This is a genomic window from Pseudomonas sp. BF-R-30, from assembly GCF_019956175.1.
Classification (GTDB): Bacteria; Pseudomonadota; Gammaproteobacteria; order Pseudomonadales; family Pseudomonadaceae; genus Aquipseudomonas; species Aquipseudomonas jessenii.
In genome coordinates, this window is record NZ_JAHBDE010000005.1 from 57249 (window position 1) to 112197 (window position 54949).

Consider the following 54949-nt stretch of genomic DNA (forward strand, 5'->3'; position numbering starts at 1 on the left):
TCCTGAATCTTCCGGTAAAACCACGCTGACCTTGTCCGTGATCGCCCAGGCTCAAAAAGCCGGCGCGACCTGCGCATTCGTCGACGCCGAACACGCCCTCGACCCTGAGTACGCCGGCAAGCTGGGCGTCAACGTCGACGACCTGCTGGTTTCCCAGCCGGATACCGGCGAGCAGGCCCTGGAAATCACCGACATGCTGGTGCGTTCCAACGCGGTTGACGTGATCATCGTCGACTCCGTGGCCGCCCTGGTGCCAAAGGCTGAAATCGAAGGCGAAATGGGTGACATGCACGTGGGCCTGCAAGCCCGTCTGATGTCCCAGGCACTGCGTAAAATCACCGGTAACATCAAGAACGCCAACTGCCTGGTGATCTTCATCAACCAGATCCGTATGAAAATCGGCGTGATGTTCGGTAGCCCGGAAACCACCACCGGTGGTAACGCACTGAAGTTCTACGCATCGGTTCGTCTGGACATCCGTCGTACGGGTGCGGTGAAAGAAGGTGATGAGGTCGTCGGTAGCGAAACCCGCGTCAAGGTTGTGAAGAACAAGGTGGCTTCGCCGTTCCGTCAGGCCGAGTTCCAGATTCTTTACGGCAAGGGCATCTACCTCAACGGTGAGATGATCGACCTGGGTGTTCTGCACGGTTTCGTCGAGAAATCCGGCGCCTGGTATGCCTATGAAGGCACCAAGATCGGTCAAGGCAAGGCCAACTCGGCCAAGTTCCTGGCAGACAATCCGGAAGTCGCGGCAAAGCTGGAGAAGCAACTGCGTGACAAGCTGCTGTCGCCTGCATCGGTTGCGGACGCCAAAGCTTCTGCGGTCAAAGAGACCGAAGACGACCTGGCTGACGCTGATATCTGATCGAAGCGATGACCGCCGTACTCGATACACTCGTCGCGGTGCGGCGAACCGCAATGGACCTGCTCGCACGACGCGAGCACGGTCGTGTCGAGCTGACGCGTAAACTGCGTCAGCGCGGCGCCCTCCCTGAAATGATCGAAACAGCACTCGACCGGTTGACGGAAGAGGGGTTGTTGTCCGAAACCCGTTACCTGGAAAGTTTCGTTTCCTACCGCGCCCGCTCCGGTTATGGCCCTTTACGCATTCGTGAAGAGTTGGGCCAGCGTGGCCTGCAGCGCACCGATATTGAACTCGCCCTGCGTGAGAGCGGTATCGATTGGCAGGAGCAATTGATCGATACCTGGCGACGCAAGTTCTCCGGGCAATTGCCGGCAGACGCCCGGGAGCGAGCCAAACAAGGCAGGTTCCTGGCGTATCGGGGATACTCCATGGAAATGATCAACCGCCTGTTCAGCGGTCGAGGGATGGACGATTGAACTGAAACGGCCCGCTATTTAGATAGCGGGCCGTTTTTTTATGCCTCACGAAACCTTTGACGGCTCCCGCGTGCGTTGTTGTACCTGGGGTTTTGATTGTGCCCAGTTTTCCGGCAGGTTGATGTAGTCCACAAGCTCGCGCAGGCGACCATGATTGCGGGCATTGAAGTTGAAGACCAGCCGCGCCAGATGGCTGAATTCGGCTTCGTTGTGTTCTTCACCGCTGTAAGCGTGCTGATGGAAATGATCGCTCAGGCACAGGTCGGCGAATGCCTCCTGCATGTGTTCGAGTGCGTGGTCGCTGAGTGTGTGATTCATGCGAATCAGGAACTGATGCTTGAGCCAGCGACTGGAGTGGAAGTTGCTGTAGAACTGGTTGATGTGCTCTACCGCTTCTTCGACGTTGTAGACCAGTTTCATCAGCTTCATGTCAGTGGGCAGGATGTAGTGGTTTTCCTCCAGTTGCTGGTGAATGAAGTCCAGTGCGCCTTGCCAGAATTTGCCGTCCGGCGTGTCGAGCAGCACCACTGGTACCAATGGGCTTTTGCCGGTCTGGATCAGTGTCAGTACTTCCAGCGCTTCATCCAGGGTACCGAAGCCACCCGGGCACAGCACGAGGGCATCGGCTTCCTTGACGAAGAACAGCTTGCGGGTGAAGAAGAAGTGGAAGGGCAGCAGGCTGGTCGTGCCGTCGACAGTGGGGTTGGCATGCTGTTCGAAGGGCAGGGTAATGTTGAACCCCAGGCTGTTTGCCAGTCCGGCACCCTCATGGGCGGCGGCCATGATGCCGCCACCGGCGCCAGTGATGACCATCATGTCCGAGCGCGCCAGCGCGGCACCGAGTTCCCGGGCCATGCTGTAGAGCGGGTGTTCCATGGGGGTACGGGCCGAGCCGAATACAGTGACCTTGCGTCGCCCCTTGAATTGTTCGAGCACACGGAAAGCCTGCTCCAGTTCGCGCAGGGCTTGCAGGGTGATTTTGGCATTCCAGCGGTTGTGGTCTTCCTGGGCCATGCGCAGCACGGTCAGGATCATGTCGCGGTAGATCGGGATGTTCGGGCTGTTGGGTGAAATCAGCTTGAGTTGTTCTTCGACCTTGCTGATAAGGTCGTGGCCGCTTTCTTCAAAATGACGGCTCAGGAGATCGTTCGGTTGGTAAGGCATTCAACTTCTCCTTCTGCACAGAACCCTCGGCCCGACAATGTACGTCGGTGCCACGACACTTCATGTGTCGCTGTCTGCCCAGGCCCATGCCTGGGCGACCTACTTGACCCGAAAGGCATCGGATCATCCAAACAGGTTCTGTTTTCCCTTGGATGAAAGAAACGTTCGCATAACACGACAAGCGACGGCCAGCCCCTTTCCAGGCCTGAAAAAGTGAAAGTGGATACCCTGAAATCTAGACCTTCACAGTGATTTACGCTGCCTTGATCATTGCGCCTCAAAGTCTTTCCTGGCAACCGCTTATTGACGATTTGCAAGGTGCTTTCACCGCTCGTCTGAACGCACGTCGCGTGTGCTGCACTCTGATTTACTAAGTTACAGGTGCGACACGACAACTTTGCGTCAACGGCAAGGCGCGCAATACAAGCGGTTCAAGGATTTTTTTGCTCAAACATGAGTGAAGTGCAAGGAGGCGGGAAACCATGGCCAGAGTCGTTCTGGAGATCGATACGCAACTGTATCGATTGCTGAAGTCATCGGCCGAGACCCATCATTTGAGTCTCGAAGAGGAGTGCTGCCGACGTTTGCGCGGTGGCGAGCGTCGTTCGCATTACTTGCAGGCGCTGCTGGCGGAACTGCGCGCCGAAGATGAACAGCGGCGCGCCAACTCCAGGTGATTACTTTTTCTTCTTGGCAGGTTGCAGGCAGTCCGATTCCTGGAAGCTTGCGGAACCGACCGGGCGGTTGGTCTTCACCTCAGTGAAGTCGTAACGCATGATCGCGCCCTTGGCCATCAGCTTGCGAAACCCTTCGTTTCGGCAGACTGAGGCCCCCAACTGGAAGTAAACCGCTTTTGGATCTGCGCGCATCTTGTCGGCGTGGCTGCTCTGCACGCTCAGATGGTTGATCAGCTGTTTGCCGTCAACGGTGTAGCCTTGATCGAGAATGTCTTCGTTGATCGCTCGAGGAGTGCCGACGCTGCTTTGGGTGGCGACGTTTTGCAGCATTTTGTTCAGTTCCGTGTCTTTCAAGGACGCAGCCTGGGCGTTGAAGGACGACGCCAGCAAAATGGCCGCGGTAGGAACGATAAGGCGCAGCATGAAACTCTCCTGGTTCAGTGATGCGGGGTTTGACCCGTCACGTGACTGTGCGTTCAGTGGCGGCGAATTATAGGGGAGGCTAGCTGGACGGTACAGGCTTGCGCCGGGCGGTCTGGTAAACTGCTGGCACTTTTTACCCTGTCGAGTGTTTTTCGTGTCGATTTCCCTTCTCTGTGGGCGTTGCCCGCGATGAGTCATACCCCCGCGCGCTTTGCCTTGAATGCCGTGGCCCGCTTGCGCGATCAGCGCGAAGAGGAGGGCATCAAGCCGATTCAGGCCCGCGGCTGGCGTGCGCCGCGCTGCCGTGACTGCCGGGTGATCGAGAGTCACTGTCTGTGTGCATGGCGTCCGCAGGTCGCTACCCGTTCCGGCGTGTGCCTGATCATGACCAACAAGGAGGTGTTCAAACCGAGCAACACCGGTTGGCTGATTGCCGACGTGGTGCCTGACAACCATGCATTCATCTGGTCCCGTACCGAGGTTGATCCGAAGTTGCTGGCGCTGTTGTCCGACCCGCAATGGCAGCCTTACCTGGTGTTTCCGGGTGAGTACGTCGAACCTGAGCGCGTGACAAACACCGTGGACGTCGATGGCACGAAGCGCCCGCTTTTCATTCTGTTGGATGCGACCTGGACTGAAGCGCGAAAGATCTTTCGCAAGAGCCCCTATTTCGACCGACTGCCGATCCTCAGTCTGTTGCCAGAGAAACTCTCCCGCTACCGGTTGCGCCGCTCGACCCGCAGCGAGCATCTGTGCACGGCGGAAGTGGCGGCGCTATGCCTCGACCTTGCAGGTGATGTCGCGGCGGCATCGGCGCTGGATGCCTACTTCGATGTGTTCAGCCAGCATTACCTCGATGCCAAACATCAGTTGGACATGAACGTTTCGACCCCTGCGCACGCCGAATTGATGCCCTATGTTCAGGTGGCTGCCCCATTGATGGACTGATTGTCGCGCATACTGCAATAAAGTGTACCGGCCATGCTGCTTGACCACCCCGGTTTCGCTGGGCATGCTTGGCGCCGATTAGGGTGCGGCCGGAGTTTTCGGCGCCGTTTTTTGCGCTGAGCGTGCCTTGTCAGTGCAGCTGCGTGGCTGTGCCTTGAGGTGCTTTGGCGTGGTCCGAATGCATCGGGCGTCCCATGAAAAACAGGATCATTTGAAAAATGGCCACATACGAAATCCTGATTGCCGATGACCACCCACTTTTTCGTAGTGCCTTGCATCAAGCGCTGACCCTGGGCCTTGGCCCGGATGTCCGTCTGGTGGAAGTGGCGAGCATCGCCGAACTGGAAGCCCGCCTGACGGAAAAGTCCGACTGGGATCTGGTGCTGCTGGACCTGAACATGCCGGGGGCCTACGGTTTTTCCGGGCTGGTCCTGCTGCGGGGGCAGTACCCGCAGATTCCGGTGGTCATGGTCTCGGCCCAGGAAGAGGCGACCATCATGGTCAAGTCTCGTGAATTCGGCGCCAGTGGCTTCATTCCCAAATCCAGCGACTTGAGTGTGATCCAGAAAGCCGTGCGGGCGGTCCTCGATGGCGACGTGTACTGGCCGCCACAGGCGTTCGAAGCGGTCAGCGTCTCGGATGAAGCCAAGGCGGCCAGCGAAGGGCTTGCCAGCCTCACCCCGCAACAATTCCGGGTGCTGACCATGGTCTGCGAAGGCTTGCTGAACAAGCAGATCGCCTACGAGCTGAGTGTTTCCGAGGCGACTATCAAGGCGCACGTGACCGCGATTTTCCGTAAACTGAATGTGCGGACCCGGACCCAGGCCGCGCTGCTCTTGCAACAACTTGAGTCAATTTCCAGCCATTAAAGGCTGGCAAATTCACGCTTTTTTGACTTTGGTTGAACTAGCTTTCCCACTTCTTTTTTGCCAGTTGCCCACTCTATGTCACCTTTCAAAGGCCAGACCGGCCTGAAACGTATTCTCAATGCTTCCGGTTATTCGCTGGACGGCCTGCGCGCAGCCTTCACCGGTGAAGCCGCCTTTCGGCAATTGGTATTGCTCAACGTCATCCTGATTCCTTTGTCGTTCTTCCTGAATGTCAGCCGGGTCGAACAGGCGTTGTTGATCGCGGTATGCCTGTTGGCGTTGATCGTCGAGTTGCTCAACTCGGCCGTGGAAGCGGCCATCGACCGCATTTCCCTTGAGCGGCACCCGCTGTCCAAGAATGCCAAGGACATGGGCAGTGCAGCCCAGGCCGTGGCATTGAGCATGATTGCCCTGGTGTGGGCGGTGATTCTGCTCTAGGCGATCGTCGGCAGCACGATCTCGTCGCTGCGCTGAACCCCGGCGGTGAAGGCGCGGCACAGATCGAGAAACTCGCGCATCGCCGAGGTCTGATATTTCTGTTTATGCCAGATGAAATAAAACTGTCGCGCCAGATCCAGATCCGGCGTCTCGACAGGCACCAGGCTGCCGCGGCGAAATGCGTCGCGCAAAGCCAGCCTGGAAATGCAGCCAATCCCCAAACCAGACTCCACCGCGCGTTTGATCGCTTCGGTGTGTTCAAGCTCGAGCCGGATGTTTAACGAAGTGCGGTGATGGCGCATGGCTTGATCGAAGGTCAACCGCGTACCCGAGCCCTGTTCGCGCAGGATCCAGGCTTCGTGGCTCAACTCCTCCATGGTGGCCGTGCCACGCTTGGCCAACGGATGCTGAGGGGCGCAAAACACCACCAGTTCGTCCTCGACCCAGCTTTGTACTTCGATGTCCGGATGACTGCAGTCGCCTTCGATCAGACCCAGATCAATTTCATAGTGGGCCACTTGCTGCACGATATTGGCAGTGTTCTGCACATGCAGCTTCACCTGGCTTTCCGGGTGGCGCTGCATGAAGCTGCCGATCAACAATGTGGCCAGGTAATTGCCGATGGTCAGGGTCGCACCCACGGCCAGCGAGCCGAAACCGGATTTGCCATTGAGCAGGTCCTCGATTTCCTTGGCCTGGTCCAGCAGCGCCACCGCTTGTGGCAACAGTTGTTTACCAAGGGCGTTCAGGCTCAACCGTTTGCCGGCACGGTCGAACAACTGGCAGCTGCACTGGCGCTCCAGTTCGGTGATCGAGGTGCTCGCCGCCGATTGCGAGAGGTTGAGCAGACCCGCGGCACGGGACACACTTTCCTGCTGGGCGACGGCGACGAATACTTGAAGTTGACGGAGAGTAAATCGCATATCGATATAACCGATAACCCTTATCTTAATAATCCATTTAACAGATATTGTCTCTGCCTTTAGAATGCGATGCAATTGCGCAGAGCCGGCTTTTTTGCAGAGCAGGCGCCGAACACGCGCAGACCAATCTCCAGGAGTCCCACGTACATGAGCAACATGAACCACGAGCGTGTCCTCAGTGTTCACCACTGGAACGACACTCTGTTCAGCTTCAAGTGCACCCGTGATCCGGGCCTGCGCTTCGAGAACGGTCAGTTCGTGATGATCGGCCTGCAACAGCCCAACGGCCGCCCGCTTATGCGCGCTTACTCGATTGCCAGCCCGAACTGGGAAGAGCATCTCGAGTTCTTCAGCATCAAAGTGCCTGATGGTCCGCTGACTTCGCAGTTGCAGCATCTGAAGGAAGGCGACGAGATCATCATCAGCAAGAAGCCTACCGGCACGCTGGTACTGGATGACCTCAAGCCTGGCAAACATTTGTACCTGCTCAGCACCGGCACCGGTCTGGCGCCGTTCATGAGCGTCATCCAGGACCCGGAAACCTACGAGCGTTTCGAAAAAGTGATCCTGTGCCACGGCGTTCGTTACGTCAACGAAGTCGCTTACCGCGAGTTCATCACCGAGCACCTGCCGCAGAACGAGTTCTTCGGTGACGCGCTGCGTGACAAGTTGATCTACTACCCGACCGTGACCCGTGAGCCGTTCGAGAACGAAGGTCGCCTGACCGACCTGATGCGCAGCGGCAAGCTGTTCAGCGACATCGGTCTGCCACCGATCAACCCGCAGGACGACCGTGCCATGTTGTGCGGCAGCCCGAGCATGCTCGACGAGACCAGTGAAGTGCTGAACAGCTTCGGCCTGAAGGTTTCGCCGCGGATGCGTGAGCCGGGTGATTACCTGATCGAGCGAGCGTTCGTCGAGAAGTGACCGCAGGTCACCTGTAGGAGCGAGCTGGCTCGCGATGGTCGTTAACGATAACGCGGGAAGCTTGATATCCCGCGGCGTCCTCAGGTTTTTCGCGAGCATGCTCGCTCCTACAGAAGATTTGCAGCACATCTAAAAAGCCCGCATGACCTGAGAAGGTCATGCGGGCTTTTTCGTTTCCGGAGTTCAGACCCGCGCGGGAATGACTTCCAGGACGCGGATCAGCTCCGGTGTCGGGTAATGCCAACGCACATCCAGATCCCAGAACTGCGCGCCGTATTCCCGCTCGGGTGCAGGTATTTGATAGGCCGGGCGTGGATCCTGCGCCAGGCATTGCTCGATCAACTCAACCAAAGGCTCCTCAAGGCGCTGAGCGTGCTCGTGAGCCTGTTGCAGCGCTGCGTCAGTCCACTGCACGGGAATCAATAGCGGCGCAGCGCTGGCGATGCTGTTGGTGGCTGTATCGATGATGTCGGCGTAAGGCACGTAGGGTTTTATGTCGAGAATCGGCGTGCCGTCCAGCAAGTCAATACCGGATATCCACAGGCGATTGGCTTCGATCTTGTCCAGCTTGACCACGGATTGACCGATGCCATTGGGGCGGTGGGTGGCGCGGGTGGCGAACACGCCCATGGACTTATTGCCGCCGAGGCGCGGTGGGCGGACCTTCAAGCGAGGTTTTTCTTCCAGGGCCTGGTGGAACAGGAACAGAAGCCACACGTGGCTGACCTGCTCCAGGCCTTGAACCGCGTCCCCTTGATCGAACGGAGCCACCAGTTCCAGCACGCCACGAGCAGCCGGGGCCAGTTGCGGCTGGCGCGGAATGGCGAATTTTTCCTTGAAGCAGGAGCGCACGAAGCCGATGGGGGAAACGCTGTAGGTCATGGTTTGAGGTCGAGACGGGGGAAGAGGCGGGCATGATAACCCGATCGACCTGTGTTCAGTGGTGGCAGTGCCGGCCCTTTCGCGAGCAAGCCCGCTCCCACATTTGAACGGGTTGAAACACAAATATGTGAACAACTCAGGACCAAGGTGGGAGCGGGCTTGCTCGCGAAGGCCGCACCGCCGAGCTACAGGCTGAACCCGCCATCCAAAGGAATAATGTTTCCGGTCATATAGGCTCCGGCAGTACTTGCCAGACTGATCGCCAGCGCCGCCATCTCTTCCTCGCGGCCCCAACGCTTCATCGGGATCAACGCCGTATCCTGCGCCAGCGCCTGGTCATCATTGCCGATGTGCTGGGTCATCTTGCTCGGAAACCGCCCCGGGGCGATCACGTTGACGTTGATGTGCTGGCTCACCAGTTCGCGCGCCAGAATCCTCGACAGTTGGTGCAACGCAGCCTTGCTCGGCCCGTAGGCATACGCCTGCTCGCCGAAGGAGGAAATCCCTGCCACCGATCCTATGTTGATGATCCTCGCCGGATTCGCTTCGGAACCGGCCTTGCGCAGCAGGGGCAGGAACTGCTGGATGCAGTTGAACACCGACGTCACGTTGAGCTGCATGACTTTTTCCCAGCCCTTGATCGGGTAGCTCTCCAACGGTGCGCCCCAGGTGGTGCCGGCATTGTTCACCAGGATGTCCAGATGAGTGATCTGCTCGCCCAGGCGCGTGGCCAGTTGCAGGACGCCCTCTTCGGTGGCGAGGTTCGCCGCGATGGCGCGGCAGCGGCCAAGTGCACCGAGTTCGTCAGCGGTTTGCTGGCAGGCTTCGACGTCGCGGGCGCAGACGTATACGGTGGCGCCCGCCTCGACGTAGGCCTTGGCGATCATCTTGCCGATACCACGGGTGCCGCCGGTCACCAGGGCGGTGCGGCCTTGCAGGGAAAAGTAGGGATGCATGGCGAATCCTGAGAACTGAGGTCTTTACACCCTAGTCGTCAGCCGCCAGAAGCGGAGCCACTATTTTTGCGCGGAATGAGGGGCCATTCGGCCTTGTAGGAGCGAGCTTGCTCGCGATGGTCGATAACGATAACGCGTGCTTGCTGGATAATCGCAGCGTTTTCGAATCCATCGTCGGAACGCCGCCCGGAGCAAGCTCGCTCCTACACAGGAAACGGTTTACTGCGGACGCACTCGCAGGGTCAGGCCCTTGAGGAAATTGCGCAGCAGCTGGTCGCCGCATGGGCGATAGTTGGTGTGACCGAACTTGCGGAACAGTGCGCTCAGCTCAGGCTTGGACACCGGGAACTCGGCAGCCTTGAGGATCGCGTGCATGTCGTCTTCTTTGAGCTCGAACGCCACCCGCAGCTTTTTCAGGATGATGTTATTGGTTACCGGTACTTCGATCGGCTGCGGGGGGCGGCTTTCGTCCTTGCCGCGCTTGAAGATCACCAGGCCGTCGAGGAAGTGCGCCATGACTTCGTCCGGGCAGCGTACGAAACCTTCCTCGTCTTCCTCTTTCTTGTCGAGGTAGGTCAACAGGTCCGGCAGGGTCACGTCCAGGCCGCCGAGCTTGATGATCTCGATGACTTTCTTGTCGCTGATGTCGAGCATGTAGCGCACGCTGCGCAGTACGTCGTTATGAATCATGTGTGCAGTCCTGATATTCAGCTGTGGGCGTCGCGGCCAGGCGCGGCGCCGAAATGGATGGCGGCGAGAAAAGCCTTAGAACTTCTCTTTGCCGGACAGATAGCGCCATTGCCCCACCGGCACTTTGCCGATGGACACGCCACCGATGCGAATACGGCGGATACCGACGACCTTGAGGCCGACCGCCTGGCAGAGCAGGGCGATGATGCCCGGCTGCGGGTTCTTCATGGCAAAGCGCAGACGGTTCTCGTTCTGCCAGCTGGCCTTGACCGCCGGCAACTCCTTGCCCTTGTAGGTCAGGCCGTGGTTCAGGCGGTTCAGGCCGTGGGCCACCATCTCGCCTTCAACCTCGACCACATACTCTTGCTCGATCTTGCTGGAGTCGGCGGTGAGTTTGCGCAGGATTTTCCAGTCCTGGGTGAACACCAGCAGCCCGCTGGCGTTGGCCTGCAGGTCGGTGCTGGCGGTCAGGCGCAGGAAGTGTCCGCGCAACGGGCGCTTGCCGTAGCGGTGCTCTTCGCTCAGGGTCTCGGCGCCGAGGGTGGCCATGGCAGTGTCTGCGTCCATGCCTGCGGGCACATTGAGCAGCAGGGTCACCGGTTCCGGTGCGGTGGCCTTGGCTTCTGGATCAAGCTCGACTTTCTGGGTGTCGACCTTGAATTGCGGCTCGTCGATGACCACACCGTCGACGGTGACCCAGCCGCCCTCGATGAACAGCTCAGCCTCCCGACGGGAACAGCCGACGAGTTCGATGAGGCGTTTGGAGAGACGAATCGGGTCAGTCATGTCAGGGCCGTAACAAAAAGGGGGTGGGCATTGTACCTGCCTGGCGCCGGTTAATCCCGGTTCCATTTACGCAGTGAGGCTTTTTGTGGGAGCGGGCTTGCTCGCGAAAGGGCCATCAGCCTCAACATGTATGTTGGCTGACACACCGCCTTCGCGAGCAAGCCCGCTCCCACATTTGATCTGTGTCGTGTCATCCATGCCGTGATTTTTGCTGGTCCTGACGCAAACGCATGTGCAACAACGGATACGGCTGCCCCATGCCATCGACCTCCGAGCGACCGATGACCTCGAAGCCTTGCTTGAAGTAAAAGCCGAGGGCTTGCGGGTTCTGTTCGTTGACGTCCAGTTCGTCGGCGTTCAGGTGTTCCAGGGCATAGTGCAACAATTTCTTGCCCAGGCCCTGGCCGCGATGGTCGGGGTCGATGAAGAGCATTTCGATCTTGCCGGCCGCGACGCCGGCGAACCCGGTGATGCGCTGGTTCGAATCCTTGGTGCAGATCAGCATCACCGCATCGAGGTAGCGGGTCAGCACCAGGTTCTTCAGCAGTTCGATGTAGCTGTCTGGCAGAAAGTCGTGGGTGGCGCGTACCGAGGCCTCCCAGACCCGGGTCAATTCTTCGTAGTCGCCGAGTTTCGGCGTGTGGATGACCGAATGCTGACGCATGCCCGTCTGCCTCTTATGCAGTGGTTGATAGGAATCCTTCCATGTGCAAACGATAGCCGTAAAAAAGCCCCGCATCTCGTCAAGAGAGCGGGGCTTTGCGCATTTTTTGCGTTTAGATCTGTTCAGCCCACAGATCGTATTCGTCGGCGTCGGTCACTTTGCACCAGACCTTGTCGCCCGGCTTGAGGTTGCTGCCGTTGTCGATGAAAACGTTGCCGTCGATTTCCGGGGCATCGAAGAAGCAGCGGCCGACCGCGCCTTGCTCGTCGACTTCATCGACCAGCACTTCGATCTCACGGCCGATGCGCATTTGCAGGCGCGCCGAGCTGATGGCCTGCTGGTGCGCCATGAAGCGCTCCCAGCGGTCCTGCTTGATGTCGTCCGGGACGACTTCCAGGTCCAGGTCATTGGCCGGTGCGCCTTCAACCGGCGAGTACTGGAAGCAGCCGACGCGGTCGAGCTGGGCTTCGGTCAGCCAGTTCAGCAGGTACTGGAAGTCTTCTTCGGTCTCGCCCGGGAAGCCGACGATGAAGGTCGAACGGATGATCAGGTCCGGGCAGATTTCGCGCCAGTTCTTGATCCGCGCCAGGGTCTTGTCTTCGAAGGCCGGGCGTTTCATCGACTTGAGCACTTTCGGGCTGGCGTGCTGGAACGGGATGTCCAGGTACGGCAGGATCTTGCCGGCGGCCATCAGCGGGATCAGCTCGTCAACGTGCGGGTACGGGTAAACGTAGTGCAGGCGAACCCAGACGCCGAGGGTGCTCAGGGCTTCGCAGAGTTCGGTCATGCGGGTTTTCACCGGCGCGCCGTTCCAGAAACCGGTGCGGTATTTCACGTCGACGCCGTAGGCGCTGGTGTCCTGGGAGATTACCAACAGCTCTTTGACGCCGGACTTGACCAGACGCTGGGCCTCGTCGAGCACATCACCCACCGGGCGGCTGACCAGTTTGCCGCGCATCGACGGGATGATGCAGAAGCTGCAGCTGTGGTTGCAGCCTTCGGAAATCTTCAGGTAGGCGTAGTGGCGCGGGGTCAGCTTGATGCCTTGTGGCGGCACCAGGTCGATCAGCGGGTTGTGGTCCTGGCGCGGCGGCACGACTTCGTGCACGGCATTGACCACTTGCTCGTACTGCTGCGGGCCGGTCACCGCCAGCACGCTCGGGTGTACGTTGCGAATGTTGCCTTCTTCGACGCCCATGCAGCCGGTCACGATGACCTTGCCGTTTTCCTTGATGGCTTCGCCAATCACTTCCAGGGACTCGGCCTTGGCCGAATCGATGAAGCCGCAAGTGTTGACTACCACGACATCGGCGTCCTGGTAGGTGGACACCACGTCATAGCCTTCCATGCGCAGCTGGGTAAGGATGCGCTCGGAGTCGACCAGTGCTTTGGGGCAACCCAGGGATACGAAGCCAACCTTTGGGTTGGCCGGCGCAGGAGTGGTGGACATGTCTAACCTCGGTATTTTGTGACGCCGCTTGCCGGGCAGGCAAAACCGACGGACGGGCGCTTGAACTGCGCCTCTGATCAAAAAGTGCGCAATTCTAGCGATGAGTCGTTCACTTGACCAGCTTTATGCGGGGAAATACGACGAGTGCTGCGCTATGCTTCGCGCCGTTAGGCTTTACAGATTTTTTACTGTCAACAAAACGTCTGTAACGTGAAGTAAAACAGCGCATGCTGCACGACAAAGCATAGTGCTTCTTTCAAAGAAGCCCGGGTCTGAGAAGTAGGAGTGGTGGATGGGTCAGGCAAGTAGTCAGGCTACCGATGCCGAGCATTCGGCGGTGAAGCCGATCGGCATGCTGGTCGCGGCAGTCGGGGTGGTTTATGGCGATATCGGCACCAGTCCGTTGTACACCCTCAAAGAAGTGTTTTCCGGAGGCTATGGCGTGCCGGTCAACCATGACGGGGTGCTGGGGATTCTTGCGCTCATTTTCTGGTCGCTGATCTGGGTCGTCTCGATCAAGTACATGATGTTCGTGCTGCGCGCCGACAACCAGGGCGAAGGCGGGATCATGGCCTTGACCGCACTGGCCCGGCGGGCGGCGGCGGGGCATGCCAAATTGCGCATGTTGCTGGTGGTCTGCGGACTGATCGGCGCGGCATTGTTCTATGGCGACAGCATGATCACCCCGGCGATCTCCGTACTGTCGGCGATTGAAGGCCTGGGGCTGGCGTTCGAAGGTATCGACCATTGGGTCGTGCCGCTGTCGCTGGTGGTGCTGGTCGCGCTGTTTCTGATCCAGCGTCACGGCACGGCGCGCATCGGCATTCTGTTCGGGCCGATCATGGTCACATGGTTCCTCGTGCTGGGTGCATTGGGCGTCTATGGCATCAGCCAGCATCCGGAAGTCCTGGAAGCGATGAACCCGATGTGGGGCGTACGTTTCTTCATGGTCCATCCGGGCATGGGCGTGACGATTCTCGGCGCCGTGGTGCTGGCATTGACCGGTGCCGAAGCGCTGTACGCGGACATGGGCCACTTCGGCCGCAAGCCTATTGCACGTGCGTGGTTCATCCTAGTACTGCCGGCGCTGGTGCTGAACTACTTCGGCCAGGGCGCGCTGCTGCTAGGTGATCCGGAGGCGGCCCGTAACCCCTTCTACCTGCTGGCGCCGAGCTGGGCGTTGATCCCGCTGGTCGGCCTGTCGACCCTGGCCACGGTGATTGCCTCGCAAGCGGTGATTTCCGGTGCGTTCTCCCTGACCCGCCAGGCGATCCAGCTCGGTTACATTCCGCGCATGCACATCCGACACACTTCCAGTGCCGAACAGGGCCAGATCTACATCGGTGCGGTGAACTGGGCGTTGATGGTCGGCGTGATCCTGCTGGTGATCGGTTTCGAGTCCTCCGGCGCCTTGGCTTCGGCCTATGGCGTGGCAGTAACGGGCACCATGCTGATGACCACCATCCTGGTGTCGGCGGTGATGCTGCTGCTGTGGAAGTGGCCACCAATCTTCGCGGTTCCGATATTGTTCGGCTTCATGTTGGTCGATGGTCTGTACTTCGCCGCCAACGTGCCGAAAATCGTTCAGGGCGGTGCATTCCCGGTGATCGCGGGTTTCGCGCTGTTTGTGCTGATGACCACCTGGAAGCGCGGCAAGCAGTTGCTGGTCGAGCGTATCGATGAGGGTGGATTGCCGCTGCCGATCTTCATCAGCAGCATTGCCGTACAACCACCCCATCGTGTTCAGGGCACCGCCGTGTTCCTGACGGCACGGCCGGATGCCGTACCCCACGCGCTGTTGCACAACCTGCTGCATAACCAGGTACTGCACGAGCAAGTGGTGCTGCTGACGGTAGTGTACGAAGACATCCCGCGGGTGCCGCCGAATCGGCGCTTCGAGGTCGACTCCTATGGCGAAGGGTTCTTCCGGGTCATCCTGCATTTCGGCTTCACCGATGAGCCGGACGTACCGCAGGCGCTGAAGCTGTGTCATCTCGATGAGCTGGATTTCAGCCCCATGCGCACCACGTACTTCCTCAGCCGCGAAACGGTCATCGCCTCCAAGCTCGAAGGCATGTCGCGCTGGCGTGAAGCGCTGTTCGCGTTCATGTTGCAGAACGCCAACGGCAATTTGCGTTTCTTCAATCTGCCGCTGAACCGGGTGATTGAGTTGGGGACGCAGGTCGAAATGTAAACCTGATCCTGTAGGAGCGAGCCTGCTCGCGAAAAACCTGAGTTCACCGCGGGCATTCAGGTAGCCAGCGTTATCGTTGACGTCCATCGCGAGCAGGCTCGCTCCTACAGGGATTTGTGGTGTTGAATGAAAAAGCCCCCGCTATCGTGAGATGGCGGGGGCTTTTCTTCAGCGAGGCTCAGATCACTCTTGAGCTTCTGCTTCTTTGGCTTGACGCTTCTCGATCACATCCACCAAACGCTTGGCCAGCGCTGGGTAGTTCTCGTCGAAGTGGTGGCCGCCAGGCAGCTTGATGGCTTCGCCTACTGCCGTCTTGTCGGTGCAGCCACTCTCGTCGGTTTCTTCTTCGCCGTAGATGCACACCACTTTGGCGGCTGGCAGCCGGGCCATTTCCGGGCCGGTGGCGGCTTCTTTGCCGGCATTGCCGAGCCAGCCTTCGACTTCGATCTCGAAGCTGCCGGTACGGGCGAAGGCCAGCAGGATGATCGCGTCGACGCGTTGCTGTTCCGATTCGGCCAGGCGGTTGTAGATCGCCGGCAGTACGTCGGCGCCGAACGAATAGCCGGTCAGGATGAAGCGCTTGGTGCCCCATTTCTGCCGGTAGTGTTGCATCAGTTCAGCCAGGTCCAGCGCGCTTTGCTCCGGGCTCTTGTGCTGCCAGTAGTAGCGCAGGGTATCGATGCCGACCACCGGGTAGCCGATCTTGGCCATCTCGCCCGCCACGTCGCGGTCGAGGTCGCGCCAGCCGCCGTCGCCGGACAGGAACAGGGTCACGGTGTCACTGGCCTGGCCCGCTGGCACTTCGACCACCGGGATCTGCAGGCCGCCAGCGGCTTTATCGCCACCGACGAGGATCTTGCGCAGTTCGTTGTTCAGCACTTGTGGCAGGTTGATGTCGTAGTCGCTGATGCTGGTTTCGGCGTTCGGTTGATCACGCACGAAACCGGCACTGGTGTCGTCCGGGTTGTCGTTCCACGCGACCAGCCAGTGACCGTGGGCCGCGCTTTTGGGCAGCAGGTGAGTGCAGCCGCCCTTTTCCAGGGCCAGGTCGACCGAGACGGCCTGGGCCTTGTCGTCCTTTTGCTCGGACAACCAGCGCCAGGCCAGCACGGCGCCAGGGCCGATGCCGCTGACCAGGGTCGCCGGGCCTTTGAGTTCGCGCAGGCCCGATTGCAGGGCGCGGCTTTGCAGCAGGCAATCCTTGGGCAGGATCACCTGGACAATTTGCGCCGAACCACTGCGGCTCAGGGTCATCAATTGCTTGTCGCTGAGTTTCTGGTCTTCGTTGACCGCCACCAGCACCTGGGCGCGTGGCGTTGTGCCGGGGATGACACGGGTCATCGCCGCACCATCGGCCGGGGTCAGCAATTCGAGGGTCGGCTCCGGTGCCGGGCGTTTCAGGTACCAGAAACCGCCACCGAGAATCAGGGCCACTATCACCAGCGTGCCCAATACATACCGCAAGGAGCGTTGAATCATCAGCGTTTCACCAATCCGGTCAAGCCACCCGCGATCAGGGCAGCAGTGTCGGCCAGCGCAACCAGCGGATCGAGTCCGGCGGGCACGGCCATATAACGGGGTTCCCAATCAGGCTGGAACTTGTCTTTGAAACGGCGCAAGCCTTGGAAGTTGTACAGCTGCTCACCACGGCGGAATACCATCGAGCCAAGGCGCTGGGTCAAGGGTGCGCCTCGACGGGGTTGCAACCCCGACAACGGCACCATGCCCAGGCTGAAACGCGCGTATCCATGATTTTTATAATGTTGAATCAGGCCGACCATCATGAACTCCATGGTCAGCTTCGGAGCATCCGGGTGCGCGCGCATCAGGTCGAGGCTGGCTAGGTCATGGCCGTAGGTCTCGAGCAGGTTGGCGAACGCCACCGGGCGCCCTTCGAAACGAATCACCGCGATGCGGAAATGCTTGAGGTAGTCATCGCTGAAGCGACCCAGTGAAAAACCTTTCTCCCGGACATTCTTGCCGGTCAGCCAGGCATCGGAAATTACCTTGAGCTCATCCATCGGCGCCTGGCCGGGTTCATGGATTTCCAGGGAAAGGCCGTCGCGGGTGCCACGGTTCCAGGTGTAGCGCAGGTCCTTCATCTCTTTGCCCTTGGCTTCGAGATCAAAACGCTTGAGGTCGACCCGGGCTTCTTCGCCGAGCTTGATCGCGGTCAGGCCGATGTCCATGTAGTACGGCAGGTTCTCTGCACGCACTTGATAGAACACGGGGCGGGCGTGGTGGATGTCGCAAAGGTCGCGGAACTGCCAGATCATTTCCGCCCGTTGCTGGCCCGGGCCGATCGGGTCATACAACGCCACCAGGCTGCGACCACGGCGGGCGTACATCAGGAACGCCTCGTCGTTGGGGTGGAACAGCAGCGCCTTGTCGCCGGTCAGGGCCAGGCCGCCATCCGGTTGGGCCGATGCCATGAGGATCTTGCTGGCGCGCTCCAGTTCGTCGGGTGTGGGCAGGTGAATGACCGGGCGCGCGGTGCGCAGCAGCCAGGTCAGGGACACCACCACCAGCAGCACGGCAGCCCCGAGCAGCGAGCGCAGGCCGCGAGGGGCATCGGCGTCCAGAGTGAACTGCCACCAGAGCTGGTGGCTGTACGGAACGTCCTGATAGGCGAACAGCAGCAACCAGATCGACGCACCGAGCACGCACAGGCTGGCCACCAGGTACAGCGGCGAGAACGGTACTTCGGTCAGGCGGCTGGGGCGATAGAACGAGCGGCGGAATACCCCGAGCAGGCTCGCCGTCAGCACCATCAGGCTGGCTTCTTCCCAGTCGAAGCCTTTGAGCAGTGAGAGCAGGGCGCCGACCAGTAACAGAATGGTGGTCAGCATCCACGCGGCCGACAGCCGGCGACGCAGCCCCTGGGCCAGCAACAGGCAAAGTACGCCGACCAGGCTGGCGCCAAAGTGCGAAGCATCGACCAGTCGATGGGGGATCAGAAAACCGATGTGTTCCAGGCGCGTATCGATTTCCGGAGTGACGCCGGAGAACAGCAGGACAACACCGGACAGGAACACCAGCACCGCCAGTATCGGAGCCGCCAGACCCGAGGCAGCGCGCAACGTCTGGCGTGTCTGGAACAGGCGCTGGCCTTCGTTGATCAGCAGCAACAGGCAGGCCACCAGCAAGGGCAGGACCACGTAGATCAAGCGATAGAGCAGCAGGGCGGCCGCCAGTGGCGCAGCACCCAGGGTGTCGGAAAACGCCGCCAGCAAAATGGCCTCGAACACCCCGACACCGCCCGGCACATGGCTGAGCACGCCGGCAGCCAGCGCCAGCAGGTAAACCAGAAGGAACGCACCGAAGGGCGGTGTTTCCGGCAGCAGCAGATAGAGCACGGTCGCGGCAGCGGCTACGTCCAGGGCGGTGATGACCAATTGCAGGAAGGTCAGGCGACGCCCGGGCAGGCGCAAGGTGCGGCGCCCGATCCTGACCAGCAGGCTGTCCGGGTAAGGCTGTTCCGGCAGCCGACGACGGTAGATACCGATGGCCAGCACCGAAAACAGCACGAGCACGGCAGTCGCCACCACGCCGAGCAACGTCTCGGAGAGTCCCAGGGCGGAGGACGCCGCTGGCAGGTCGCTGAGCGTCGCCAGGGCCGCCAGTGGTGGCAGGGCGCAACCCAGCGAGAGGCTGGCGAACAAAGTCATGCGGGCGACTTCTGCCGCTCCCAGGCCATGACGGGCATAGAGGCGATAGCGAACCGAGCCTCCCGACAACATTGAAAGACCGATGGCGTTGCCGATGGCAAAGGCCGTGAAACCGCCCAGAGCCAGCGTGCGCGGTGCCAGGCTCGCCCCGGCATAGCGGCTGGCTGACCATTCGTAGCCGAGCAGAATGATGAAGCCCACTACAGTTGCAGCCAGTGCGCCCATCAAGGCAGGTTTCGGAACGTCGAGGATCGAGTCGTGCAGGGCGTTAAGGTCGAGTTCGCTCAACAGGTGGCGACAGGCAATCAGCGCGATCGCGAACAGCAGCAGGGTGACCGCCAGGCCAATGGGTTGACGGTATTTGCTCAATCGATCAAGCAGGCGCAGGCGCTCGGCATTGATCGGTTGTGTCGCTGTGACAGTGTCTTGTGAATCAGACGAGTTGGCGCGCATCAATCACCTCTTGGATCGTGCGCGACAGGATGGAGGTATCCAGCCAAGTTACCAATCCCTGTAGAAAAAAATAATCACAAATATTAACGCCTATCACCCGGCAACAGGGATGGCGCGGTATCAGTCGCGGAGGCTTCAGCCTGTGATAGAGCATAGTCTGAACCCGGCACATGGGTGACCCCCAAGCGGCTTGCTACACAGTGACAGGTCATTGTTGCGAAAGGACTTTTTCAACAGACACAAAAAAGGCCACTCTTTCGAGTAGCCTTTTTTGATGTTTGGTTGCGGGAGCCGGATTTGAACCGACGACCTTCGGGTTATGAGCCCGACGAGCTACCAGACTGCTCCATCCCGCGTCTGTGTGGCGGCATTCTATAGAGATGCGCCGGGGTGTCAACCGTTAATCCTGAAGCAGGTCAAATAAATGCTGAATCGCGGCAAACGGTCGCAGGGATGGCCTAAGTTTCGGAATCAGAACGATTTCCGGTTTCGCTCTCGTTGAGCGTCCAGGCCTTGTTCCTGCGTTCGGTGCTATAAAACGAGCACGCACAAAAAAGGCCACTCTTTCGAGTAGCCTTTTTTGATGTTTGGTTGCGGGAGCCGGATTTGAACCGACGACCTTCGGGTTATGAGCCCGACGAGCTACCAGACTGCTCCATCCCGCGTCTGTGTGGCTCATTCTATAGAGATGCGCTCGGGTGTCAACCTCCAATTCCGATAAAACCTCTTCCCGTTCAATCGCTTAGCGTTCAAAAGGGGAGGTCGACCGGTCTGTGAGGCAGGCAGGACAAGGCCTGCGAGTCTATTGAAAGTATTTTTTCGATTGAAAAAATAAATTCACAATCGACTCTTCCCACAATTGGAAAAGAACATTCAGACTACTGGTGCTATATACAGGTGTCGGTGAGATACTGTTTGTCCGGCACGCCATGACGCCTTTTCCTTGCCATGAACACAGCTTTGCTATGACCCAACGCAAGATCATCCACGTCGATTGTGACTGCTTCTATGCAGCCATCGAGATGCGCGACGACCCACGCCTGGCCGGTAAACCACTGGCGGTAGGTGGGGCGGCGGACCGGCGCGGGGTGATCGCCACCTGCAATTATGAGGCGCGAGCGTACGGGGTGCGTTCGGCGATGTCCTCCGGGCATGCCTTGAAGCTGTGCCCGGACCTGACCATCGTCAAGCCACGCATGGATGCCTATAGAGAAGCGTCCAGGGAAATTCATGCGATCTTTCGCGATTACACCGAGATCATCGAGCCGCTCTCGCTCGATGAGGCGTACCTTGATGTGTCGGACAGCGCGCATTTCGCAGGCAGTGCAACGCGAATCGCCCAGGACATCCGGCGCCGGGTCTCCAACCAGTTGCATATCACCGTGTCGGCGGGTGTGGCGCCGAACAAGTTTCTGGCCAAGATTGCCAGTGACTGGAAAAAGCCCAACGGCCTGTTTGTCATCACACCGGACCAGGTCGAGGACTTTGTCAGTGGTTTGCCTGTGAGCAAATTGCACGGGGTCGGCAAAGTCACCGCCGACAAGCTCGGCAAGCTGGGTATCAGCGATTGCCTGCAATTGCGCGAGTGGGACAAGTTGGCGCTGGTGCGTGAGTTCGGCAGCTTTGGCGAGCGACTCTGGAGCCTGGCCCGTGGGATCGACGACCGTGTGGTGCACAACGACAGTCGTCGTCAGTCGATCAGCGTTGAAAACACCTACGATGTTGACCTGCCGGACCTGAAGAGCTGCCTGGACAAGTTGCCCGAGCTGCTGGAGACCCTGGCCGGTCGCATGGCGCGGATCGACAGCAGCTATCGTCCGGGCAAGCCATTCGTCAAAGTGAAGTTCCACGACTTCACCCAGACTACATTGGAGCAGGCCGGGGCAGGGCGGGATCTGGGCAGTTATCAGTTGATGCTGACCCAGGCCTTCAATCGCGGCGGTAAGCCGGTGCGGTTGTTGGGTGTCGGGGTGCGGCTGGAGGACTTGCGGGGTGGGTTCGAGCAGATGGAGTTGTTTGAGCGGTAGTTTTGTGGTGAATGTGCGGGCCCCTTCGCGAGCAAGCCCGCTCCCACATTGGATTTGTGAACACCTGAAATCCTATGTGGGAGCGAGCCTGCTCGCGTTTAGTTCAGCCCCGGATTCGCTACCAGTCGCTCGCCATTGCGGGCCAGTGACTTGAGGAATTCGGTCTGCAATTCGGGATCATTGCGTGTCAGTTCGATCAGGCTCTGTTCCAGTTCACTGGCTTCCTCTTCAAGACCCAGCTCCGACAGGCGCTTGACCCGGTGGACCCACTGATTGACTTCGTCGCCCTCGAGATCGTCATAAATCAGCCCGTGGGCCTCATAGAGCTTGCTGCGCAAGGTGCTGCTGACGGCTAGCGAGGAGTCGGTGTGTACGTCGTCCTTGGCATCCTCGACACGAATCAGCAACCGGCTCAGGTGATTGATGTCATGTTCAGCGAACGGGTTGTCCAACAGATTCAGGCGCAACACGCCGTTTTTGTCGGTGGTCAGTTCGAAGGTTTCCTTGCCGGCCTTGACCTCGACCGGGCGCTCGCTCCAGGGCAGGCTTGAGTACTCCGTGCGCTTGTCGCGCTGGACTTCATCGATACCGGCCAGGTTCTGCTGCGCGCGACCGTGGGACTGCACGTTCATGAACGGGTTGAGCCCGGCGAAACCGTAGCTCAGCCAGTCCTTGGTCACGCTGTCCGGCAAATTGCCGAGGGCGAACACATTGACCACGTTGGCACCGACACCCGCTACCACGGCCACCGCGCCCAGCGGGATTTCGTAAATCTCCCGCCAGGGTTGGTACGGCGTATAGCGGTCGTAGTGACGCGTGACTTCGTATTCGGTGACTTCGAAAGTCTTCTGCTCGTGGATTTTCACCCGCCGTTGCGGAAGCTCAAGCACCTTGGGCTCACCGACATCGATCTGCAGGCTGTGATCGAGCAATTTGCGCTCGACACGTTCCTCGTGCTCGCTGCGTTGTGACATTTGATTGGCACAGCCGCTGACCAGCAGGGCGCCGCACAAGGCGGCACCACCGAGGCCTAAGGTGTTTCGCTTGAACATGACGTCTCTATATCTGCTATCAGCGGCGGATGCGGGCCTGAAGGAAGGACAGTACGTCGGCGACCGGCAGCGCTTGTGCGTCGGCCTCGGTACGGCTCTTGTATTCCAGGTTGCCTTCGGCCAGGCCGCGGTCGCTGACCACGATCCGGTGTGGAATGCCGATCAGCTCCATGTCCGCGAACTTGATGCCCGGGCTGGTTTTCTTGTCACGGTCATCCAGCAGCACTTCGAAGCCGGCAGCGGTAAGTTGCGCGTACAGTTTGTCGGTGGCTTCGCGAACCTGCTCGGTTTCGTAGCGCAGCGGCACCAGGGCAATCTGGAACGGCGCGAGGGTGTCGCTCCAGATGATCCCGTTTTCGTCGTTGTTCTGCTCGATGGCAGCCGCCACCACGCGAGACACACCGATGCCGTAGCAGCCCATTTCCAGGGTGACCGGCTTGCCGTTCTCGCCCAGCACTTCGCATTTCATCGCTTTGCTGTACTTGTTGCCCAGCTGGAAGATGTGCCCGACTTCGATGCCGCGCTTGATCTCCAGGGTGCCCTTGCCGTCCGGGCTCGGGTCGCCGGCCACGACGTTGCGCAGGTCGGCAACGGTCGGAACAGGCAGGTCGCGTTCCCAGTTCACGCCGAAGTAGTGTTTATCATCGATGTTGGCACCGATGCCGAAGTCGCTCATCAGCTCGACCGAACGGTCGATGATGATCGGCAGCGGCAGGTTCAACGGGCCGAGGGAGCCGGCACCGGCGCCAATGGCCTCGCGCAGTTCGCCTTCCGAGGCCATGACCAGCGGGCTGGCAACGCCTGGCTGGTTGGCGGCCTTGATTTCGTTCAGCTCATGGTCGCCACGGATGATCAGGGCAATCAGCTTGCCTTTCTCTTCAGCATGCACCACGAGGGTCTTGATGGTTTTCTCGATCGGCAGGTTGAACCCTTCGACCAGTTGCGCAATGGTCTTGGCGTTCGGTGTGTCGACCAGGCGCAGCTCTTCTGTCGCAGCGGCACGCGAGGTTTCGCGAGGCACGGCTTCGGCTTTTTCGATGTTGGCGGCGTAGTCGGAGCCGTTGCTGAACACGATGTCGTCTTCACCGGACTCGGCCAGTACGTGGAACTCGTGGGAGCCGGCACCGCCGATGGAGCCGTTGTCGGCTTCTACAGGGCGGAACTTCAGGCCCAGACGGGTGAACACGTTGCAGTAGGCCTGGTGCATGCGGTCGTAGGTGACCTGCAGCGAAGGCTGGTCGGCGTGGAAGGAGTAGGCGTCCTTCATGATGAATTCGCGGCCGCGCATCAAACCGAAGCGTGGGCGGATTTCGTCACGGAATTTGGTCTGGATCTGGTACAGGTTGATCGGCAGCTGCTTGTAGCTGCTCAATTCGTTGCGCATCAGATCGGTGATGACTTCTTCGTGGGTCGGGCCGGCGCAGAAGTCGCGACCGTGGCGATCCTTGAAGCGCAGCAATTCAGGGCCGTACTCTTCCCAGCGCCCGGATTCCTGCCACAGCTCAGCCGGTTGCGTGCTTGGCATCAACACTTCGAGAGAGCCGGCAGCGTTCATTTCTTCACGAACGACGGCTTCGACCTTGCGCATTACCCGCAAGCCCATCGGCAGCCAGGTGTACAGGCCTGAGGCGAGTTTGCGGATCATGCCGGCGCGCAGCATCAGCTGGTGGCTGATCACGACCGCGTCGGAAGGCGTTTCTTTTTGTGTGGCGAGCAAAAATTGACTGGTGCGCATGGTTGGCCGTTATCGATTGCTGATGACGAGATATGACGGAGCATTGTACGGGCGAGATCCGCTGGCGTACAGGCGTGCGGTCGGTGGTGTGGCAGGAGGGCGCGATTCACTCGGCCCTCCGCGATTCTTCCTGCGTAAAGAACCTACGATTCTTCGGCGACCGGGGTGTGCACCGGTTCCGGTGTAGGTGTCGGACCTTCACGGCGGTTCTCCTGGAACCAGTGCAAGGCGATCAACAGCAGGGTCGGGACGCCCAGCAGGGCGGTAATCAGGAAGAAGTCGTGATAACCGAACTTCTCCACCATGACCCCTGAGTAGCCGCCGATCAGGCGTGGCAGTAGCAGCATGATCGAGCTGAGCAGGGCGTATTGGGTGGCGGAGAATTTGAGGTTGGTCAGGCTCGACAGGTAGGCGACGAACGCCGAGGTCGCCAGGCCCGAGCTGAAGTTGTCCAGGGAGATGGTCAGCACCAGCATGTTCAGGTTGGGGCCCATGTCGGCGAGCATCAGGAACAGGATGTTGGTCGCCGCGGAGGCGACACCGCCGATGAACAGGATCGGCAGGATGCCGAAACGCACGATCAGCAGGCCGCCCATGCCAGCGCCGACCAGGGTCATGATCAGGCCGAAGATTTTGCTGACGCTGGCGATCTGGTCCTTGGTGAAGCCCTGGTCGATGTAGAACACGTTGGCCATCACGCCCATGACCGTATCGGACATCCGATAGGTGGCGATCAAGCCGAGCAGCAGCAGCGCTTGCCAGCGGTATCGCAGGATGAAGTCGTTGACGGGTGTCAGCACTGGCGCCAGGCCACGGCGGCCCATGGCCGAGAGGCACAGGGCGGTGAGGGTGGTATAGAGAATCGCGCGCAGGAAGGCGCGGTCCTCCAGCAGCAGGTCGAGCAGGCTCTCGCCTTCGAACAGTACGCTGGCGAAGTCGGTGTTGTAGAGCTGGGTGAACATGGCCGGCACGGACACCAGCAATACGATCAGCACGAACACCGAGGCCAGTTGATGCACGAAGCTGTAGCGCCCGGCCTGCAGTTGCGTGCGCAATGGTACTGGCGGCTCGCGCATGAACAGGGATGTCAGCAGTGCCGGGACCATCAGGGCACCGAACAGGATGTAAGTGCCGGCCCAGGCCGAATGCTTGTAGTTGAAGCCGGTGGAGCCAAAACCTTCGGCGAAGTACAGCGCGCCTGCGGTAGCCAGCAGCGCGGCGACCCGGTAACCGGACATGTAACTGGCGGCCAGTGCGGCCTGGCGGTTGTCTTCGGCGATTTCCAGACGGTAGGCATCGACCGCGATGTCCTGCGTCGCTGATGCGAAAGCGACGACGACGGCAATGGCGATCAGCCAGGACAAATGCTTTTGCGGGTCGCAGAAACCCATCCCGATCAGGCCAAGGATAACCAGTGCCTGGGACAGCACGAGCCAGGACCTTCGTCGACCGAGTTTGCCGAGCAATGGCAGTCGCCATTGGTCGAGCAGGGGTGACCAGACCCATTTGAAGGCATACGCCAGGCCGATCAGGCTTGCATAGCCAATGGTTTCACGCGCCACGCCGGCTTCACGCAGCCAGACTGAAAGCGTCGAAAACACCAGCATGTAGGGCAGGCCGGCGGCGAAACCAAGCAGCAACAGCACGAGTGTCGAGGGGCTGGCATAAGCGGCGAGCGCGGCGCGCCAGGTTTTACGGGGCATGGGCTGGAGTCTGCCTCAAGAAATACGGAAACAAAGCGCGCACTCTAACCGCTGTGCTCTACCGGACGCCAGCCATGGCGCTGAATATCAACACGATTGTTCAGGACACTGATGCCCTCCATGCGTAATCGTGCGCGCTGCTCATCGCCCGAAGGGCTGCCGACCGGCAGGCTGATACGCCCGTTCGCGCCCAGAACACGGTGCCAGGGTAACTTGCTGTCGCCGGGCAGTTGACTGAGTGTGCGCCCGACCCAGCGGGCGGCGCGACCCAGTCCTGCGAGCTCGGCCAACTGGCCGTAGCTGACGACTTTGCCCTCGGGTACTTGTGCCAGCGTCAAATACAGCGCCGTGCGTCGGATTTGCGCGGCACTCTCGGGGTCTTCGGTTGGATCGCTCACGTCCGTCAGTCCTGAAGAAGTTTGCCTTACCATCTGTAGAGTAATTCCTGCGCAGGAAGTTGAGAAATGAACTCAACAGAAATAGTCGGGTCAGTCCTTGTCAGGGCCTTGTTCCTACGGATAATGCCGACTTTTCTCGCAAGCCTGAGCCTGTATTTTGCTTATGTTGTCCAGATCCCTGCTGTGTCTCGCCGTCCTTGGCGCATCCTCTCCCTTGCTGGCCGATACCGTGTGGTTGAAGAACGGTGACAAGCTGAGCGGCAAGATCACGCTGTTCGATGGCGGAAAGCTGCTGATCCAGACCGAGTACGCCGGTGCGGTGACGATCGACTGGAAACAGGTCAAGACCCTGGACAGCGATCAGGAGTTGCTGGTCAAGCAGGATGCCTACAGTGGTGAGAAAGCCAAATCGTTGAAAGCGGCGGACGACGGCAAGGTCACGCTGGCCAACGGCGAGGGACCGAAGACGGTCGAACTGGCGAGCATCCAGCAGATTCTCAAGCCAAAACCGGTGGTCGAGGATCTGGTGTGGAAAGGCAACGTCGATGTCGCGCTGGATTATCAGCGGGCGGAAAACGACACCGATGACTACGACATCGACTTCAAGACCAGTGCGCGACACGGGCGCTGGCGGCACACCGCTGAAGGTGAGTACAACCGTGAGTTCCAGGACGACGTGGTGACCACGGACAACTGGCGGGCGGAGTACTCCATCGACCGATTCCTGACCGAGCAATGGTTCTGGCAGGGGCGCCTGGTCTACAAACGCGACAAGGTCGAAGACCTTTCCCGTCAACGCACCGTCGGTACCGGTCCCGGCTATCAGTTCTGGGATAACGAACTCGGGGCGTTCTCCCTGGGCTCGCTGGTCAACCGCACGGACTATGAATTCTCCGATGGCAGCGAGGAAAATTTCTACGCCTTGGCCATGAAGTGGGACTACAACCGCTACCTGATCGGCAAACGTGTCGAGTTCTTCACCAATGGTGAGGTCGGCAAGCCGCTGTCGGGCGTGGCCGACTACGCGCTCGATGCCGAGATGGGGTTGCGATACAAGGTGACTGACTGGGCTTCGCTGAACCTGAAGGCAGAGCGCGATATCATCAGCGGCGCCGACGATGCGGATCTGGACAAGACACGCTACACCGCAGGGTTTGGCGTGACCTGGTAAGAGCATCAAAAAATCGCCGCCTTCGACAGCGCCTGCAGGGGCAACCCGGGAGCTGTCGAAGGCGGCGATCTTTTTTGTGTGGACAAAACATCCGCCCACAAAAAAGCCCCGCTGTTGAGGGCGGGGCTTTTTACTAAAGCAAGTACAAGTTAGATAACTTGAACTTCTTCAGCTTGCATGCCTTTCTGACCGCGGGTAGCGATGAAAGAAACCTGTTGGCCTTCTTTCAGGCTTTTGAAGCCGTCGGACTGGATAGCTTTGAAGTGAACGAACAGGTCGTCACCGGATTGTGGAGTGATGAAGCCGAAGCCTTTTTCATCGTTGAACCACTTAACGGTACCGGTTTGGCGATTAGACATGGTGTAACTCCTTGAACAAAGATAACTGCGACTCAGGAAGAACCCTGGCCGAGACTGAGTGCAAAGAGCAGGAAAAATTCTTGTAGATGGTTGGATCGAAATTCAACATATCGTGTAGAGATTCTCAGTGACACAAGCAGCACAGTGACGCCACCTTAACCCTTTTTCCGGAACGTGCCAATGCTTCTTGCACAGGTTTCTCTGTTTTAAGGATCGGCGGTGTGACGGTTCGTCGCCAGCGCAGGTAATTCCCGCCTGTTCGGCGAGAATTGCACCGCGGACTTTGAACCCGGCGGCGCGCCCGGTAAGATGCCGGACAGAATTTTTCGACCTCGCTATTCAGGACACCCGCCATGAGCATCAAATCGGACAAGTGGATTCGCCGCATGGCGCAGGAACACGGCATGATCGAGCCATTCGTCGAGCGCCAGATGCGCGGCAGCGACGATAGCCGTGTGATCTCCTACGGCGTGTCGAGCTACGGCTACGATGTGCGTTGCACCAATCATTTCAAGGTGTTCACCAACATCAATTCGGCCATCGTCGACCCGAAGAACTTCGATGCCGGCAGCTTCGTCGACATCCACAGCGACGTGTGCATCATTCCGCCGAACTCCTTCGCCCTGGCCAGCACCGTCGAATATTTCCGCATTCCGCGTAATGTTTTGACCATTTGCCTGGGTAAAAGCACCTATGCGCGCTGCGGCATCATCGTCAACGTCACACCACTCGAGCCTGAGTGGGAAGGTCACGTGACCCTCGAGTTCTCCAACACCACCAATCTGCCGGCGAAAATCTACGCGAACGAGGGCGTGGCACAGATGCTGTTCCTTGAGTCTGACGAAGAGTGTGAAGTGTCCTACAAGGACCGTGGCGGCAAGTATCAGGGCCAGCGTGGCGTGACCCTGCCTCGCACCTGAGTCAACCGTCCGGCAAATGCCGGGAATTCCTGAGCGGGCGTACACTCTATGGGGTGTACTGTTCCGATCCGCGCAAGGTGGGTCGGGTCATCGCTCAGGAGTGCCGAATGAAGATCGATCCGCGAATCAGTGCCGAACTGGCAAGGCTTGAACCCAATCAGGTTGGCGTTCTGGCCTGGTCCTTGTTGGCACACCCGCCCGTCAGCATGGCAGGGGGTATTCCCGGCCAGCCTGATCCTGATACCCCGAACGAGCAGCCTAATGAACCGGGCGAGCCTACGCTGCCGGATGAGCCGCCACCAGCGCCTGTTGTCTGACTTTCGATTCCCGCTACTCATGGCCGGTGAACTGCCGCTGTCGTCTTCAGCAAGCAGGCCTGTGCCTGTTGTTGCTGTTGACGACCGTGGCGTCTGAATCAGCCTGAAAATATTCGGAAGTAACTGTGTCTGTCGTGGAAACCAATCGACGGGCACGGCTGTGGTTCCATTCAGGAGCTGCGTGCCCTTGGGCCGGAAGCAAAGGGCGTCAGGCAGTTAACTTCGAATATGAAAAGGAACATTCAGATGAGTGCAAATCGATCGGGGAATTTGAGTGCCGATGTAATCACGACGGGCGGCTCCATGCAGTTTCGCGTAACGGATGGGGTCGATTTTTATCGGCGCCCAGACATCCATTGCATTGAAGCGGATAACGGTCAGGGGACTGCGTTTTACGTGTACTTGCCGTTGGACATCCAGAGTGGCAGCTACAGCCTCAGGCTCGACGAGGCAGCTCCCATGGTCATCCATGTGAGCGGCAACTCGGAGGCAGAGCTTTATCCAGGAACGCTTGAGTTAACGGTGGGAGGTGACGCGCAGTTTGCCGGGCGCTTCAGTGGGACGGACGCTAATGGTCTACAGATAACAAATGGCAGTTTCAGGCTGGAAAACGAAGCGGGGGCATAACGGTTGATTGATGGTGGAAGCCGGACAAGCCGGCTTCCACTTCTACTCCCGGCGGCTATTTCAGGTTGCCGCTGAGGAACTGCTTCAACCGCTCGCTTTTCGGATTGCCCAACACCTCTTCCGGTGCGCCTTCTTCCTCCACCAGGCCCTGGTGCAGAAACAACACCTGACTCGACACTTTGCGGGCGAAGCTCATTTCGTGGGTCACCATGATCATGGTCCGGCCTTCTTCGGCCAGGCCCTGGATCACCTTGAGCACTTCACCCACCAGTTCCGGGTCCAGCGCCGAGGTCGGTTCGTCGAACAGCATGACTTCCGGCTCCATGGCCAGTGCGCGGGCAATCGCTACCCGTTGTTGCTGACCGCCGGACAGGAATGCCGGGTATTGGTCAGCCACACGGGGGGCCAGCCCCACCTTGTCCAGGTAGCGCCGGGCGCGATCCTCGGCTTCTTTCCTGTCACAGCCCAACACCCGGCGTGGGGCCATGGTGATGTTTTCCAGCACCGTCATGTGGCTCCACAGGTTGAAATGCTGGAACACCATGGCCAGGCGGGTGCGAATCCGTTGAAGCTCATCGGCGTCGGCCACGTGCATGCCGTGACGATCCTTGATCATGCGGATGTTCTGCCCGTCGAGGCTCATGGCGCCATCGTTGGGTTGTTCCAGGAAGTTGATGCAGCGCAGAAAGGTACTTTTACCCGAGCCGCTGGCGCCGATCAGACTGATGACGTCGCCGGTTTTGGCCTTGAGCGAAACACCTTTGAGGACTTCATGGTCGCCGTAGCTTTTATGCAGGCCTTCGATGGTCAATTTGTACATGGGGCGTGCATCCTCAAGGCGAAAGTAGATAGCCGCTGCGATAGGCTTCGGTGCCCGCGACGTGGGCGATCACCATGCCGGCAGTGGCCATGCGGCGCAGCGAGCGGGCGTACATCAGCCCGGCTGTGGCGCAATGAACGGGAGTGACCAGATCGTTGACCGGATCAATGATCTCGGCGATCAGTTGCCCGGCTTCCAGGTACTGGCCCGGCCGCGCGGTGAACACCAGCAGGCCGCCGACGGGCGTGGCCACCGGCTCAACACCCGCCAGCGGTGTCGCCGGATAGGGCAGGTCGGGGAGGGGCGCGGGTTCGCCGGCGATCGCGCCGAAATGGATCAGGTAATCGATCAGTGCCTGGCAATCGAGGCTGGCCAGCGGGTGATTGACGTCGCCTTGACCGCGCAGTTCGACGGTCACCGAAAAACTGCCCGGCGGAATGTCGAAGTCCTCGCCGAAGCGATCCTTCAATTGCCACCAGAGCAGGGTGAAGCATTCGTCGAACGACTGGCCACCGGAATCGGTTGCAAGCAGGCTGGCTTGGGCGCCGATGTAACGGGCCAGCGGCTCGACCTGCGACCAGGCTTCAGGTGTGGTGTAGAGGTGCGCGACCGCTTCGAAATCGCAATGCAGGTCGAGCACCATGTCGGCGTCGCAGGCCAGTCGCTGCAGGGTCAGGCGCTGGGATTGCAATTGGGTGCCGGCGGTCTGCCGGGCCAGCGCGTCGCGCAGGTTGCTGCGGATCAATTGCAGGTTGTGCTGCGGATCGTCACCGAGCTTGCCTTCGATCGCGTTGCCGACTTCCTCGCTGAGGTCGACGAACCAGCGGTTGAAGTTCTGGCCGCTTTCCAGCTCGTAGCGACCCAGCGGCACATCCATCAGCACCTGTTCCAGGCCCACGGGGTTGGCGATGGGCACCAGCACGATTTCGCTGCGCAGGCGCCCGGCGGCTTCCAGCTCCGCCAGGCGTTGCTTGAGGTGCCAGGCCACCAGCATGCCGGGCATTTCGTCGGCGTGCAGGGAGGCCTGGATGTAGATCTTGCCGTTGGCCGATTGAGGGCCGAAGTGAAAGCTGTGGATCTGTCTCGCGGTCCCCGGCAGTGGGGCCAGCAGGTCATGTTTCTGGTGGCGCATCTGTTGTTCCTGAAGCAGGTTGAGACCTAGTGGGTCGGCCCGAGGAAGGCCAGCCATCGGCGTTCGGCAAGGCGGAACAGGCCGACCAGCGCAAAAGTGACGGTCAGGTAGATCAGCGCGGCGATGCCGAACGACTGGAAGGTCAGGAAGGTCGCCGAGTTGGCGTCCCGAGCAACTTTGAGCACGTCCGGGATAGTCGCGGTGAAAGCCACGGTGGTCGAGTGCAGCATCAGGATCACTTCGTTGCTGTAGTACGGCAACGAGCGACGCAGGGCCGATGGCATGATCACGTAGGCATACAGTTTCCAGCCGGTCAGGCCGTAAGCCTTGGCCGCTTCGACTTCGCCGTGGTTCATGCTGCGGATGGCTCCGGCGAAGATCTCCGTGGTGTAGGCGCAGGTGTTCAGGGCGAAGGCCAGGATCGTGCAGTTCATCGCATCGCGAAAGAACGCGTCCAGTACGGGCTGGGCCCGAATGGCGGCCAGGCTGTAGATCCCCGTGTAACAGATCAATAGCTGGATATAGAGCGGCGTGCCACGGAACAGGTAGGTATAGAACTGCACCGGCCAACGGATGTAGAAGTGCGGCGATACACGGGCGATGGACAGCGGGATCGACACGATAAAACCGATGAAGATCGAAGCGCTGAGCAGCCACATCGTCATGGCCAGGCCGGTGATGTTGTTGCCGTCGCTATAGAGGAAGGGTTTCCAGTATTCCTGCAGGAGTTCGATCATCGTACGGCCTCCCGGGTCCCGGCGGAGTAACGACGTTCGAGCCAGCGCAGGATGACGTTGGACGCGCTGGTGATCACCAGGTAGATCAGCGCGGCAAGCACCAGGAAATAAAACAGCTGATAGGTACTTTTACCCGCGTCCTGGGCAGCCTTGACCAGGTCGGCGAGGCCGATGATCGACACCAGGGCCGTGGCCTTGAGCATCACCATCCAGTTGTTGCCGATACCCGGCAGGGCATAACGCATCATCTGCGGGAACACCACGATCCAGAAACGTTGGCCGCGCTTGAGACCATAGGCGGTGGCCGCTTCGACCTGACCCCGTGGGACGGCGAGAATCGCGCCACGGAAGGTTTCAGTGAAATACGCACCATAGATGAAGCCCAGGGTGATGACCCCGGCGCTGAACGGGTTGATCTCGATGTATTCCCATTCCATGTAATCGGTAAACGAGGTCAGCCAGGTTTGCAGGCTGTAGAAGATCAGCAGCATCAGGACCAGGTCCGGAACGCCGCGAATGAGTGTGGTGTAGAGCTGGGCAGGCACGCGCATCAGTTTGACTTTTGACAGCTTGGCACTGGCGCCGAGCAGCCCGAGCAGCACGGCCAGCAACAGCGACAACGCCGACAGCTTGATCGTCATCCAGGTGCCTTGCATCAGCAGCGGACCGAAGCCCTTGAGGCTGAAGGCAGAGAGCCCCAGATTTTCTAATAAGGTTTCGAACATAAATCAGCAACCTGATCGGATGAAAAAAGCGCCCATCGAGAGATGGGCGCCGGGCATTATTTGCCGCTGTACAGATTCAGATCGCCAAAGTGTTTCTTCTGAATGGTGGCGTAGGTGCCATCATCGTGTAACGCTTTGATACCTTTATCCAAAAGTGCTTTCAGCTCGGTGTTACCTTTCTTAATACCGACCGCGGTTTTGGCAGGCAGCAGTTCGCTGTCGACTGGCTTGCTGATTTCGTAGCCTTCACCTTTTGGTGACTTCAAGAAGCCCAGTTCGGCTTGCAGCATGTCCTGGATCGCTGCGTCGAGACGGCCGGAAGTCAGGTCGGAATACACCTGATCCTGATTCTGATAGGCCTGGGTTTTCACGCCGGCCTTGTCGAGAACGGCTTTGGCGTAGGCTTCCTGGATGGTGCCTTGCTCGTAGCCTACGGTTTTGCCCTTCAGCGAAGCGACGTCCTCGGTCAGGCCGGAGCCTTTCTTGAACACGTAGGCGGTTGGGCCGGAGAACAACTCGCTGGAGAAGTCGATGACTTTTTCACGGGCCGGGGTAACGGTCATCGACGAGATCACACCGTCGAATTTATTGGCTTTCAGGCCCGGAATCATGCCGTCGAAGTCACTCTCGACCCACTTGCACTTGACCTTCAGTTCGGCGCAGATCGCGTTCCCCAGATCGATGTCAAAGCCTACCAGGCTGCCATCGGCCGCTTTCGATTCGAACGGTGCGTAGGAAGGGTCAACGCCGAAACGCAGTTCTTTGTACTCCTTCGCCATGGCGGAACCAGCCGCCATGCACAACGCCAGTGCAGAAAGGGTCAGCAATGCTTTTTTCATTATTCAATCCCTAAAAACCAATATGAGCGCTTGTGGCGCAGAATTATTGTTACTGGAAAGCGTAAGACCTGTTGAAAGTAGCAATTTCCGAACCAGAGTGCCGAACAAGCGTTTTATTTAGGTGCTTGGAAATGGCCGGAGACAGATTTATGCACGAAAACGTGCGCAGGGAAATGGGTGCACCAAATCAACTCACCACAAAAGAACGGATTGACTGAGCAGGTTTCGCAGGGCCGGGCACTCCACCTCGTGACACGACTTGTCCTTGAGTCAGCGCAACCGCGATTACGATTCAACATTCAACCTCTATTTTGAATGTCAGACCGCTATCGCGGGCAAGTAAAGGGCTGGGTTATTTACCGGGTGTCAGCGTCAACCGCGCCTTGCCATAGGCGTTGTCGAAGTTCTGCGGCTGCATCGGCAGGCTCATGTACTGGCCCTTGAACCACGGCTCGATGCTGTTGAGGTAGTTCGGGCTGGCCGGGTTGCCGGACTGGCCGGTGCCGTTCTGCGCCATCAGCGGTTCGGACTGGCCGAAGTCGACGATAAAGCGCATGGCTGGCGCCAGCGTGGTGTTGAAGTCCTGGCCCCAGGCGAAGGCGGCGGTGTTGAGAGTGGTGTGATCGCCACCGGCCGGCAGCGGTCCGCGTACGGTCTGGCCGCTGCTGTTTTTCCATTCATAGCGATGCAGTTTGCCCCATTGCCAGGCTTTGTGATCGCCGCCCAACTGGCTGTCGCCGGCGCTGATCGCGGCGGCGAGGCTGCGGGCGAGGATGGCCGGTTTGTCCTCTTTCTGTGCGGTACGCACGTCATCCCAGAACGGGCTGTCCTCACGCCCGAGCAAGTGATCGGCCTGGGCCGCGTAGGACAACTTGCCGTCGGCGACAAAAGCTTTCCACGTCGGGCTGCTTTCCGGGCCCAGTTCATCGAGGAAGATCTGCCGCGTGCTTTCCTGCAGGAACAGTTCGTAGATGGCCGCATCGGTGGAGGTCGGGCCGAGCTTGCCGTCGAACGCCATCAAGCGGCTGTAGGCTTCGTGTGCCTTGGCGCGATCGGCCGCCGGCAAGGCGTCCATGGCTTGTTTGAGTGGCTGGGCCATACCCGGCGCTTCGAACATTTTCTTCAGCTTGGCAGCGAAGGTGGTGGTCTGGTCGTATTGCATGGCGATCAGGCTGCGGCTGTCGTGTTTGCCTGCACCGGCCAGTTCGGCCAGGCGCTCGCCGCGCTCCGGAGCGGCCCAGGAATTGGACAGCTGCATGCCGTAGCCATGGGGAATGACCCGTTGGTTGGCGGTGCCGAGCCAGCCCTGAGCCGGGTCCTGATCGTACGGGTGCAGCATCGGGTCGGCGTAACCGTCCCAATCGTATCGACCTTCCCAGCCCGGCGAGGGCAGCAAGCCTTCGCCTTCGCGACGGTTCGGGTAGCGGCCGGTGACTTGCCAGCCGATGTGATTCGCGTCGGCGAATACCAGGTTCATCGCAATGGCGCGGATTTCGCGGCTGGCATCCGAGGTTTTCTCGACACTCTGGGCGCGGGACAGGTCGAAGAGCGCGTCCAGGGTCTTGTCGTCGGTGAAGTTCGGCGTCTGCAAGGCCAGGCCGAAACCATTGGCCAGCGTGGTGCCCTGGGCGCTGTTGAGCAGCGGGCCATGGCGGGTTTCGTACACCGCTTCGCGAATCGGCCGCTGGCCTTTGACGAAATAGGTTTCGTTGCGCACGATCGCCGGCTGCCACTTCCCGGCGTTTTCGTAGGTAAGCCCGTTGCTCTGGCGCTTGATCTTCTCCAGGAACAGGTCCTGGTTGTCGCCCATCACGGACGTCATGCTCCACGCCACCTTGCCGTTGAAACCTCCAAGCACCATCGGCAGACCCGCGATGGTCACGCCGGATGCCTGATACTTCGGCGTGCGAATCTGCACGTAACTGAACAACGAAGGCACGCCCAGCGGGCCATGACTGTCACTGGCCAGCAGGCTCTTGCCGCTGCGGCTGCGTTGTGGGGCGATGGCCCAGTTGTTCGACGAAGTGGCGCCCAGCAGGTTCAGGTCCGACAGTTGGCCCGTGGCTTTGCTGAGTTCGGCCAGCCCCGGTACTTGCCCGTTGAGCTTGAGGCCTTGCAGTTTTTCGCTTTCGGCGACCGGCAGTTTTTCGTCGGGAGCCGACGGCGTCAGCCATGCAAGTTTGTCGGTGGTAACGGTCTGGGCCAGTACCAGCGAGGAAATTTCTTCCGGCAGGTTGGTCGACTGGCTGAAGTTCAGGAGGCAGAAAATCAGCGCCGAATCCTCCGGCTGCCAGTACTCAGGCTTGTAGCCGGTGGCTGCCAGATCCGCCGGCAGTTTGTCGCGGTAGCGGAACAGGTAGGCGTTGACCCCGCGCGCATAGACTTCGAAGAAACGCTTGAGGCGTGGTGAAGAAGCCTTGTACAGCTCGCCAGCACTTTTCTTCAGGTTGACCGCCCGCATGTAACGGTCGGCATCCAGCAGGTCCGCACCGTGCATCTCGGCCAGACGGCCCTGGGCCAGCAGGCGCAGGGTAACCATCTGGGTGATGCGGTCGCTGGCATGCACGTAACCGAGGGTGAACAGCGCGTCGTGGAAGCTGTTGCTTTCGATCAGCGGCATGCCCATGGCATTGCGGCGCACCGAAACGCTCTGCGCCAGGCCCTTGAGTGGTTGTACGCCGGAGGTCGGCGGTAGGGTGTCCTGGGCGTTGAAGTTCTGACAACCGGTCAGGCTCAACACACCGGCCACTGCTGCGGCAACGCCGAACCGGGGTAGAAAATGAGTAAGGGCTGGCGAGGCCATGGCAAAGCTCCTGCGGGGGTAGAGGCGGCGGCGCGCAATAAAGGCGCTACGTTAGTGAGCGGGAGGTGGCCGCGCAAGCGGGGTACAAGGTTATTTCAGGATTTGTCTGATAAACCGGAAAGATCGCAGTCTTGTCAGTCGCAATGGGGGATGTTGAAGTGCGAAACGCTCAACAATCCAGGAGAACAGTCGGCATGGAGCTCAAGGCAAACGCGGCATTGATCATCATCGATCAACAAAAAGGCATCCTGCATCCCAGGCTCGGCCGCAGGAATAATCCAGAGGCCGAAGCGCGCATGCTGGACTTGCTTGACCATTGGCGATGCACCGCTAGGCCAGTGATCCATGTGCAACACCTGTCCCGCTCTGAGGACTCGGTATTCTGGCCGCAGCAGTCGGGGGTGGAGTTTCAGGAACGGTTTGAGCCAATGGCCGGTGAACGCTTGATCCAGAAGCAGGTGCCGGATGCGTTTTGTTCGACGGGGCTGGAGGCGCAGTTGCGCGAGGCGGGGATCGGGCAGTTGATCATCGTCGGTGTCGCGACCCACAACTCGGTGGAGTCCACGGCGCGTACCGCGGGCAACCTGGGGTTTGATACGTGGGTGGCCGAGGATGCGTGTTTTACCTTCGATAAGGCTGATTTCTTTGGCCAAACCCATAGCGCCGAAGTGGTGCATGCGATGTCGCTGGGGAATTTGCACGGTGAGTATGCGACGGTGGTCAGCACCGCATGTGTATTAAAGGCTGACTGAAAAACCTGTAGGAGCGAGCTTGCTCCGGGCGGCGTTCCGACGATAGCGGTCTGACTGACACATTGATAGTTGATGTGCTGCCGTCATCGCGAGCAAGCTCGCTCCCACAGGAGAGGATGGCGATTCAACAGGCGAAGCAAGTCTTCGCCCGAAGCATCAAGCGCCGTGGCACTTCTTGAATTTCTTGCCGTTGCCGCATGGGCACGGATCGTTGCGGCCGACGTCTTTCAGGGCGTTGCGCACCGGTTCCTGGTGAGCGTGGCCGCAGTTCGGACCGTGGACATGGCCGTGGTCGTGATCATGGTGGTGATGGTCATGATCATGATCGTGATTGCAGTCAGGGCCGTGGACATGGGGTTGCTGGGTCATCGGTGTTGCTCCGGAATTAAATCGGCGGCGATTATCACGCCATTGCGCGTCAGGTGCACGTAGTGGGTGATGAATATACCGGTTTCCAGTTCACCTTCCAGACGATAGGGAATGGGTTGATCGGATTTTTTCAGCAGTTTGGCCAGATCACGGACCTTGGACCACAGGTTGGTGCGGATCGGTACCTTGAAGTAAGCGCTGTGCCTGGGGCTGATGGTGAACCAGTGTTCGTACTCGCCGTCGGCCAGCAGTATGTCGCCCAAGTGAACGCGGTACTCCAGACCGCGCACCGTCAGGTCGCTGTCGTTGGGGTTGTCGATGCGAAAATGCAGGAGGAATTTCTGTTCCAGCAGTTTGGCGTTGACCACCTCGATCTTCACCAGATGGACCTCGGGGTCCGGCAAGTCGTCGTCGAACCACGACGCACAGCCACCGAGTCCCAGTGTCAGGAACAAGGTGAGCAGACAGAGTGCGCAGCGACGGATGATCATCGTGGTGTTTCTCCCTTGAGCCCCAGTCTAGACCCAAAGGATCGCAGCCTTCGACAGCTCCTGCTTGGTGGATAGTCATTCCATGTACTAGCTGCTGAAGTACCCCGCACAACACTTCTTGAACTTCTGCCCACTCGCACACGGGCAAGGGTCATTGCGCCCGAGTTTGAGTTGCACGGTCGGGTCGATGAAGTACCAGCGCCCGGCGTTCTGTACGAAGGATGAGCGCTCTCGATGACTGTGCTCGCCATTGCTGTCGTGCCAGCGCGCGGTGAAGGTCACGAAAGCGTGTTCAGGCTGGCCGCCCAGCACTTCGGAGCTTTCCACCTCAAGGCCCAGCCACGTACTTTGCGCGCTCCAGTCGCTGATCGATTGACGGTCCAGGCCGGCCTGTTGGGCGGGCAGGGTGGTGGCCACCAGATAGTCGACCAACCCCAGCACATAGGCGCTGTAGCGTGAGCGCATCAAGGTTTGCGCGCACGGCGCCGGGTGTCCGGCATGGTAGTGACCGCAGCAGGCGTCGAGCAGGGTGCCGCTGCCGCAAGGGCAAATGGATGTACTCATTGCATTACCACCAGTATTTCCCGAAGTTTTCCGGATTGGCCCAGAAGCGCGAATTGAGCCAGTCGGGGACTTGTTTGTATTCAAGCAGATCGTAGGTAAACAGGGTCAGGACCTGTTCGTCCCGTTGGAAGCGCTCACTGGCTTGCAGGGCCAGGGAGAAAAAGTCGGTTTCCTGCCAGCCACAGGCCGGCAGATCCGCCAGCACCGCGATGCGGCTGGCGTTGAGGTTGCGAATGCCGCCCAGCAGGTTCAGGCCGTCGCGCTTGGGCAGATGCTCCAGGCAATCGACCACCAGGGCCAGGTCGAAACGGCGGGCCGCCAACTCGTCGGGCAACGGCCCGGGGGCGGCGAATGCGACGCAGCTGTCCGGGTGAGCGAGTTTGAAAGCCTCCAGTGCCGGGAACTCGCTGGCGCCGATCAACAACAGACGTGCGGGGGCATATCGGTCGAGTAACGCGGCCAGTGCCTGTTGTGGCGTGCGTGAAGAAATACCTGCAGTCATCGAAGATCCTCAATCAGATCCGCCAAGACTAGCCTGCCCTTACGTTCGGGCCTAGAGCGCCTTGGCGACAAAAGCGCCAAGCTGCCGTTAATACGCGAATAAACAGCATGGCCTATTGCTGGCGGAGTTTAAAACTCGGGTCTTTACTACCTGAATCGGTTCTAAGCCGATCCTTCAGGAGAAAACTAGATGAGCATAGTTCGGACAGTATTACCCTTGGTTCTGCTAACCAGTGTCTTGACTGGTTGCGCAGGTTTGCAGAAAACCGACTGGCCGACCTGTGCGGCTGTTGGTGGTGTCGTGGGTGCGGGCCTCGGAGCGACCGAAAGCTCGGCATGGGCAGGGTATGGTGCTCTGCTCGTCGGCGGTACGGCAGCGGCTTATTGCTGGGTGCACGGTGATGGCGACGAAGACGGCGACGGTGTGCCGGATAGTCGCGACAAGTGCCCAGGCACGCCTAAAGGCGTTCAAGTCGATGCCAACGGTTGCCCACCACCTGCGCCTGTGGTCGAAGAAGCGGTTGTGGTCCAGGAAGAAACCATCGTCATTCGCGATGTCCACTTCCAGTTTGATAAAGCCACGCTTACCTCGTCCGACAAACTGGTACTCGACAAGATTGCCACTCGCCTGAAAGCCGAAGCCCCGACTGCTCAACTGACCGTAACCGGCCATACCGACAGCGTGGGTAGCGACGCCTACAACCAGAAACTGTCGGATAAACGCGCCCACTCGGTGGTTGAATACCTCATCGATCAAGGCGTACCTCGCAGCAACTTCGTGTCGGTTGTCGGTGCCGGTGAAAGCCAGCCGGTTGCAGACAACAAAACCGCTGACGGTCGTGCACAGAACCGCCGTACCGAAATCAAAATCCAGCGTTAGGCCCCCCTCGCATCCGCGCCTTGTGCAGTCGCGGATGCGGGTCTTTACTCCTGTGTAACCGGTATTGGCCGGGGACACAGGAGCTTTCAACATGATCGTTCTCACAAGGACCGTCTTGCCGGTTCTGCTACTTGGCAGCCTCTTGACCGGCTGCGCGACCCACAGCGATGGCACCGCCCCCCTCAATCAACGCACCTGGCCAATTTGCAGCCTCATCGGCGGTCTGGTCGGTGGTGGTCTGGGCGCAATCGAGAGTAGTGCCTGGGCCGGGGGTGGGGCGGCGCTGGGTATCTTGTCCGGCGGCTTGATCTGCTATGCCCAGGATGGCGACGAAGATGGCGACGGCGTTTTCGACCGACGCGACCGTTGCGCTGATACCCCTGCCAATACCCCGGTCGACCATCGCGGTTGCGTGGTGCCGCAGTACCCGGACAGCGTCCAGGTCGAGCCTGCGCAATCCGAAGTCATTACTCTGAGCGATGTACTGTTTGTCTTCAATCAATCCGAGCTGACCCCGACGGCGAAGAGTCAACTGGATGCGTTGATGAGCAAGTTCGAGGATGCCGATGTGGTCAGCATCAAGGTGGTCGGCCACACCGACAGTGTCGGTTCGGATGCCTATAACCAGGCCTTGTCGGAGCGGCGTGCCAGCAGCGTGGCGGAATACCTGTTGAGCCAGGGTGTGGCGCCGAACAAAATCACCAGCGAAGGCAGGGGCGAGAGCCAACCGATTGCCGACAACGAAACAGAAGAAGGCCGTGCGAAAAACCGTCGCGTGGAACTGCATATAAACCGCTGAGCCAAGAGATAGAGCCGTCGAGCGACTGGTGTGATCGCTGCGACGGCCGTTCGGCGGCCTCCATGAAGAATTTTCCGTTGCCCTCTGGCTTATCCCGCGTGGAAGCCGTTACTGTGCGCGCAAACAATAATTCTCATCGGGGGCGCGTATGAAAGTCATATGGGGACTGGGGCGATTACTGACCTTGCTGTTCTGGGCGGTAGTGCTGGTCAATCTGCTCACACCGTTTGTCTTTCCGCTGCACCCGTTGGTCAACCTGGCCGGCGGCCTGTTGGGGTTCATCCATCTTCTGGAAGCGTTGCTGTGCTATCGCAGCCTTCGAGGTCGCGCCCATCCCTGGCTTGACCGCCTGAAGATCGTCATTTTCGGCGTATTCCACCTGCAAACCATTCCAGCCCCCACCGCTTCGAAGGCTTCCCATGCGTAAACTCTGTCTGCTCGCCGCACTCATCAGCCCATTGGCCTGCGCACAGGTGGTGAGTGTCGAACCCAACTCGCTGATGCGCTTGCCCAACACCGCCAGCGCCTTGCAACTGGAACGCCTGGAAGTGGCCGATTACGGCACCTTGCTGATTCCTTCGAACGTCACCGAAGTCACCGTGGGTGAATTGCATCTGGGGCGTGAAGCGCGCATTGCCATCGTGCCGGGGGAACAGGCGCTGGCGCTGAAGGTCCGTCGCGCTGATTTGTCCGAAGGCAGCCAGATCACCTCCCGTGGCTCACCCGGGACCTACCAGAAGGCCGCTCGATCCGGGCGCAGCCTTGATTTGCAGATCAAGACACTGAACGCAGCGCAATTGACCGTTGATGCTCGCGGTGGTGCGGGTGCACCGGGGTTCGTTGGTCTTGATGGGGGTAACGGCCAGGAACCGGGCTGCACATGGGGTCAGGCCGGTCGCGGTGCTGATGGCAGTGATGGCAGCAACGGTCAGCCGGGAGCACCGGGGGCGCTGGTCAAACTGGCAGTGCCGCACGACTTCCCGGCAGACCGGATCAAGGTTCAGGTGGCTGGCGGTGCCGGTGGCCTGGCCGGCCCGGGCGGCAAACCGGGCGCGGGTGGCAAGGCCAAGGGCTGCCTGATTTACAAGGCCGATGGTGGCAAGAGCGGTAAACCCGGGGCTGATGGTCAGCCTGGGCCAGAAGGTGCCGCTGGTTCGGTGACGGTGCAGCGGTTGTAAGAAGCGCCGAAAGCCCTGTGGCGAGGGGGCTTGTCTGTGGCGAGGGGGCTTGCCTGTGGCGAGGGGGCTTGCCCCCGTTGGGCCGCGAAGCGGCCCCATTTCCGGCAATCGCGAAGGTTAGTGGTGTCTGGTTTACGACTGCTTCGCAGCCGAACGGGGGCGAGCCCCCTCGCCACAAAAGTTCGGCAGAATCAAAACATCGGCCGGGCCGCGGCAATCACCACCAAAGCCAACCCTACCAGCAGATTGATCCCCACCAACTTGCGGATCCGTCCCAGCACCGCTGCACCGGCTGGCCAATCCTGCTCGGCCACGGCGGTGCGCAGTTCCGGCAGCATCAGCGCCTGAATGCGGATGAACAGCGCGGTCATTACCACATACAAGCCCATCATCACCTGCACATAACGCGGCGCGGCTTCAAAACCATTGAACTGCATGTGCAGCATGCCCACACCGCTGACCGGCAATAGCATCACCGCCACCCAGACCCAGCGAAAAAAGCCTTGAAACACTTCTACCCACAGCTTCAGCCGGGCAGGGCCTTCAAGTGCCTTGATTGCGGCGGGGCGCAGGACCATCCAGGCGAAAAACATGCCGCCGACCCAGACCAGGGCCGCCAGTACGTGCAGGCTATAAATGAGGCTAAAAGGTGTCATTGGGTTACTCCGTTCTGCGCGGGATTCATTAGCGGGGTATGATAGCGACCGAACCGAACTACTGAAAATTTATCCAGCGTTTTTTGCGCCCGACAATCCATGATCAGCACTGAACTCAAAACCACGATCCAGGGCGCCTACTCGCGTTTTCTCGAAGCCAAGAGCCTCAAGCCGCGCTACGGCCAACGCCTGATGATCGCCGAAGTCGCCAAGGTCCTGGGTGACATCGACACCGACGACGAAGGCCGGCGCAGTGGCGACCCCGCGATTGTCGCGGTGGAAGCCGGCACCGGTACCGGCAAGACCGTGGCCTACAGCCTGGCGGCGATTCCCACGGCGAAAGCCGCCGGCAAGCGCCTGGTGATCGCCACGGCCACCGTGGCCCTGCAAGAGCAGATCGTCTACAAGGACTTGCCTGACCTGATGCGCAACAGCGGGCTGAATTTCAGCTTCGCCCTGGCCAAGGGACGCGGGCGCTACATGTGCCTGTCCAAGCTCGACATGTTGCTCCAGGAAGGCCACGCGCAGACCGCCACCGCTCAGTTGTTCGAAGAAGAAGGTTTCAAGATCGAGGTCGACGAGGCCAGTCAGAAGCTCTTCACCAGCATGATCGAAAAACTCGCCGGCAATAAGTGGGACGGCGACCGCGACAGTTGGTCCACCGCCCTGGAAGACGCCGACTGGGCGCGCCTGACCACCGATCACAGCCAGTGCACCAACCGTCATTGCCCGAACTTCGGCCAGTGCGCCTTCTACAAGGCCCGCGAAGGCATGGGCAAGGTCGACGTGATCGTCACTAACCACGACATGGTACTGGCCGACCTGGCCCTGGGCGGCGGCGCCGTGCTGCCGGACCCGCGCGACACCATCTACGTGTTCGACGAAGGCCATCACCTGCCGGACAAGGCCATCGGCCACTTCGCCCATTACACGCGCCTGCGCTCCACCGCCGACTGGCTGGAAACCACCGCCAAGAACCTCACCAAACTTCTGGCCCAGCACCCATTGCCGGGAGATCTGGGCAAGTTGATCGAGCAGGTGCCGGAACTGGCGCGGGAGATCAAGACCCAGCAGCAGTTCATGTTCACCGCGTGCGAGCAGATTGCCGATTTCAAGCCCGGCGAAGACGTCGAAGGCCGCGAGCGCCCGCGTCACCGATTCGTCGGCGGGGTGATTCCCGAGCACATGCGTGAAATGGGCATCGAACTGAAGAAAGGCTTCGCACGGCTGACCGATCTGTTCACCCGCCTGACCGAGTTGCTCAAGGAGGGCATGGACGGCGAGGTCAACATTGGCATCGCCAGCAACCAGGCCGAGGAGTGGTATCCACTGTTCGGCAGCTTGTTGTCGCGTTCTTCCGGTAACTGGGAGTTGTGGACCGCCTTCACCGTCGAAGACCCGGAAGACAACCCGCCCATGGCGCGCTGGCTGACCCTGGCCGAAAGCGGCTCGCTGTTCGATATCGAGGTCAATGCAAGCCCCATCCTCGCGGCGGAAATGCTCCGGCGCAACCTTTGGAACGTGGCGTATGGCTGCCTGGTGACGTCGGCGACCTTGACGGCCCTCGGCACCTTCGATCGCTTTCGCATGCGCGCTGGCCTGCCGAAAAAAGCCGTGACCGCCGTGGTCCCAAGCCCCTTTCATCATGCCGACGCCGGTGTGTTACGGGTGCCGAACCTGAACGCCGATCCCCGTGATGCAGCGGCGCATACCGCCGCGATCATTCGTGATTTGCCTGAGCTGGTCGAAGGCTCGCGGGGCACGCTGGTGCTGTTTTCCTCGCGCAAACAGATGCAGGACGTGTTCGACGGCCTGGACCGCGACTGGCGCAAGCAAGTGTTCATCCAGGGCAACCTGTCGAAACAGGAAACCCTGAACAAGCACAAGGCGCGGGTAGATGGCGGCGATTCCAGCGTGTTGTTCGGCCTGGCGAGCTTCGCCGAAGGGGTCGACTTGCCCGGCGCTTATTGCGAGCACGTGGTCATTGCCAAGATTCCTTTCTCGGTACCCGATGATCCGGTCGAAGCGGCGCTGGCCGAATGGATCGAAGCCAGGGGCGGTAATCCGTTCATGGAAATCTCCGTGCCGGACGCCTCGCTGAAACTGGTCCAGGCCTGCGGTCGCTTGCTGCGCACCGAAGAAGACCGCGGCACCATCACCTTGCTCGACCGGCGCCTGGTGACCCAGCGCTATGGCAAAGCCATCCTCAATGCGTTGCCGCCGTTCCGTCGAGAAATTTCCTGAATCACCGGTGGGCAGTTTTGCCCGCCGCGTTGTCTATCTCTCTGCCATCGCTTTTCCACTGGCCCATTGAAGGTCGTTAGGGAGAATTTCGTTCTCATGATTTGCCGTTCGTTGCCTGCTGTTTTTGCCATGCTGTTCGCAACACCGCTGTTGGCCGCCCCGGCCAGCCAGCAGACGCTGTTCAACTTTGTGCGCCCCGCCGACGTGGTCCAGGTGGCGACTCAGGACGCCAGCCTGCCGCAATCCAACGCCGAGCAAACCCCCGAGGGCGAAGTGCTGCGCCGGGTGACGTTCAACCCGGTCGCCCGGCCGACGTTGCGCCTGACCCCGCAAACCGGCGCCTGGGACTGGTCGCAGTCGGGCGTCATGAGCCTGCGGATCCAGAGCGCCATGAACTGGGCCTTGACCCTGTACGTGACCATCCAGAGCAACGATGGCAAGACACTGGTCAGCCGCGTCGATCTGCCGGCGGGGCCTGCGCAAACCCTGTTGGTGCCTTTGCAGGCGACATCACCGCTGAGCCAGGGCATGAAGGCTGGCCCGCCGATGCCGATGACCGTTGAGGGGCAGCGAGTGTTGCTGGCCAGCAGCGCCGGTGAGCTGGATCGCAGCCGGGTGGTGTCGGTGAGCCTGTCGATGGACCAGCCCAAAGCCGCGCAAAGCATCCTGCTGGAGCGCTTTGGTGTGCAGGGCGGTGAGTCGATAACCCAAGCCGTGTATGGCGGGTTGGTGGATGCCTACGGCCAGTCGAACCGAAACAAATGGCCGGAAAAAATCAGCAGTGACGAACAACTGAAAAGCGCCGCCAGCAAGGAGCAGCAGCAACTGAAAACCTGGCTGGCCGAGCGCGAGAAGTCCTCCCTGGACAAGTTCGGTGGTTTGACCAAAGGCCCGTCCTTCAAGGCCAGCGGCTTTTTCCGCACCGAGAAACGCGATGGACGCTGGTATCTGGTGACGCCGCAAGGCCATCCGTTTTATTCGCTCGGGGTTAACACCGTCGCTGCAGACGTCAACCCGACCTACGTTGCCGGTCGTGAGTGGATGTTCGAATCCCTGCCCAAAACAGATGACGCACTCGCCAGCCATTACGGCGAAGGCGACAACCGTGGCGGCAACGGTGCCGATCAAGGGCGTGGCTACAATGCCGGTCGCTGGTACGACTTCTACGGTGCCAACCTGCAGCGCCTGTATGGCGACCCGTGTGTGAAGGGCAGCGATACCAAGGCGGGCGTCGCCGCGGCGGCCAAGGCGGATGCAGTCGAGGCGACGACGGCCAAGGCGGCGGAGCAACCTGTAGTGCCTGCAACTGCCGAGTCTGGTGTCGCCGAAGCGGCCAGGACTGAAGCGACGGTAGCGAAAGCCGCCGAGCAAAAAACCGCCGAACCGTGCAAGCCGCTGTTCGACGAGCAGCGTTGGGCCAGTCACACCCTTGATCGCTTGCAGGCCTGGGGCTTCAACACCATTGGCAACTGGAGCGCACCCGTATTGGGCGACGCTGATCGCGTGCCCTATACCTTGCCGCTGTCGATCGTCGGCGACTACGCCAGCATCAGCACCGGTACCGACTGGTGGGGCGGCATGCCCGACCCCTTCGACCCGCGTTTCGCCATGGCCACCGAACGTGCCGTGGCCATTGCCGCCCGCGATCATCGTGACGATCCGTGGCTGATCGGTTACTACGCCGACAACGAACTGGCCTGGGCCGGTCCAGGGGATGACCCGAAAGCCCGATATGCCCTGGCCTACGGCACCTTGAAAATGACCACCGACGTGCCGGCCAAGCGCGCATTCCTCAAGCAACTGCGTGACAAGTACCGCAATCAGGCTGGCTTGTCGAAAGCCTGGGGCATCGATCTGGCGGCCTGGGAACTGATGGAAGATCCGGGATTCGTGCCGCCGTTGCCAAGCGCCGAGCACCCGGAAATCGAAGCCGACTTCAAATACTTCCAGAAGGTCTTTGCCGACACTTACTTCAAGACCATCTCCGACTCGCTCAAGTGGCACGTACCGAACCAGCTATTGCTCGGCGGCCGTTTCGCCATCAGCACGCCGGAGGCAGTGGAGTCCTGCGCCCAGTATTGCGACGTGTTGAGCTTCAACATGTACACCTTGCAACCCCAGGATGGTTACGACTTCGCCAGGCTGCGCAGTCTCGACAAACCGGTGCTGATCACCGAGTTCAATTTCGGCTCGGCTGATCGTGGCCCGTTCTGGGGCGGCGTTACGCCGTTGGTGAAGGAGGAAGACCGCGGTCCGGCGTACGCCAACTTCCTCAAGCAGGCATTGAGCGAGCCGTCGATTGTTGGCGTGCATTGGTTCCAGTACCTCGATCAACCGGTCACCGGGCGCCTGCTTGACGGTGAAAACGGTCACTTCGGGTTGGTGGGCATCACTGATCTGCCGTTCCAGGGGTTTGTCGACAGCGTGCGCAAGAGCAACCTGGCGACAGTCGAGCAATTGGGCAAAGAGGCAGAGAAGGCTGCGGCCGCCGCCGACAAAGCCAGCCACGACGCCGAGGGCGGCCGCAAGGCCGACGCCGGCAAGGGGCCGGGGAAGGGCGCGGGCGGGCACACCGGGAATGGCCACTGAGTCCTGACACCGCGTTATCGTTCTTCGCGAGCAAGCCCGCTCCCACAGGAGGATGCATTCCAATGTGGGAGCGGGCTTGCTCGCGAAGGCGTCATCAGCATCTCCACTGCATTTCAGGTTGATGGCAGAGCGACCGCCCGGCCCAACCCTGTTCCCAAAACCCTCAAGGGCTGGAACAATGCCCGCCACTTTGTAGAGCGTTAATCCGGGGAGTTGCGGGTGCAGATTCAGGGTCATTACGAGCTTAAGTTCGAGGCGGTGCGAGAGGCGTTCGCGGCGCTGTTCGACGATCCCCAGGAACGTGGCGCAGCGTTGTGCATTCAGGTCGGCGGCGAAACCGTCCTCGATCTGTGGGCCGGCACTGCCGACAAGGACGGGACCGAGGCCTGGCACAGCGACACCATCGCCAATCTGTTCTCCTGCACCAAGACCTTTACCGCCGTCACCGCGCTGCAATTGGTGGCCGAAGGCAAGCTGCAACTGGATGCCCCGGTCGCGCGCTACTGGCCCGAATTTGCCGCTGCCGGCAAAGAGTCCGTCACCTTGCGCCAACTGCTCTGCCATCAGGCCGGCCTTCCGGCATTGCGCGAGTTACTGGCCCCCGAAGCCCTTTACGACTGGCAAACCATGGTCGACGCCCTGGCCGCCGAAACGCCGTGGTGGACGCCGGGCGAAGGCCACGGTTACGCGGCGATCACCTATGGCTGGCTGATCGGCGAATTGCTGCGCCGTGCCGACGGTCGTGGGCCGGGTGAATCCATCGTCGCGCGGGTCGCCAAGCCGTTGGGGCTGGACTTCCATGTGGGCCTGGCCGACGAAGAGTTCCATCGCGTGGCCCACATTGCGCGGGGCAAGGGCAATGTCGGCGATGCCGCCGCCCAGCGCCTGCTGCAAGTGACCATGCGTGAGCCAGCGGCCATGACGACCCGGGCGTTCACCAACCCTCCGTCGATCATGACCAGCACCAACAAGCCCGAGTGGCGACGCATGCAACAGCCAGCCGCCAATGGCCATGGAAATGCCCGCAGCCTGGCCGGGTTCTACGCCGGCCTGCTCGACGGCAGCCTGCTGGAAAGCGAAATGCTCAATGAGCTGACCCGCGAGCACAGCCTCGGCGAGGACAAGACCTTACTGACTCGGACCCGTTTCGGTCTGGGTTGCATGCTCGATCAACCGGACGTTGCCAATGCCACCTTCGGCCTTGGCCCGCGGGCGTTCGGTCATCCGGGTGCCGGCGGCTCCATCGGTTTTGCCGACCCGGAGCACGACGTGGCTTTCGGATTTGTGACAAATACCCTGGGGCCGTACGTCTTGATGGACCCGCGTGCGCAAAAGCTGGTGCGGGTTCTGGCCACTTGTCTGTAAAAGCGGTTATCGGGTTCCAGGGCTGGAACCCGATAGCCTTTTCAGTTTCAAAGCGTCAGTTTGTGCGGGCCGCTGTGGCCAGATTTTTTTGACTTCATTCTTGTGGATATCCAATGTCATCCAATAAAACCCTCGCCTTGGCCCTGTGCTTTGCTATTACCGGTTGCGCACAGACTCCACAGAGAGATGCGACAGCCCCCGTTGCCAAGACTGAAAGTGGCAGCCATTGGTACTGGCCATTCGGTTCCGACGAGAGCGCCGGTAAGCCTGCGGCCAAGCCGGAGGTGAAACCTGAAGTCAAACCCGTTGCGGTGGCCAAGGCCGAAACCGATAGCGGCAGCAAGTGGTGGTGGCCGTTCGGCGGCAGCAAGCAGAGCGCCGCCAAGGCTGTGCCGATGCCCGACCCGAAAGTCACCCAGGCCTGGCTTGACGACTATGAACCGCGCCTGCGGGAGGCGGTCAAGGGCAGTAACCTGCAACTCGAGCGCCGCGAAAACGTGCTGGTGGTGACTGCGCCGGTCGAAGGCTCGTTCAACCCTGACCGTCCGGCCATGCTGCTGCCGGTCACACTCGGTCCGTTGACCCGCGTTGCCAAAATCCTTGAAGCCGATCCAAAGTCCGCTGTGTTGATCCTCGGCCACAGCGATACGTCCGGCGCTGCACCTGCCAACGTCAAACTGAGCCAGGAGCGTGCCCAGGCCGTTGCGGCGATTTTCCGTCTCAGTGGTTTGCAGCGTGATCGCCTGATGCTGCGTGGTCTGGGCGGTGATGCGCCGCGCGCCGCCAACGACAGCGTGGAAGGGCGTGCGTTGAACCGCCGCGTGGAGCTGCTGGTGACCCCGCAAAACACCATGGCCGCACTGCTGAGCAAGTACAATATGCCGGCGCCGGCCCCTGTGACCAAGGTCACTGCTGCTGAGGTCAAGCCGGTCGCCAAGCCTGTGACACCGGCCCCGGCGGCTAAAAAAGCTGCTGTTCCAGCGGCGAAAAAAGCCCCCGCGAAAAAAGCACCGGCCAAGAAAACACCTGCGAAAACCGCAACGCCGGCGAAAAAGACCACGCCAGCCAAAGCCTCCGCGGCTGACAAGAAAGGCGCAGCCACCGATACTGCAAAGCAGTGATTCGTTAACCAAAAGGAATGCGCCATGACCCAGGGCCTGGCTGATATGCGTCGTGACTACACCCGTGATGGCTTGACCGAGGCACAAGCCCCGGCCGAGCCGTTTGCGTTGTTCCACCAATGGTTCGCCGACGCGGTGAAAACCGAACAGGTGCCGGTGGAAGCCAACGCCATGACCCTGGCCACCGTTGACCAGGACGGTCGACCGCACTGTCGCATTCTGTTGCTCAAGGGCCTGGACGAGCAGGGCTTCACCTTTTTCACCAACTACGACAGCGCCAAGGGCCAGCAACTGGCCGCGAATCCGTATGCGGCCATGACGTTTTTCTGGCCGGCGCTGGAGCGCCAGGTGCGCATCGAAGGGCGGGTGGTGAAGGTGACGCCTGAAGAGTCCGACGCTTACTATCAGGTCCGTCCACTGGGCAGTCGCCTGGGAGCCTGGGCGTCGCCGCAGAGCCGGGTGATCGCCGATCGTAGCGAGCTCGAAGCGCTGCTCAAGGACACCGAGCAACGTTTCAGCGACACCCAGCCCCATTGCCCGGAACACTGGGGTGGTTATCGCCTGCTGCCGGAACGCATCGAATTCTGGCAGGGTCGCCCAAGCCGCCTGCACGACCGCCTCAATTACCGCCAGCAGGGCGCCGACTGGATTCTTGAACGTCTGGCACCCTGAGCAGTCTACCGATCGGGATAGCCTGCCGCAGCGGCCTCCAGCCACTTCGGCAGGTCTCGACGCTTGAACTTCTGCGCCTGAGCACTCGCCAATCGTTCGAGCATGAAGGCTTTTTTCTGCTCGTCCTTGCCCGCCAGCGCTAGCGCCAGATCGCGGTCCATCCAGCGTTTGATCCGCACGTACAGCCACCAATGGAAGTACAAACCGGCAACAGTCGTGACGACGATGATAAAGTAATCCATGGGAATCCTTGGCCAGTGGGGCAGCTTTGCGAATTTGCCGCTACTGTGTGGGTTCGTGGAGGCGCCTTAACGGAGCCTGAATCAAACCAATTTTACCCGGGCGATGCCGTGACAGGCGTCAAGTAGCGGAGTTTAATGAACAACTGTTTTTTTGGAGTTGATGCTATGCGTAAGTCTGTTCTGCTGGTTGCTTCCTTTTCCACGATGGCGATGTTGCTCACTGGTTGCCAATCGAGCCTGACCGGTGACTCCTACTCCCGTGACGAGGCGCGTCGTGTGCAGACCGTTCGCATGGGCACCATCGAAGCATTGCGCCCGGTGAAAATCGAAGGCACCAAAACCCCGATCGGCGGCGCTGCAGGTGCAGTGGTCGGCGGCGTTGGCGGCAGTGCTATCGGTGGCGGTAAAGGCAGCGTCGTTGCAGCGGTTATCGGTGCCGTGGCCGGTGGCCTGCTCGGTTCAGCCGCTGAAGAAGGCCTGACCCGCACCCAGGGCGTGGAAATCACCGTGCGCGAAGACGATGGCAGCATGCGCGCCTACGTTCAGGAAGTTCAGCCGAACGAAGTGTTCCGTGTCGGCGAACGTGTGCGCATCGCCAGTGTGAATGGCACCAGCCGCGTTTCGCACTAAGCGCAAACACCGGCTAAACAAAAACCCGATCAGGTGACTGATCGGGTTTTTTGTTTTTCAGCTCAGGTGAGTCCTGATTGATGCTGGCCGTTATGGCGGTTTATCAGGAAGCCAGCGCGTTGTTCTTGCGGCTCGCCATCGCCGTCACCACATAACCGATCAGTGCAGCCAGAATCGAACCGGTCAAGATCCCCATGCGGTCCATCCCGGCGAAATCACTCACGCCTGGCTCGAAGGCCAGCGAGCCGACAAACAGGCTCATCGTGAAACCGATGCCGCAGAGAATCGCCACGCCCAGTATCTGGCCCCAATTGGCACCTTGGGGCAGGGCGGCGATACCGGTTTTCACGGCCAGCCAGGTCAGGCCGAAGACACCGACGGTCTTGCCCAGCAGCAGCCCGATGGCGATGCCCATGGGGACGTGGTGAGTGAAGCTCTCGACGGTGACACCGCTCAGGGACAGGCCGGCGTTGGCAAAGGCGAACAATGGCAGGATGCCGTAGGCAACCCACGGGTGCAGGGCATGCTCCAGGGCAAGCAGTGGCGAAGGTTCGGCATTTTTCGTGCGCAACGGAATGCAGAATGCCAGGGTCACGCCGGCCAGGGTGGCGTGGACACCGCTCTTGAGCACGCAGACCCAGAGGATCAGTCCAATGATCATGTAGGGCCCGAGCTTGACCACGCCAAGCCGGTTCATCCCGATCAGCGCCGCAATACAGGTCGCGGCCAGCGCCAGAGACAGGGTCGACAGCGCGCCGGAATAGAAGATCGCAATGATGATGATCGCGCCAAGGTCGTCGATGATCGCCAGGGTCATCAGGAACAGTTTCAGCGATACCGGAACCCGTTTGCCCAGCAGTGCCAGTACGCCAAGGGCGAAGGCGATATCGGTGGCGGTCGGGATTGCCCAGCCGTTCAGGGCGGCTGGCGTGTCGCGATTGAGGTACCAGTAGATCAGCGCCGGCACCACCATGCCACCAATGGCGGCTGCACCGGGCAGCACGATTTGCGACGGTTTGGACAACTGGCCGTCGAGTACTTCGCGCTTCACTTCCAGGCCGATGAGCAGGAAGAACAGCGCCATCAGGCCGTCGTTGATCCACAGCAGCAAGGGCTTGGCGATTTTCAGTGCGCCGATCTGGGCCACCACGGGGGTGTCCAACAGGCCGTTGTACAGCCACGACAGCGGCGAGTTGTTGATGATCAGAGCCAGAACGGCAGCGGCGATCAGTAACAGACCGCTGGCAGCTTCCAACTGAAAGAAACGCGTGAAAGTGCTACGCAGAGGCAAGGTCGCTCTCCATCCATGAATTCAAAAGGTGTTACACCCTAACAAGTACCGTTAGTTGTTAAAACAAAAGTTATATTCTTTTTTGTTATATGCCGTTACAGAGTGATCCCTCGGCACCGACCTGAGCCTAGCAGTTGCCCGGCGTATTGGATTTCATCTGTACCTGTGCTGGATGCAGGATTTTTCCTAAGCTTGTTGGCTGAGCCTTGTCAAAAGGCCGACTCCTGCCCGATACAACGAGAAAACCATCATGAGCGACAATCGACAGTGGTCCCGCGAAGCGATCCGGATCATCGAAGCCGATTTCCAGCGCAGCGCCGACACCCACTTGATCCCCTTGCCGCTGCCGGGTTTTCCAGGCATCGAGTTGTATTTCAAGGATGAGTCCAGCCACCCCACGGGCAGCCTCAAGCACCGTCTGGCCCGTTCGCTGTTCCTGTATGCGCTGTGTAACGGCTGGCTCAAGCCCGGTGCGCCGGTGATTGAGGCATCCAGCGGTTCGACGGCGATTTCCGAAGCGTACTTCGCGCGCATGCTGGGCTTGCCGTTCATTGCGGTGATGCCGGCGACTACGTCCAAGGAGAAGATTGCGCAGATCGCCTTCTACGGTGGTCAAAGCCACCTGGTGGACGATCCGACCCAGATCTACGCCGAGTCCGAGCGCCTGGCCCGTGAGCACGACGGGCACTTCATCGACCAGTTCACCTACGCCGAGCGCGCCACCGACTGGCGGGCGAACAACAACATTGCCGAGTCGATCTTTCAGCAGATGCGTTTCGAGCAGCACCCCGAACCGAGCTGGCTGATTTCCAGCCCCGGTACCGGCGGTACCACGGCCACTCTGGGCCGATATGTGCGTTATCGCCAGCATGGCACCCGCGTGCTGTGTGCCGATGCCGAGCGTTCGGTGTTCTTCGATTACTACCAGACCGGCGATGCCAGTCTGCGACTGGACCACGGCTCGCGTATCGAGGGCATCGGCCGGCCGCGCGTGGAAGCGTCGTTTCTGCCCAAGGTGATCGACGCGATGGTCAAGGTGCCGGATGCCTTGTCGCTGGCGGCCATGCACTACTTGGCGGAGCGTCTGGGACGGCATGTGGGCGGGTCGAGCGGGACCAACCTGATCGGCGCATTGATGGCCGCCCAGCACATGAAGGCGGCAGGGGAGACGGGGTCGATGGTGGCGATTCTGTGTGACGGCGGCGAGCGCTATGCCACGACCTATTACGATCAGGGCTGGCTCAAGGCTCAGGGGTATGAACTGAGCGGTTTGATGGCTGCGGTGGCAGCGACGGTGGAGCGGGGTGAGCCGTTGCCGGACTCGGTTTTGCGCGCCAATATCTGACACACCGAAGATCAAATGTGGGAGCGGGCTTGCTCGCGAAGACGGTTTCACATCCAACATATGCATTGGCTGATCCACCGCTTTCGCGAGCAAGCCCGCTCCCACATTAGAGTGGTATCAGGCCTCGAGACCGAGGATGTCCCGGGCCACCGCTTCAGCAATGCGAATCCCGTCAACACCCGCCGACAGGATCCCGCCCGCATAACCGGCCCCTTCACCGGCCGGGAACAAGCCCTTCACGTTCAGGCTCTGCAACGACTCGTTACGGGTAATGCGCAGCGGCGACGAGGTGCGGGTCTCGATCCCGGTCAGCACTGCGTCGTGCAGCGAGTAACCACGAATCTGCTTCTCGAATGCCGGCAAGGCTTCGCGAATTGCTTCGATGGCGAATGCCGGTAGTGCCAGCGCCAGATCACCCAGGGCAACGCCCGGCTTGTAGGAT

Annotated in this window: 55 protein-coding genes and 2 tRNA genes (2 of these 57 only partly in view); 25 read left to right on the forward strand and 32 right to left on the reverse strand. The window is 60.1% G+C overall.

The annotated features are described in order from the left end of the window. Positions 1-865, forward strand: the 3' portion of a protein-coding gene (recA, locus tag KGB20_RS03730) for a recombinase RecA (RefSeq protein WP_007996915.1). The gene continues 194 nt to the left of window position 1, outside the view; the window shows 865 of its 1059 coding nt (coding positions 195-1059); its start codon lies off the left edge, out of view; its stop codon occupies positions 863-865. 8 nt (positions 866-873) lie between these two features. Next, positions 874-1341 (forward strand): recombination regulator RecX, encoded by a 468-nt coding sequence (recX, locus tag KGB20_RS03735; protein ID WP_056720921.1) that lies wholly within the window; start codon positions 874-876, stop codon positions 1339-1341. Between the two features lie 45 nt (positions 1342-1386). On the opposite strand, the gene KGB20_RS03740 is transcribed toward recX, so the two are convergent. Continuing rightward, a complete protein-coding gene (locus tag KGB20_RS03740; protein ID WP_057716152.1) occupies positions 1387-2505 on the reverse strand; it encodes a TIGR00730 family Rossman fold protein in 1119 nt (372 codons plus the stop codon). Between the two features lie 482 nt (positions 2506-2987). Between KGB20_RS03740 and KGB20_RS03745 the strand changes: the two genes are divergently transcribed. Next, a complete protein-coding gene (locus KGB20_RS03745) occupies positions 2988-3182 on the forward strand; it encodes a hypothetical protein (protein ID WP_057716151.1) in 195 nt (64 codons plus the stop codon). Here the strand turns inward: KGB20_RS03745 and KGB20_RS03750 are convergent, their stop codons facing one another. Further along, complete coding sequence (locus KGB20_RS03750) at positions 3183-3605, reverse strand: PA3611 family quorum-sensing-regulated virulence factor (RefSeq protein WP_057716150.1); 423 nt, start codon at positions 3603-3605, stop codon at positions 3183-3185. A 189-nt stretch (positions 3606-3794) separates the two neighbouring features. Between KGB20_RS03750 and KGB20_RS03755 the strand changes: the two genes are divergently transcribed. The 3 genes from KGB20_RS03755 (at position 3795) to KGB20_RS03765 (ending at position 5860) form a co-directional block, all read left to right on the forward strand. Then, positions 3795-4553 (forward strand): tRNA-uridine aminocarboxypropyltransferase, encoded by a 759-nt coding sequence (locus KGB20_RS03755; RefSeq protein ID WP_154861805.1) that lies wholly within the window; start codon positions 3795-3797, stop codon positions 4551-4553. Between the two features lie 218 nt (positions 4554-4771). Then, on the forward strand, positions 4772-5422 hold the full coding sequence (erdR, locus tag KGB20_RS03760; protein WP_150812921.1) for a response regulator transcription factor ErdR: 651 nt from the start codon (positions 4772-4774) through the stop codon (positions 5420-5422). Positions 5423-5497: 75 nt separating this feature from the next. Beyond that, entirely contained in the window at positions 5498-5860 is a 363-nt protein-coding gene (locus KGB20_RS03765; protein WP_057716147.1) for a diacylglycerol kinase, read from the forward strand. Here the strand turns inward: KGB20_RS03765 and KGB20_RS03770 are convergent. Next, positions 5857-6783 carry a LysR family transcriptional regulator gene (locus tag KGB20_RS03770; RefSeq protein ID WP_043302480.1) on the reverse strand — a complete coding sequence of 309 codons (927 nt, stop codon included), beginning with the start codon at positions 6781-6783 and terminating at the stop codon, positions 5857-5859. The genes KGB20_RS03765 and KGB20_RS03770 overlap by 4 nt on opposite strands. Positions 6784-6930: 147 nt before the next feature. Here KGB20_RS03770 and fpr point away from each other — a divergent pair, with 147 nt between their 5' ends. Beyond that, positions 6931-7710, forward strand: coding sequence for a ferredoxin-NADP reductase (gene fpr / locus KGB20_RS03775; RefSeq protein ID WP_008054100.1), 780 nt, complete (start codon positions 6931-6933; stop codon positions 7708-7710). A 183-nt stretch (positions 7711-7893) separates the two neighbouring features. Here the strand turns inward: fpr and tsaA are convergent, their stop codons facing one another. From tsaA to rimO, 6 genes are all read right to left on the reverse strand, one after another. Next, positions 7894-8592: a tRNA (N6-threonylcarbamoyladenosine(37)-N6)-methyltransferase TrmO gene (gene tsaA, locus KGB20_RS03780; RefSeq protein WP_090453501.1), complete on the reverse strand. Its 699-nt coding sequence runs from the start codon at positions 8590-8592 to the stop codon at positions 7894-7896. Between the two features lie 185 nt (positions 8593-8777). After that, entirely contained in the window at positions 8778-9548 is a 771-nt protein-coding gene (locus tag KGB20_RS03785) for an SDR family oxidoreductase (protein ID WP_154861803.1), read from the reverse strand. A 219-nt stretch (positions 9549-9767) separates the two neighbouring features. Further along, positions 9768-10238 carry a DUF1456 family protein gene (locus KGB20_RS03790; RefSeq protein ID WP_046041186.1) on the reverse strand — a complete coding sequence of 157 codons (471 nt, stop codon included), beginning with the start codon at positions 10236-10238 and terminating at the stop codon, positions 9768-9770. 75 nt (positions 10239-10313) lie between these two features. After that, positions 10314-11024: an rRNA pseudouridine synthase gene (locus KGB20_RS03795; RefSeq protein ID WP_154861802.1), complete on the reverse strand. Its 711-nt coding sequence runs from the start codon at positions 11022-11024 to the stop codon at positions 10314-10316. 190 nt (positions 11025-11214) lie between these two features. After that, positions 11215-11688 (reverse strand): GNAT family N-acetyltransferase, encoded by a 474-nt coding sequence (locus KGB20_RS03800; RefSeq protein WP_150812923.1) that lies wholly within the window; start codon positions 11686-11688, stop codon positions 11215-11217. Positions 11689-11800: 112 nt separating this feature from the next. Next, positions 11801-13138 carry a 30S ribosomal protein S12 methylthiotransferase RimO gene (gene rimO / locus KGB20_RS03805; protein WP_057716142.1) on the reverse strand — a complete coding sequence of 446 codons (1338 nt, stop codon included), beginning with the start codon at positions 13136-13138 and terminating at the stop codon, positions 11801-11803. A gap of 292 nt (positions 13139-13430) precedes the next feature. Between rimO and KGB20_RS03810 the strand changes: the two genes are divergently transcribed. Continuing rightward, complete coding sequence (locus tag KGB20_RS03810) at positions 13431-15332, forward strand: potassium transporter Kup (protein WP_057716141.1); 1902 nt, start codon at positions 13431-13433, stop codon at positions 15330-15332. A 183-nt stretch (positions 15333-15515) separates the two neighbouring features. Here KGB20_RS03810 and KGB20_RS03815 read toward each other — a convergent pair whose 3' ends face one another. The 4 genes from KGB20_RS03815 to KGB20_RS03830 all read right to left on the reverse strand — a co-directional run bounded on the left by KGB20_RS03815 (position 15516) and on the right by KGB20_RS03830 (position 20118). Next, positions 15516-16811 carry a virulence factor family protein gene (locus KGB20_RS03815; RefSeq protein ID WP_150812925.1) on the reverse strand — a complete coding sequence of 432 codons (1296 nt, stop codon included), beginning with the start codon at positions 16809-16811 and terminating at the stop codon, positions 15516-15518. Continuing rightward, positions 16811-19453, reverse strand: a complete 2643-nt coding sequence (gene mprF, locus KGB20_RS03820; RefSeq protein ID WP_150812926.1) for a bifunctional lysylphosphatidylglycerol flippase/synthetase MprF — start codon at positions 19451-19453, stop codon at positions 16811-16813. The genes KGB20_RS03815 and mprF overlap by 1 nt, the downstream gene beginning before the upstream one ends. Positions 19454-19732: 279 nt before the next feature. Then, positions 19733-19809 (reverse strand) — tRNA-Met (locus KGB20_RS03825). Positions 19810-20041: 232 nt separating this feature from the next. Further along, a tRNA-Met gene (locus tag KGB20_RS03830) sits at positions 20042-20118 on the reverse strand. 300 nt (positions 20119-20418) lie between these two features. Between KGB20_RS03830 and dinB the strand changes: the two genes are divergently transcribed. Beyond that, entirely contained in the window at positions 20419-21480 is a 1062-nt protein-coding gene (gene dinB / locus KGB20_RS03835) for a DNA polymerase IV (RefSeq protein ID WP_150812927.1), read from the forward strand. 98 nt (positions 21481-21578) lie between these two features. Here the strand turns inward: dinB and KGB20_RS03840 are convergent, their stop codons facing one another. The 4 genes from KGB20_RS03840 to KGB20_RS03855 all read right to left on the reverse strand — a co-directional run bounded on the left by KGB20_RS03840 (position 21579) and on the right by KGB20_RS03855 (position 26401). Then, positions 21579-22532, reverse strand: coding sequence for a hypothetical protein (locus tag KGB20_RS03840; protein ID WP_057716137.1), 954 nt, complete (start codon positions 22530-22532; stop codon positions 21579-21581). Positions 22533-22551: 19 nt separating this feature from the next. Continuing rightward, entirely contained in the window at positions 22552-24267 is a 1716-nt protein-coding gene (locus KGB20_RS03845; protein ID WP_057716136.1) for a proline--tRNA ligase, read from the reverse strand. 143 nt (positions 24268-24410) lie between these two features. After that, entirely contained in the window at positions 24411-25970 is a 1560-nt protein-coding gene (locus KGB20_RS03850) for an AmpG family muropeptide MFS transporter (RefSeq protein ID WP_057716135.1), read from the reverse strand. A 44-nt stretch (positions 25971-26014) separates the two neighbouring features. After that, positions 26015-26401: an MGMT family protein gene (locus KGB20_RS03855; RefSeq protein ID WP_223473832.1), complete on the reverse strand. Its 387-nt coding sequence runs from the start codon at positions 26399-26401 to the stop codon at positions 26015-26017. A 130-nt stretch (positions 26402-26531) separates the two neighbouring features. Between KGB20_RS03855 and KGB20_RS03860 the strand changes: the two genes are divergently transcribed. Then, positions 26532-27539 (forward strand): DUF481 domain-containing protein, encoded by a 1008-nt coding sequence (locus tag KGB20_RS03860; RefSeq protein ID WP_090453513.1) that lies wholly within the window; start codon positions 26532-26534, stop codon positions 27537-27539. A 149-nt stretch (positions 27540-27688) separates the two neighbouring features. On the opposite strand, the gene KGB20_RS03865 is transcribed toward KGB20_RS03860, so the two are convergent. After that, a complete protein-coding gene (locus tag KGB20_RS03865; RefSeq protein ID WP_002554837.1) occupies positions 27689-27898 on the reverse strand; it encodes a cold-shock protein in 210 nt (69 codons plus the stop codon). Positions 27899-28251: 353 nt separating this feature from the next. Here KGB20_RS03865 and dcd point away from each other — a divergent pair, with 353 nt between their 5' ends. The 3 genes from dcd to KGB20_RS03880 all read left to right on the forward strand — a co-directional run bounded on the left by dcd (position 28252) and on the right by KGB20_RS03880 (position 29762). Further along, entirely contained in the window at positions 28252-28818 is a 567-nt protein-coding gene (gene dcd / locus KGB20_RS03870) for a dCTP deaminase (RefSeq protein WP_007940589.1), read from the forward strand. 107 nt (positions 28819-28925) lie between these two features. Continuing rightward, the gene (locus KGB20_RS03875) at positions 28926-29135 is read left to right on the forward strand and encodes a hypothetical protein (RefSeq protein ID WP_008052149.1); all 210 of its coding nucleotides are present in this window, start codon (positions 28926-28928) and stop codon (positions 29133-29135) included. A 246-nt stretch (positions 29136-29381) separates the two neighbouring features. After that, on the forward strand, positions 29382-29762 hold the full coding sequence (locus tag KGB20_RS03880; protein ID WP_223473831.1) for a hypothetical protein: 381 nt from the start codon (positions 29382-29384) through the stop codon (positions 29760-29762). Between the two features lie 55 nt (positions 29763-29817). Here the strand turns inward: KGB20_RS03880 and KGB20_RS03885 are convergent, their stop codons facing one another. From KGB20_RS03885 to KGB20_RS03910, 6 genes are all read right to left on the reverse strand, one after another. Next, the gene (locus KGB20_RS03885) at positions 29818-30582 is read right to left on the reverse strand and encodes an ABC transporter ATP-binding protein (RefSeq protein ID WP_102669862.1); all 765 of its coding nucleotides are present in this window, start codon (positions 30580-30582) and stop codon (positions 29818-29820) included. A 13-nt stretch (positions 30583-30595) separates the two neighbouring features. After that, positions 30596-31714: a succinylglutamate desuccinylase/aspartoacylase family protein gene (locus KGB20_RS03890; RefSeq protein WP_150812930.1), complete on the reverse strand. Its 1119-nt coding sequence runs from the start codon at positions 31712-31714 to the stop codon at positions 30596-30598. Positions 31715-31740: 26 nt separating this feature from the next. After that, positions 31741-32451 carry an ABC transporter permease gene (locus tag KGB20_RS03895; protein ID WP_057716129.1) on the reverse strand — a complete coding sequence of 237 codons (711 nt, stop codon included), beginning with the start codon at positions 32449-32451 and terminating at the stop codon, positions 31741-31743. Next, complete coding sequence (locus KGB20_RS03900) at positions 32448-33176, reverse strand: ABC transporter permease (protein ID WP_057716128.1); 729 nt, start codon at positions 33174-33176, stop codon at positions 32448-32450. The genes KGB20_RS03895 and KGB20_RS03900 overlap by 4 nt, the downstream gene beginning before the upstream one ends. A gap of 56 nt (positions 33177-33232) precedes the next feature. Then, positions 33233-34015, reverse strand: a complete 783-nt coding sequence (locus tag KGB20_RS03905; protein WP_150812932.1) for a transporter substrate-binding domain-containing protein — start codon at positions 34013-34015, stop codon at positions 33233-33235. 352 nt (positions 34016-34367) lie between these two features. After that, positions 34368-36818 carry a penicillin acylase family protein gene (locus tag KGB20_RS03910; RefSeq protein WP_154946642.1) on the reverse strand — a complete coding sequence of 817 codons (2451 nt, stop codon included), beginning with the start codon at positions 36816-36818 and terminating at the stop codon, positions 34368-34370. A 194-nt stretch (positions 36819-37012) separates the two neighbouring features. On the opposite strand from KGB20_RS03910, the gene KGB20_RS03915 reads away from it, so the two are divergent. Next, on the forward strand, positions 37013-37570 hold the full coding sequence (locus tag KGB20_RS03915; RefSeq protein WP_154946641.1) for a cysteine hydrolase family protein: 558 nt from the start codon (positions 37013-37015) through the stop codon (positions 37568-37570). 156 nt (positions 37571-37726) lie between these two features. Here KGB20_RS03915 and KGB20_RS03920 read toward each other — a convergent pair whose 3' ends face one another. The 4 genes from KGB20_RS03920 to KGB20_RS03935 all read right to left on the reverse strand — a co-directional run bounded on the left by KGB20_RS03920 (position 37727) and on the right by KGB20_RS03935 (position 39496). Next, positions 37727-37939 (reverse strand): SEC-C metal-binding domain-containing protein, encoded by a 213-nt coding sequence (locus KGB20_RS03920; protein WP_015093814.1) that lies wholly within the window; start codon positions 37937-37939, stop codon positions 37727-37729. Beyond that, positions 37936-38430, reverse strand: coding sequence for an LEA type 2 family protein (locus KGB20_RS03925; protein WP_150812935.1), 495 nt, complete (start codon positions 38428-38430; stop codon positions 37936-37938). The genes KGB20_RS03920 and KGB20_RS03925 overlap by 4 nt, the downstream gene beginning before the upstream one ends. A gap of 87 nt (positions 38431-38517) precedes the next feature. Further along, positions 38518-38994 (reverse strand): YchJ family protein, encoded by a 477-nt coding sequence (locus KGB20_RS03930; protein ID WP_057716123.1) that lies wholly within the window; start codon positions 38992-38994, stop codon positions 38518-38520. A 4-nt stretch (positions 38995-38998) separates the two neighbouring features. Further along, entirely contained in the window at positions 38999-39496 is a 498-nt protein-coding gene (locus tag KGB20_RS03935; RefSeq protein WP_090453527.1) for a DUF6231 family protein, read from the reverse strand. 189 nt (positions 39497-39685) lie between these two features. Here KGB20_RS03935 and KGB20_RS03940 point away from each other — a divergent pair, with 189 nt between their 5' ends. The 4 genes from KGB20_RS03940 to KGB20_RS03955 all read left to right on the forward strand — a co-directional run bounded on the left by KGB20_RS03940 (position 39686) and on the right by KGB20_RS03955 (position 42352). Further along, positions 39686-40375, forward strand: a complete 690-nt coding sequence (locus KGB20_RS03940; RefSeq protein WP_090453529.1) for an OmpA family protein — start codon at positions 39686-39688, stop codon at positions 40373-40375. A gap of 91 nt (positions 40376-40466) precedes the next feature. After that, positions 40467-41174: an OmpA family protein gene (locus KGB20_RS03945; protein WP_150812937.1), complete on the forward strand. Its 708-nt coding sequence runs from the start codon at positions 40467-40469 to the stop codon at positions 41172-41174. Between the two features lie 148 nt (positions 41175-41322). Beyond that, a complete protein-coding gene (locus KGB20_RS03950; RefSeq protein WP_150812938.1) occupies positions 41323-41601 on the forward strand; it encodes a DUF1145 domain-containing protein in 279 nt (92 codons plus the stop codon). Further along, positions 41594-42352: a hypothetical protein gene (locus tag KGB20_RS03955; RefSeq protein WP_090453531.1), complete on the forward strand. Its 759-nt coding sequence runs from the start codon at positions 41594-41596 to the stop codon at positions 42350-42352. Before KGB20_RS03950 ends, KGB20_RS03955 begins: the two co-directional genes overlap by 8 nt. A gap of 191 nt (positions 42353-42543) precedes the next feature. Here the strand turns inward: KGB20_RS03955 and KGB20_RS03960 are convergent, their stop codons facing one another. Continuing rightward, entirely contained in the window at positions 42544-43008 is a 465-nt protein-coding gene (locus KGB20_RS03960; protein ID WP_154946614.1) for a CopD family protein, read from the reverse strand. 99 nt (positions 43009-43107) lie between these two features. Between KGB20_RS03960 and dinG the strand changes: the two genes are divergently transcribed. The 5 genes from dinG to pdxH all read left to right on the forward strand — a co-directional run bounded on the left by dinG (position 43108) and on the right by pdxH (position 50999). Beyond that, entirely contained in the window at positions 43108-45252 is a 2145-nt protein-coding gene (dinG, locus tag KGB20_RS03965; RefSeq protein WP_007992389.1) for an ATP-dependent DNA helicase DinG, read from the forward strand. Between the two features lie 96 nt (positions 45253-45348). Next, on the forward strand, positions 45349-47841 hold the full coding sequence (locus tag KGB20_RS03970; protein WP_154946613.1) for a beta-galactosidase: 2493 nt from the start codon (positions 45349-45351) through the stop codon (positions 47839-47841). A gap of 219 nt (positions 47842-48060) precedes the next feature. Then, positions 48061-49206, forward strand: a complete 1146-nt coding sequence (locus KGB20_RS03975; RefSeq protein ID WP_150812942.1) for a serine hydrolase domain-containing protein — start codon at positions 48061-48063, stop codon at positions 49204-49206. A gap of 113 nt (positions 49207-49319) precedes the next feature. Continuing rightward, on the forward strand, positions 49320-50327 hold the full coding sequence (locus KGB20_RS03980; RefSeq protein WP_150812943.1) for an OmpA family protein: 1008 nt from the start codon (positions 49320-49322) through the stop codon (positions 50325-50327). Between the two features lie 24 nt (positions 50328-50351). Beyond that, entirely contained in the window at positions 50352-50999 is a 648-nt protein-coding gene (gene pdxH, locus KGB20_RS03985; RefSeq protein ID WP_150812944.1) for a pyridoxamine 5'-phosphate oxidase, read from the forward strand. Between the two features lie 5 nt (positions 51000-51004). On the opposite strand, the gene KGB20_RS03990 is transcribed toward pdxH, so the two are convergent. Then, positions 51005-51241 (reverse strand): hypothetical protein, encoded by a 237-nt coding sequence (locus KGB20_RS03990; protein WP_223532022.1) that lies wholly within the window; start codon positions 51239-51241, stop codon positions 51005-51007. Positions 51242-51406: 165 nt separating this feature from the next. Between KGB20_RS03990 and KGB20_RS03995 the strand changes: the two genes are divergently transcribed. Beyond that, positions 51407-51871, forward strand: a complete 465-nt coding sequence (locus KGB20_RS03995; protein WP_057716111.1) for a glycine zipper 2TM domain-containing protein — start codon at positions 51407-51409, stop codon at positions 51869-51871. Positions 51872-51974: 103 nt separating this feature from the next. On the opposite strand, the gene nhaA is transcribed toward KGB20_RS03995, so the two are convergent. After that, positions 51975-53162, reverse strand: coding sequence for a Na+/H+ antiporter NhaA (nhaA, locus tag KGB20_RS04000; RefSeq protein ID WP_150812945.1), 1188 nt, complete (start codon positions 53160-53162; stop codon positions 51975-51977). A 247-nt stretch (positions 53163-53409) separates the two neighbouring features. On the opposite strand from nhaA, the gene KGB20_RS04005 reads away from it, so the two are divergent. Next, a complete protein-coding gene (locus KGB20_RS04005; RefSeq protein ID WP_173677912.1) occupies positions 53410-54507 on the forward strand; it encodes a PLP-dependent cysteine synthase family protein in 1098 nt (365 codons plus the stop codon). Between the two features lie 117 nt (positions 54508-54624). On the opposite strand, the gene KGB20_RS04010 is transcribed toward KGB20_RS04005, so the two are convergent. Continuing rightward, a protein-coding gene (locus KGB20_RS04010; RefSeq protein ID WP_150812946.1) for an NAD(P)/FAD-dependent oxidoreductase crosses the window boundary here: on the reverse strand, positions 54625-54949 show its end. It continues 1289 nt past the right edge of the window; only the last 325 of its 1614 coding nucleotides appear in the window; the start codon falls outside the window, past its right edge; its stop codon occupies positions 54625-54627.

Excerpts from the sequence above, each read along its gene's own strand:
- KGB20_RS03995 (WP_057716111.1), top strand. The coding sequence starts at position 51,407 with ATGCGTAAGTCTGTTCTGCTGGTTGCTTCCTTTTCCACGATGGCGATG.
- KGB20_RS03740 (WP_057716152.1), bottom strand. The coding sequence starts at position 2,505 with ATGCCTTACCAACCGAACGATCTCCTGAGCCGTCATTTTGAAGAAAGC.
- KGB20_RS03790 (WP_046041186.1), bottom strand. The coding sequence starts at position 10,238 with ATGATTCATAACGACGTACTGCGCAGCGTGCGCTACATGCTCGACATC.
- KGB20_RS03930 (WP_057716123.1), bottom strand. The coding sequence starts at position 38,994 with ATGAGTACATCCATTTGCCCTTGCGGCAGCGGCACCCTGCTCGACGCC.
- KGB20_RS03845 (WP_057716136.1), bottom strand. The coding sequence starts at position 24,267 with ATGCGCACCAGTCAATTTTTGCTCGCCACACAAAAAGAAACGCCTTCC.
- KGB20_RS03850 (WP_057716135.1), bottom strand. The coding sequence starts at position 25,970 with ATGCCCCGTAAAACCTGGCGCGCCGCGCTCGCCGCTTATGCCAGCCCC.
- KGB20_RS03940 (WP_090453529.1), top strand. The coding sequence starts at position 39,686 with ATGAGCATAGTTCGGACAGTATTACCCTTGGTTCTGCTAACCAGTGTC.
- KGB20_RS03885 (WP_102669862.1), bottom strand. The coding sequence starts at position 30,582 with ATGTACAAATTGACCATCGAAGGCCTGCATAAAAGCTACGGCGACCAT.
- rimO (WP_057716142.1), bottom strand. The coding sequence starts at position 13,138 with ATGTCCACCACTCCTGCGCCGGCCAACCCAAAGGTTGGCTTCGTATCC.
- KGB20_RS03895 (WP_057716129.1), bottom strand. The coding sequence starts at position 32,451 with ATGATCGAACTCCTGCAGGAATACTGGAAACCCTTCCTCTATAGCGAC.
- KGB20_RS03890 (WP_150812930.1), bottom strand. The coding sequence starts at position 31,714 with ATGCGCCACCAGAAACATGACCTGCTGGCCCCACTGCCGGGGACCGCG.
- erdR (WP_150812921.1), top strand. The coding sequence starts at position 4,772 with ATGGCCACATACGAAATCCTGATTGCCGATGACCACCCACTTTTTCGT.
- KGB20_RS03865 (WP_002554837.1), bottom strand. The coding sequence starts at position 27,898 with ATGTCTAATCGCCAAACCGGTACCGTTAAGTGGTTCAACGATGAAAAA.
- KGB20_RS03810 (WP_057716141.1), top strand. The coding sequence starts at position 13,431 with ATGGGTCAGGCAAGTAGTCAGGCTACCGATGCCGAGCATTCGGCGGTG.
- KGB20_RS03795 (WP_154861802.1), bottom strand. The coding sequence starts at position 11,024 with ATGACTGACCCGATTCGTCTCTCCAAACGCCTCATCGAACTCGTCGGC.
- KGB20_RS03960 (WP_154946614.1), bottom strand. The coding sequence starts at position 43,008 with ATGACACCTTTTAGCCTCATTTATAGCCTGCACGTACTGGCGGCCCTG.
- KGB20_RS03910 (WP_154946642.1), bottom strand. The coding sequence starts at position 36,818 with ATGGCCTCGCCAGCCCTTACTCATTTTCTACCCCGGTTCGGCGTTGCC.
- KGB20_RS03900 (WP_057716128.1), bottom strand. The coding sequence starts at position 33,176 with ATGTTCGAAACCTTATTAGAAAATCTGGGGCTCTCTGCCTTCAGCCTC.
- KGB20_RS03840 (WP_057716137.1), bottom strand. The coding sequence starts at position 22,532 with ATGTTCAAGCGAAACACCTTAGGCCTCGGTGGTGCCGCCTTGTGCGGC.
- KGB20_RS03945 (WP_150812937.1), top strand. The coding sequence starts at position 40,467 with ATGATCGTTCTCACAAGGACCGTCTTGCCGGTTCTGCTACTTGGCAGC.
- KGB20_RS03950 (WP_150812938.1), top strand. The coding sequence starts at position 41,323 with ATGAAAGTCATATGGGGACTGGGGCGATTACTGACCTTGCTGTTCTGG.
- KGB20_RS03915 (WP_154946641.1), top strand. The coding sequence starts at position 37,013 with ATGGAGCTCAAGGCAAACGCGGCATTGATCATCATCGATCAACAAAAA.
- dinB (WP_150812927.1), top strand. The coding sequence starts at position 20,419 with ATGACCCAACGCAAGATCATCCACGTCGATTGTGACTGCTTCTATGCA.
- KGB20_RS03990 (WP_223532022.1), bottom strand. The coding sequence starts at position 51,241 with ATGGATTACTTTATCATCGTCGTCACGACTGTTGCCGGTTTGTACTTC.
- KGB20_RS03750 (WP_057716150.1), bottom strand. The coding sequence starts at position 3,605 with ATGCTGCGCCTTATCGTTCCTACCGCGGCCATTTTGCTGGCGTCGTCC.
- dcd (WP_007940589.1), top strand. The coding sequence starts at position 28,252 with ATGAGCATCAAATCGGACAAGTGGATTCGCCGCATGGCGCAGGAACAC.
- KGB20_RS03955 (WP_090453531.1), top strand. The coding sequence starts at position 41,594 with ATGCGTAAACTCTGTCTGCTCGCCGCACTCATCAGCCCATTGGCCTGC.
- KGB20_RS03765 (WP_057716147.1), top strand. The coding sequence starts at position 5,498 with ATGTCACCTTTCAAAGGCCAGACCGGCCTGAAACGTATTCTCAATGCT.
- KGB20_RS03925 (WP_150812935.1), bottom strand. The coding sequence starts at position 38,430 with ATGATCATCCGTCGCTGCGCACTCTGTCTGCTCACCTTGTTCCTGACA.
- KGB20_RS03755 (WP_154861805.1), top strand. The coding sequence starts at position 3,795 with ATGAGTCATACCCCCGCGCGCTTTGCCTTGAATGCCGTGGCCCGCTTG.
- KGB20_RS03785 (WP_154861803.1), bottom strand. The coding sequence starts at position 9,548 with ATGCATCCCTACTTTTCCCTGCAAGGCCGCACCGCCCTGGTGACCGGC.
- tsaA (WP_090453501.1), bottom strand. The coding sequence starts at position 8,592 with ATGACCTACAGCGTTTCCCCCATCGGCTTCGTGCGCTCCTGCTTCAAG.
- pdxH (WP_150812944.1), top strand. The coding sequence starts at position 50,352 with ATGACCCAGGGCCTGGCTGATATGCGTCGTGACTACACCCGTGATGGC.
- KGB20_RS03860 (WP_090453513.1), top strand. The coding sequence starts at position 26,532 with ATGTTGTCCAGATCCCTGCTGTGTCTCGCCGTCCTTGGCGCATCCTCT.
- dinG (WP_007992389.1), top strand. The coding sequence starts at position 43,108 with ATGATCAGCACTGAACTCAAAACCACGATCCAGGGCGCCTACTCGCGT.
- KGB20_RS03815 (WP_150812925.1), bottom strand. The coding sequence starts at position 16,811 with ATGATTCAACGCTCCTTGCGGTATGTATTGGGCACGCTGGTGATAGTG.
- mprF (WP_150812926.1), bottom strand. The coding sequence starts at position 19,453 with ATGCGCGCCAACTCGTCTGATTCACAAGACACTGTCACAGCGACACAA.
- KGB20_RS03935 (WP_090453527.1), bottom strand. The coding sequence starts at position 39,496 with ATGACTGCAGGTATTTCTTCACGCACGCCACAACAGGCACTGGCCGCG.
- KGB20_RS03970 (WP_154946613.1), top strand. The coding sequence starts at position 45,349 with ATGATTTGCCGTTCGTTGCCTGCTGTTTTTGCCATGCTGTTCGCAACA.
- fpr (WP_008054100.1), top strand. The coding sequence starts at position 6,931 with ATGAGCAACATGAACCACGAGCGTGTCCTCAGTGTTCACCACTGGAAC.
- KGB20_RS03855 (WP_223473832.1), bottom strand. The coding sequence starts at position 26,401 with ATGGTAAGGCAAACTTCTTCAGGACTGACGGACGTGAGCGATCCAACC.
- KGB20_RS03800 (WP_150812923.1), bottom strand. The coding sequence starts at position 11,688 with ATGCGTCAGCATTCGGTCATCCACACGCCGAAACTCGGCGACTACGAA.
- KGB20_RS03980 (WP_150812943.1), top strand. The coding sequence starts at position 49,320 with ATGTCATCCAATAAAACCCTCGCCTTGGCCCTGTGCTTTGCTATTACC.
- KGB20_RS03770 (WP_043302480.1), bottom strand. The coding sequence starts at position 6,783 with ATGCGATTTACTCTCCGTCAACTTCAAGTATTCGTCGCCGTCGCCCAG.
- KGB20_RS03745 (WP_057716151.1), top strand. The coding sequence starts at position 2,988 with ATGGCCAGAGTCGTTCTGGAGATCGATACGCAACTGTATCGATTGCTG.
- KGB20_RS03875 (WP_008052149.1), top strand. The coding sequence starts at position 28,926 with ATGAAGATCGATCCGCGAATCAGTGCCGAACTGGCAAGGCTTGAACCC.
- KGB20_RS03920 (WP_015093814.1), bottom strand. The coding sequence starts at position 37,939 with ATGACCCAGCAACCCCATGTCCACGGCCCTGACTGCAATCACGATCAT.
- recX (WP_056720921.1), top strand. The coding sequence starts at position 874 with ATGACCGCCGTACTCGATACACTCGTCGCGGTGCGGCGAACCGCAATG.
- KGB20_RS03905 (WP_150812932.1), bottom strand. The coding sequence starts at position 34,015 with ATGAAAAAAGCATTGCTGACCCTTTCTGCACTGGCGTTGTGCATGGCG.
- KGB20_RS03880 (WP_223473831.1), top strand. The coding sequence starts at position 29,382 with ATGAGTGCAAATCGATCGGGGAATTTGAGTGCCGATGTAATCACGACG.